The sequence below is a fragment of the Planosporangium spinosum genome (genome assembly GCF_049999945.1).
GTDB classification, from domain to species: Bacteria; Actinomycetota; Actinomycetes; order Mycobacteriales; family Micromonosporaceae; genus Planosporangium; species Planosporangium spinosum.
In genome coordinates this window covers 508,395-565,116 of record NZ_JBLYUB010000001.1, presented here as the reverse complement: position 1 = coordinate 565,116, position 56,722 = coordinate 508,395, and the positions used below count along the sequence as shown (strand labels likewise).

At 72.1% G+C, this 56,722-nt stretch carries 51 protein-coding genes and 3 pseudogenes (1 of these 54 running past the window's edge); 33 read left to right on the top strand and 21 right to left on the bottom strand.

Annotated features, from left to right (window positions below; all coding sequences use genetic code 11):
• Positions 1-6 precede the first annotated feature (6 nt).
• Entirely contained in the window at positions 7-972 is a 966-nt protein-coding gene (locus ACNTMW_RS02625) for an anti-sigma factor RsbA family regulatory protein (protein WP_426631675.1), read from the top strand.
• Between the two features lie 161 nt (positions 973-1,133).
• Complete coding sequence (locus tag ACNTMW_RS02620) at positions 1,134-2,855, top strand: glycoside hydrolase family 15 protein (protein WP_426631731.1); 1,722 nt, start codon at positions 1,134-1,136, stop codon at positions 2,853-2,855.
• 44 nt (positions 2,856-2,899) lie between these two features.
• On the opposite strand, the pseudogene ACNTMW_RS02615 reads toward ACNTMW_RS02620, so the two are convergent.
• Positions 2,900-3,917 (bottom strand): annotated as a pseudogene (locus ACNTMW_RS02615) (SDR family oxidoreductase).
• Between the two features lie 166 nt (positions 3,918-4,083).
• On the opposite strand from ACNTMW_RS02615, the gene ACNTMW_RS02610 reads away from it, so the two are divergent.
• The 4 genes and pseudogenes from ACNTMW_RS02610 to ACNTMW_RS02595 all read left to right on the top strand — a co-directional run bounded on the left by ACNTMW_RS02610 (position 4,084) and on the right by ACNTMW_RS02595 (position 8,000).
• Positions 4,084-5,205, top strand: a complete 1,122-nt coding sequence (locus tag ACNTMW_RS02610) for an enolase C-terminal domain-like protein (RefSeq protein ID WP_426631674.1) — start codon at positions 4,084-4,086, stop codon at positions 5,203-5,205.
• A gap of 188 nt (positions 5,206-5,393) precedes the next feature.
• Positions 5,394-6,431, top strand: coding sequence for a hypothetical protein (locus tag ACNTMW_RS02605; RefSeq protein WP_426631673.1), 1,038 nt, complete (start codon positions 5,394-5,396; stop codon positions 6,429-6,431).
• Between the two features lie 12 nt (positions 6,432-6,443).
• Positions 6,444-6,743 (top strand): annotated as a pseudogene (locus tag ACNTMW_RS02600) (TlpA family protein disulfide reductase); the annotation flags it as partial.
• Between the two features lie 468 nt (positions 6,744-7,211).
• A complete protein-coding gene (locus tag ACNTMW_RS02595) occupies positions 7,212-8,000 on the top strand; it encodes a phosphatase PAP2 family protein (RefSeq protein ID WP_426631672.1) in 789 nt (262 codons plus the stop codon).
• Positions 8,001-8,048: 48 nt separating this feature from the next.
• On the opposite strand, the gene ACNTMW_RS02590 is transcribed toward ACNTMW_RS02595, so the two are convergent.
• Both ACNTMW_RS02590 and ACNTMW_RS02585 read right to left on the bottom strand, forming a co-directional pair.
• Positions 8,049-8,945 (bottom strand): DMT family transporter, encoded by an 897-nt coding sequence (locus tag ACNTMW_RS02590; protein ID WP_426631671.1) that lies wholly within the window; start codon positions 8,943-8,945, stop codon positions 8,049-8,051.
• A gap of 17 nt (positions 8,946-8,962) precedes the next feature.
• On the bottom strand, positions 8,963-9,217 hold the full coding sequence (locus ACNTMW_RS02585) for a hypothetical protein (RefSeq protein WP_426631670.1): 255 nt from the start codon (positions 9,215-9,217) through the stop codon (positions 8,963-8,965).
• Positions 9,218-9,340: 123 nt separating this feature from the next.
• Here ACNTMW_RS02585 and ACNTMW_RS02580 point away from each other — a divergent pair, with 123 nt between their 5' ends.
• From ACNTMW_RS02580 to ACNTMW_RS02565, 4 genes are all read left to right on the top strand, one after another.
• Positions 9,341-10,324: a YihY/virulence factor BrkB family protein gene (locus ACNTMW_RS02580; protein WP_426631669.1), complete on the top strand. Its 984-nt coding sequence runs from the start codon at positions 9,341-9,343 to the stop codon at positions 10,322-10,324.
• Positions 10,325-10,468: 144 nt separating this feature from the next.
• Positions 10,469-11,626 carry an MGDG synthase family glycosyltransferase gene (locus tag ACNTMW_RS02575; RefSeq protein ID WP_426631668.1) on the top strand — a complete coding sequence of 386 codons (1,158 nt, stop codon included), beginning with the start codon at positions 10,469-10,471 and terminating at the stop codon, positions 11,624-11,626.
• Positions 11,623-12,561 (top strand): DMT family transporter, encoded by a 939-nt coding sequence (locus ACNTMW_RS02570; protein WP_426631667.1) that lies wholly within the window; start codon positions 11,623-11,625, stop codon positions 12,559-12,561. Before ACNTMW_RS02575 ends, ACNTMW_RS02570 begins: the two co-directional genes overlap by 4 nt.
• A gap of 10 nt (positions 12,562-12,571) precedes the next feature.
• A complete protein-coding gene (locus ACNTMW_RS02565; protein ID WP_426631666.1) occupies positions 12,572-13,474 on the top strand; it encodes a DMT family transporter in 903 nt (300 codons plus the stop codon).
• Positions 13,475-13,508: 34 nt separating this feature from the next.
• On the opposite strand, the gene hpnC is transcribed toward ACNTMW_RS02565, so the two are convergent.
• Together hpnC and ACNTMW_RS02555 are read right to left on the bottom strand one after the other, a co-directional pair.
• On the bottom strand, positions 13,509-14,378 hold the full coding sequence (gene hpnC, locus ACNTMW_RS02560; protein ID WP_426631665.1) for a squalene synthase HpnC: 870 nt from the start codon (positions 14,376-14,378) through the stop codon (positions 13,509-13,511).
• A gap of 23 nt (positions 14,379-14,401) precedes the next feature.
• The gene (locus ACNTMW_RS02555) at positions 14,402-14,806 is read right to left on the bottom strand and encodes a phage holin family protein (RefSeq protein WP_426631664.1); all 405 of its coding nucleotides are present in this window, start codon (positions 14,804-14,806) and stop codon (positions 14,402-14,404) included.
• A 268-nt stretch (positions 14,807-15,074) separates the two neighbouring features.
• Between ACNTMW_RS02555 and ACNTMW_RS02550 the strand changes: the two genes are divergently transcribed.
• Positions 15,075-16,034 (top strand): TIGR03557 family F420-dependent LLM class oxidoreductase, encoded by a 960-nt coding sequence (locus tag ACNTMW_RS02550; RefSeq protein ID WP_426631663.1) that lies wholly within the window; start codon positions 15,075-15,077, stop codon positions 16,032-16,034.
• A gap of 137 nt (positions 16,035-16,171) precedes the next feature.
• On the opposite strand, the gene ACNTMW_RS02545 is transcribed toward ACNTMW_RS02550, so the two are convergent.
• From ACNTMW_RS02545 to ACNTMW_RS02520, 6 genes and pseudogenes are all read right to left on the bottom strand, one after another.
• Positions 16,172-17,077, bottom strand: a complete 906-nt coding sequence (locus ACNTMW_RS02545; RefSeq protein ID WP_426631662.1) for a manganese catalase family protein — start codon at positions 17,075-17,077, stop codon at positions 16,172-16,174.
• 90 nt (positions 17,078-17,167) lie between these two features.
• A complete protein-coding gene (locus tag ACNTMW_RS02540) occupies positions 17,168-18,439 on the bottom strand; it encodes an Nramp family divalent metal transporter (protein WP_426631661.1) in 1,272 nt (423 codons plus the stop codon).
• A gap of 195 nt (positions 18,440-18,634) precedes the next feature.
• On the bottom strand, positions 18,635-19,606 hold the full coding sequence (locus ACNTMW_RS02535; protein ID WP_426631660.1) for an anti-sigma factor RsbA family regulatory protein: 972 nt from the start codon (positions 19,604-19,606) through the stop codon (positions 18,635-18,637).
• A complete protein-coding gene (locus ACNTMW_RS02530; protein WP_426631659.1) occupies positions 19,603-20,427 on the bottom strand; it encodes an MEDS domain-containing protein in 825 nt (274 codons plus the stop codon). The genes ACNTMW_RS02535 and ACNTMW_RS02530 overlap by 4 nt, the downstream gene beginning before the upstream one ends.
• 112 nt (positions 20,428-20,539) lie before the next feature.
• Complete coding sequence (locus ACNTMW_RS02525; protein ID WP_426631658.1) at positions 20,540-21,415, bottom strand: universal stress protein; 876 nt, start codon at positions 21,413-21,415, stop codon at positions 20,540-20,542.
• Between the two features lie 200 nt (positions 21,416-21,615).
• Positions 21,616-21,789 (bottom strand): annotated as a pseudogene (locus ACNTMW_RS02520) (DUF1330 domain-containing protein); the annotation flags it as partial.
• Between the two features lie 205 nt (positions 21,790-21,994).
• On the opposite strand from ACNTMW_RS02520, the gene ACNTMW_RS02515 reads away from it, so the two are divergent.
• The gene (locus ACNTMW_RS02515; protein WP_426631657.1) at positions 21,995-22,531 is read left to right on the top strand and encodes a carbohydrate-binding protein; all 537 of its coding nucleotides are present in this window, start codon (positions 21,995-21,997) and stop codon (positions 22,529-22,531) included.
• 21 nt (positions 22,532-22,552) lie between these two features.
• Here ACNTMW_RS02515 and ACNTMW_RS02510 read toward each other — a convergent pair whose 3' ends face one another.
• Together ACNTMW_RS02510 and ACNTMW_RS02505 are read right to left on the bottom strand one after the other, a co-directional pair.
• Positions 22,553-23,104 carry a hypothetical protein gene (locus ACNTMW_RS02510; RefSeq protein WP_426631656.1) on the bottom strand — a complete coding sequence of 184 codons (552 nt, stop codon included), beginning with the start codon at positions 23,102-23,104 and terminating at the stop codon, positions 22,553-22,555.
• Positions 23,105-23,456: 352 nt separating this feature from the next.
• The gene (locus tag ACNTMW_RS02505) at positions 23,457-24,296 is read right to left on the bottom strand and encodes an alpha/beta fold hydrolase (protein WP_426631655.1); all 840 of its coding nucleotides are present in this window, start codon (positions 24,294-24,296) and stop codon (positions 23,457-23,459) included.
• Positions 24,297-24,434: 138 nt separating this feature from the next.
• Here ACNTMW_RS02505 and ACNTMW_RS02500 point away from each other — a divergent pair, with 138 nt between their 5' ends.
• Positions 24,435-25,556 carry an amidohydrolase family protein gene (locus ACNTMW_RS02500; RefSeq protein WP_426631654.1) on the top strand — a complete coding sequence of 374 codons (1,122 nt, stop codon included), beginning with the start codon at positions 24,435-24,437 and terminating at the stop codon, positions 25,554-25,556.
• Between the two features lie 24 nt (positions 25,557-25,580).
• Here ACNTMW_RS02500 and ACNTMW_RS02495 read toward each other — a convergent pair whose 3' ends face one another.
• Positions 25,581-27,032 (bottom strand): aldehyde dehydrogenase family protein, encoded by a 1,452-nt coding sequence (locus ACNTMW_RS02495; protein WP_426631653.1) that lies wholly within the window; start codon positions 27,030-27,032, stop codon positions 25,581-25,583.
• A gap of 193 nt (positions 27,033-27,225) precedes the next feature.
• On the opposite strand from ACNTMW_RS02495, the gene ACNTMW_RS02490 reads away from it, so the two are divergent.
• Positions 27,226-28,206 carry a Gfo/Idh/MocA family protein gene (locus tag ACNTMW_RS02490; protein ID WP_426631652.1) on the top strand — a complete coding sequence of 327 codons (981 nt, stop codon included), beginning with the start codon at positions 27,226-27,228 and terminating at the stop codon, positions 28,204-28,206.
• A gap of 77 nt (positions 28,207-28,283) precedes the next feature.
• Here ACNTMW_RS02490 and ACNTMW_RS02485 read toward each other — a convergent pair whose 3' ends face one another.
• Positions 28,284-29,237: an IclR family transcriptional regulator gene (locus ACNTMW_RS02485; protein ID WP_426631651.1), complete on the bottom strand. Its 954-nt coding sequence runs from the start codon at positions 29,235-29,237 to the stop codon at positions 28,284-28,286.
• A gap of 127 nt (positions 29,238-29,364) precedes the next feature.
• Here ACNTMW_RS02485 and ACNTMW_RS02480 point away from each other — a divergent pair, with 127 nt between their 5' ends.
• Positions 29,365-31,002, top strand: a complete 1,638-nt coding sequence (locus tag ACNTMW_RS02480) for an FAD-dependent oxidoreductase (RefSeq protein WP_426631650.1) — start codon at positions 29,365-29,367, stop codon at positions 31,000-31,002.
• A gap of 72 nt (positions 31,003-31,074) precedes the next feature.
• On the opposite strand, the gene ACNTMW_RS02475 is transcribed toward ACNTMW_RS02480, so the two are convergent.
• The gene (locus tag ACNTMW_RS02475) at positions 31,075-31,713 is read right to left on the bottom strand and encodes a GntR family transcriptional regulator (protein WP_426631649.1); all 639 of its coding nucleotides are present in this window, start codon (positions 31,711-31,713) and stop codon (positions 31,075-31,077) included.
• 156 nt (positions 31,714-31,869) lie between these two features.
• Here ACNTMW_RS02475 and ACNTMW_RS02470 point away from each other — a divergent pair, with 156 nt between their 5' ends.
• From ACNTMW_RS02470 to ACNTMW_RS02385, 18 genes are all read left to right on the top strand, one after another.
• The gene (locus tag ACNTMW_RS02470; protein ID WP_426631648.1) at positions 31,870-33,168 is read left to right on the top strand and encodes an ABC transporter substrate-binding protein; all 1,299 of its coding nucleotides are present in this window, start codon (positions 31,870-31,872) and stop codon (positions 33,166-33,168) included.
• 47 nt (positions 33,169-33,215) lie between these two features.
• Positions 33,216-34,085, top strand: a complete 870-nt coding sequence (locus tag ACNTMW_RS02465) for a branched-chain amino acid ABC transporter permease (RefSeq protein ID WP_426631647.1) — start codon at positions 33,216-33,218, stop codon at positions 34,083-34,085.
• Positions 34,085-35,134: a branched-chain amino acid ABC transporter permease gene (locus tag ACNTMW_RS02460; RefSeq protein WP_426631646.1), complete on the top strand. Its 1,050-nt coding sequence runs from the start codon at positions 34,085-34,087 to the stop codon at positions 35,132-35,134. Before ACNTMW_RS02465 ends, ACNTMW_RS02460 begins: the two co-directional genes overlap by 1 nt.
• Positions 35,135-35,139: 5 nt before the next feature.
• The gene (locus tag ACNTMW_RS02455) at positions 35,140-35,886 is read left to right on the top strand and encodes an ABC transporter ATP-binding protein (protein WP_426631645.1); all 747 of its coding nucleotides are present in this window, start codon (positions 35,140-35,142) and stop codon (positions 35,884-35,886) included.
• Entirely contained in the window at positions 35,876-36,643 is a 768-nt protein-coding gene (locus ACNTMW_RS02450; RefSeq protein ID WP_426631644.1) for an ABC transporter ATP-binding protein, read from the top strand. Before ACNTMW_RS02455 ends, ACNTMW_RS02450 begins: the two co-directional genes overlap by 11 nt.
• Before the next feature lie 15 nt (positions 36,644-36,658).
• Positions 36,659-37,009, top strand: coding sequence for a cupin domain-containing protein (locus ACNTMW_RS02445; RefSeq protein WP_426631643.1), 351 nt, complete (start codon positions 36,659-36,661; stop codon positions 37,007-37,009).
• Entirely contained in the window at positions 37,006-37,377 is a 372-nt protein-coding gene (locus ACNTMW_RS02440; RefSeq protein ID WP_426631642.1) for a putative quinol monooxygenase, read from the top strand. The genes ACNTMW_RS02445 and ACNTMW_RS02440 overlap by 4 nt, the downstream gene beginning before the upstream one ends.
• Positions 37,364-39,190: a thiamine pyrophosphate-binding protein gene (locus ACNTMW_RS02435; protein WP_426631641.1), complete on the top strand. Its 1,827-nt coding sequence runs from the start codon at positions 37,364-37,366 to the stop codon at positions 39,188-39,190. Before ACNTMW_RS02440 ends, ACNTMW_RS02435 begins: the two co-directional genes overlap by 14 nt.
• The gene (tcuA, locus tag ACNTMW_RS02430) at positions 39,187-40,629 is read left to right on the top strand and encodes an FAD-dependent tricarballylate dehydrogenase TcuA (RefSeq protein ID WP_426631640.1); all 1,443 of its coding nucleotides are present in this window, start codon (positions 39,187-39,189) and stop codon (positions 40,627-40,629) included. Before ACNTMW_RS02435 ends, tcuA begins: the two co-directional genes overlap by 4 nt.
• Entirely contained in the window at positions 40,616-41,728 is a 1,113-nt protein-coding gene (tcuB, locus tag ACNTMW_RS02425; protein ID WP_426631639.1) for a tricarballylate utilization 4Fe-4S protein TcuB, read from the top strand. The genes tcuA and tcuB overlap by 14 nt, the downstream gene beginning before the upstream one ends.
• A complete protein-coding gene (locus ACNTMW_RS02420) occupies positions 41,725-42,975 on the top strand; it encodes an MFS transporter (RefSeq protein ID WP_426631638.1) in 1,251 nt (416 codons plus the stop codon). The genes tcuB and ACNTMW_RS02420 overlap by 4 nt, the downstream gene beginning before the upstream one ends.
• Before the next feature lie 202 nt (positions 42,976-43,177).
• Positions 43,178-44,086 (top strand): glycoside hydrolase family 191 protein, encoded by a 909-nt coding sequence (locus ACNTMW_RS02415; protein WP_426631637.1) that lies wholly within the window; start codon positions 43,178-43,180, stop codon positions 44,084-44,086.
• Between the two features lie 218 nt (positions 44,087-44,304).
• Complete coding sequence (locus tag ACNTMW_RS02410; RefSeq protein ID WP_426631636.1) at positions 44,305-44,997, top strand: DUF5134 domain-containing protein; 693 nt, start codon at positions 44,305-44,307, stop codon at positions 44,995-44,997.
• A gap of 225 nt (positions 44,998-45,222) precedes the next feature.
• Positions 45,223-46,452, top strand: a complete 1,230-nt coding sequence (locus tag ACNTMW_RS02405) for an aminotransferase class V-fold PLP-dependent enzyme (RefSeq protein WP_426631635.1) — start codon at positions 45,223-45,225, stop codon at positions 46,450-46,452.
• On the top strand, positions 46,449-47,705 hold the full coding sequence (locus tag ACNTMW_RS02400) for a heavy-metal-associated domain-containing protein (protein WP_426631634.1): 1,257 nt from the start codon (positions 46,449-46,451) through the stop codon (positions 47,703-47,705). The genes ACNTMW_RS02405 and ACNTMW_RS02400 overlap by 4 nt, the downstream gene beginning before the upstream one ends.
• 5 nt (positions 47,706-47,710) lie before the next feature.
• On the top strand, positions 47,711-49,150 hold the full coding sequence (locus tag ACNTMW_RS02395) for a type III PLP-dependent enzyme domain-containing protein (RefSeq protein WP_426631633.1): 1,440 nt from the start codon (positions 47,711-47,713) through the stop codon (positions 49,148-49,150).
• Positions 49,150-50,481: a pyridoxal-phosphate dependent enzyme gene (locus ACNTMW_RS02390; protein ID WP_426631632.1), complete on the top strand. Its 1,332-nt coding sequence runs from the start codon at positions 49,150-49,152 to the stop codon at positions 50,479-50,481. The genes ACNTMW_RS02395 and ACNTMW_RS02390 overlap by 1 nt, the downstream gene beginning before the upstream one ends.
• A 90-nt stretch (positions 50,482-50,571) precedes the next feature.
• Positions 50,572-50,979 (top strand): four-helix bundle copper-binding protein, encoded by a 408-nt coding sequence (locus tag ACNTMW_RS02385; RefSeq protein ID WP_426631631.1) that lies wholly within the window; start codon positions 50,572-50,574, stop codon positions 50,977-50,979.
• A 126-nt stretch (positions 50,980-51,105) separates the two neighbouring features.
• Here the strand turns inward: ACNTMW_RS02385 and mmsB are convergent, their stop codons facing one another.
• The 5 genes from mmsB to ACNTMW_RS02360 form a co-directional block, all read right to left on the bottom strand.
• The gene (gene mmsB / locus ACNTMW_RS02380; RefSeq protein WP_426631630.1) at positions 51,106-52,374 is read right to left on the bottom strand and encodes a multiple monosaccharide ABC transporter permease; all 1,269 of its coding nucleotides are present in this window, start codon (positions 52,372-52,374) and stop codon (positions 51,106-51,108) included.
• Positions 52,375-52,381: 7 nt separating this feature from the next.
• Entirely contained in the window at positions 52,382-53,911 is a 1,530-nt protein-coding gene (mmsA, locus tag ACNTMW_RS02375; protein WP_426631629.1) for a multiple monosaccharide ABC transporter ATP-binding protein, read from the bottom strand.
• A 108-nt stretch (positions 53,912-54,019) separates the two neighbouring features.
• Positions 54,020-55,147, bottom strand: a complete 1,128-nt coding sequence (gene chvE / locus ACNTMW_RS02370) for a multiple monosaccharide ABC transporter substrate-binding protein (RefSeq protein WP_426631627.1) — start codon at positions 55,145-55,147, stop codon at positions 54,020-54,022.
• Between the two features lie 32 nt (positions 55,148-55,179).
• Positions 55,180-56,691, bottom strand: a complete 1,512-nt coding sequence (gene araA / locus ACNTMW_RS02365; RefSeq protein WP_426631626.1) for an L-arabinose isomerase — start codon at positions 56,689-56,691, stop codon at positions 55,180-55,182.
• Between the two features lie 27 nt (positions 56,692-56,718).
• Positions 56,719-56,722, bottom strand: partial view of an L-ribulose-5-phosphate 4-epimerase gene (locus tag ACNTMW_RS02360; protein ID WP_426631625.1) — the final stretch only. 674 nt of this gene lie beyond the right edge of the window; only the last 4 of its 678 coding nucleotides appear in the window; its start codon lies beyond the right edge, outside the window — the gene reads right to left on this strand; the stop codon is at positions 56,719-56,721.

The following is a 56,722-nucleotide window of genomic DNA, read 5'->3' as shown; positions in this document are numbered from 1 at the left end:
GGCGGCATGACGTCTGCGGACCTGACGCCGGCGGAGACGGCCGGCGCCCGTACCGGCGGGCACTTCGATCACATGGCCCTGTTCTACCGGGACACCGACGAGTTCGTGGCGGGCGTCGTCACGTTCGTCCGGGAGGGGCTGGACGCCGGCGAGCCGGTGTTGGTCGCCCTGCCGGGCGCGCACGTCGACCTGATCCGTGACCGGATCGGCCGGCATGCCACCGGAGTCCGGTTTCTCGATACCGCGTTGGCCACCCGCAATCCCGGGCGGATCATCCCGGAAGTGCTGTGGCCGTTCGCCACCGCACACCCCGGCCGGCGGGTGCGCGTCGTCGGTGAGTCGATCTGGCCCGGCCGCGGCGGGTTCGAGTACCAGGCCTGCGTGGCGCACGAGTCGGCGATCAACGCGGTGTTCGCCGACCACGACGCGGCCATGCTGTGCCTGCACGACGCCGCGGGCCTGCCCGAGGCCGCGCTGGCCGACGCCGTGCGTACCCATCCGCTGCTGACGTACGGCTCCGGGGTCGCCCTCAGCCCCGACTACACCGCTCCGGAGATCATGGTCCTGCACGAGCGGCCACCGCCCGCACCACCGGCCACGGCGGTGACCATGGTGTACTCGGACGAGTCGATGCTGCGCCAGGTGCGGCGGTTCGTCGCCACGCGGGCGGCCGCCGCGGGGCTGAGCGCCGACCGGGTCGACGATCTGTGCGTGGCGGTGAACGAACTGGTCTCCAACACCTGCAAGTACGCCGATGGGCCGGGCCGCGTCTCGATCTGGGTCGAGGCCGACGTCCTGGTCTGCCAGGTCGACGACCCCGGCCGCCTGTCCGACCCGACGGTCGGCCGTATCCCGCCCGCCGTCGACCGCACCGGCGGCCGGGGTCTGCTGATGGCACACCGGCTCTGTGACCTGGTGTGCGTCTACAGCGGCGGCGAGGGCACGCGCATCCGCGTCCACGTCAACCGGTAGGCGGCTGGTCGAGCGGGGCCGCGGTGTCTTCCCCGCCGGCCCGAGACGGAAACCTGTCCGCGGCCCGGTTGAACCCGTACCGGCGGGTAGCCCGACCCTGACCGCGGGTCCATCCGCCCGGGCCGGGGGGAGAGCCGCCCGGGTAGGGGAGGCGTTTGTCGATGCACGTCCTGCGGGAGTACGCGGTCCTCGCCGACGGCCACCGGGGCGCCCTGATCGGTCCGGGCGGGGAGATCGACTGGATGTGCGCGCCGCGCTGGGACGACGAGGCCGTGTTCGCGGGCCTGCTGGGTGGTCCCGGCCGGTACCTGGTGACCCCGGCGAACCCTCGGTTCGTGTGGGGCGGCTACTACGAGCAGGGCACCCTGATCTGGACCAGCCGGTGGGTGACCACCACCGGGATCGTCGAGTGCCGGGAGGCGCTGGCCTTCCCCGGCCACCCCCGCCGGGTGGTGCTGCTGCGGCGCATCCACGCCGTGCAGGGCCGGACGACGGTACGGGTGGTGCTCGACCCGCGGGCCGGGTTCGGCCGCCACCCCCTACGGGACCTGCACCGTGACGACACGGTGTGGACCGGGCGCACCGGCGGTCTCCACGTACGGTGGACCGGTGGCGGGGGAGCGCGGCCGGATGAGGACGGCGCCCTGTCCGGGGTGATCGAGGTTCCCGAGGGCGGCTACCACGACCTGGTCATGGAGCTCGGCCCCGAGCGGTTCGACGGGTCGCCACCGGATCCGAACGAGGCGTGGCTGACCACCGGGCACACGTGGCGGTCGGACCGCCCGTCGTTCGCCGGCTGCGTCGCGGCGCGCGACGCCGCGCACGCCCACGCCGTGCTGCGCGGCCTGACCTGCCCCGGCGGCGGCATGGTGGCCGCGGTGACCATGTCGCTGCCGGAGCGGGCCCGCGCCGGGCGCAGCTACGACTACCGGTACGCCTGGATCCGCGACCAGTGCTTCGCCGGTCAGGCGGCCGCCGTCGTGGGCGCGGACGGTCTCACGGACGCGGCCGTCACGTTCATCGCCGACCGACTGCTGGCCGACGGGCCGGCGATGGCACCCGCCTGCACCACGGTCGGAGACCCGGTGCCCGAGCAGCGGCCGCTGGACTTCCTGCCCGGGTACCCGGGCGGTCAGGTCATGGTCGGCAACTGGGTGGGTGGCCAGTTCCAGCTCGACGTGTTCGGCGAGGCGCTGCTGCTGTTCGCCGCGGCGGGCGGGCGCGACCGGCTGGACGCGCGGTCCTGGCACGCCGCCGAGATCGCCGCCGACACCATCGGGCAGCGCTGGCGCGAACCCGACGCCGGCATCTGGGAACTGCAACCGCACCACTGGACCGAGTCGAAGCTGACGTGCGTCGCGGGGCTGAAGGCGGCCGCCCGGGTGGCGCCCACCGCCCAGGCGGCCGACTGGCTGACGTGCGCCGAGAAGATCCTCGCGCACACCGCGGCCCACGGACTGCACCCGTCCGGGCGTTGGCAGCGCGCCTTCGACGACGACCGGCTCGACGCGGCGCTGCTGTTACCCGCGGTGCGCGGTGCGCTGCCGCCGGACGACCCCCGGGTCGTGGCGACCCACCGGGCGGTCATCCGCGACCTGGGAGAGGACGGGTACCTGTACCGCTTCCGGCCGGACGAGCGTCCGCTCGGCGAGGCGGAGTGCGCCTTCCTGCTGTGCGGTCTGGTCGCGGCGCTCTCGGCGCACCGGGCGGGTGCGCGCGTCGCCGGGCGCGCCTGGTTCGAGCGCAACCGTTCGGCGTGTGGGCCGCCGGGCCTGTACGCCGAGGAGTACGACGTGCGGCAGCGCCAGCTACGGGGCAACCTGCCGCAGGCATTCGTCCACGCGCTGCTGTTGCAGGCCGCGGTGGCCCTCGCCGCCGACTGAGTGGAGGGCCGACGCGCGGCAGCACCGGGGTACGCCCGGGCCGGTCACCGCCGCTGCGACCAGAGCACCCCGGCGGTCGCCGCGAGCCCCGCCCCGGCCGCGGCGAGCAGCCGGTGGTGCTGGGACGCCCACAGTTGCGGGCTGCGGCCGTGTGCCAGGCCGTCGAACGACCCGTGGGCGCCGAAGTCGCGGCCGGTTCCGTCGTCGACCGGGTGCCTGCCACAGGTTGGCCGGGTGGTCGGTAGCCGGCACGTCGCTCTGCTGGGACTGGTAGCCCTTGCGCGCCAGGTAGCGGTCGAACAGGCCGGCGGCGACCTTGTTGGCGATCATGGTGAGCATGGTCGACCCGCCCACCCAGTACTCGCGGCGCTGCGGGTGGTCGGCGGCGTACACGACGGCCTTGGCGGCGACCTCCGGCTGGTAGACCGGCGGCAGCGGCTGCGGCATCCGGGGAAGCCGGGAGAGCACCCAGTCGAACTGCGGGGTGTTCAGGGCGGGCAGTTGCGCCATGGTGATGTGGACGTTGCTGCCGTCGTGCAGCAGTTCGCAGCGCAGGGCCTCGGTGAAACCCTGGATGGCGTGCTTGGCGCAGCTGTACACGGTCTGGAGCGGGATCCCCCGGTAGGCGACCGCGGATCCGACCTGGACGACGGCGCCTCGGTCGCGGGGTAGCATCCGCCGCAGCGCCACCCGGGTGCCGTTGACGTAGCCGATGTAGATCACCTCGGTGCCGCGGCGGTACTCCTCCGGACGTACCTCCATGAACGGCGCGAACACGGTGGCGAAGGCGGCGTTGACCCAGACGTCGATCGGTCCGAGCTCACGCTCGACCCGGTCGGCGACCGATTCGAGGGCATCGTGGTCGGCCACGTCGACCTCGCAGGTCTTCGGCTGGCCGCCGGCGTCGCGGACGTCCCGTGCCGCCGCCTGGAGTCCGGTCGAACCGCGGGCGAGGATCGCGACCGCGTCGCCGCGCTGACCGAAGGCGCGCACGCACGCCCGGCCCACGCCGGCGCTGCCCCCGGTGACCACGACCACGCGCCGCCCTTCTCCGGTTGCCATGGGTTCCCCCTCTCCTGTGGTGTCGCTGCCGCCTGCCCGGTGGCGGGCGGAGGAAACGACCGGTCGGGGGAGCACGCGGCGGGGCGTTTCGGTCGGTTACGGCCGGGTAGCCGGGTCGGAGAACGGCAGCGGCGACGAGGCCTTCCGTTTCGCGAGGCGATGGCCGATGGGTGACCAACCAGCCGTCGAGCGTATCGGGGTGCACGCGTTCACGGTCCCGACCGACGGTCCCGACGGTATCGAGCAGGACGCCACGGCGACCTGGGCTTCGACGACGATGGTCCTGGTGGAGGCGCACGCGGACGGTGCGACGGGACTCGGCTACACCTACGGCGACGTCTCGGTCGCGGCGTTCGTGGAGTCTGAACTGGCGCCCGTGGTCGCCGGCGCGGACGCGATGGCGCCGGCCGCTGCCACGGACGCGATGGGCGCGGCGATCCGCAACTCCGGACGCCCGGGCGCCGGTGCGATGGCCGTGTCGGCGGTCGACGTCGCGCTGTGGGACCTGCGTGCGCGGCTGGAGGGACTGGCGCTGTTCCGGGCGCTGCCGTCGGTCCACGACCATGTGCCCGCCTACGGCAGCGGCGGGTTCACCAACTACCCGCTCGACCGGCTGGCCGCGCAGCTCGCCGGCTGGGTGGCGCAGGGCATCGGCCGGGTGAAGCTGAAGACCTCCCGGCACCCCGACGCCGACCCGCGGCGGTTGACGGCGGTACGCGAGGCCATCGGCGACGAGCCGGAGCTGTTCACCGACGCCAACGGCGGGCTGACCGACAAGCGGGCGCTGGCGTGGGCGCACCGGTTCCACGACGAGTGGGGGGTGTCGTGGCTGGAGGAGCCGGTCAGCTCGGCCGACTTCACCGGGCTGCGGACGGTACGCGAACACGGCCCGCCGGGACTGGACGTCGCCGCCGGCGAGTACGGGTACGTGCTGCGCGACTTCACCAATCTGCTCGTACCCCGGGCGGTGGACTGCCTGCAGGCCGACGTCACGCGCTGCCACGGGATCACCGGCGTGTTGCAGGTCGGTGGGTTGGCGGCCGGGCACAGCGTCGACCTGTCGGCGCACTGCGCGCCGACGGTTTCGGCGCACGCGTTCTGCGCGGTGCCGCGACAGCGCCACCTCGAGTACTTCCACGACCACGTCCGCATCGAGCACCTGGTCTTCGACGGCACGCTGACCCCGCGGGACGGTGCGCTGTGGCCGGATCCCGAGCGGCCCGGGCTCGGCCTGGAAGTCCGGTGGGCCGATGCCGAGCGGTACCGCGTGTACGGCCGGCGCCCCTGACGGCAGACCGGGCACCGGTCGTGTGATACCGGTTTCGTGCGGTGGCCGGGTGGGCGGTCCGCCGGATGGCGTCCGCCCGTCCGGGCCCAGCGCCCCGGTGACCGTTTGAGCCGGGTACGGCCGGGCAGCGGAAAGATATGGACCACGCAGGACATCACCTGCGAATGCCGGCCGGTCCGGCGTGCGGGGTGTCCCACCGCGTCTTGGCGCGGCTGCCGGTCGGGATGGGGCCGGAGGCGGTCGCGGTCGACGCCGCCGCCCGGCGCGCGTTCGTCGCGTGTTCCCGCAGCAACGAGGTCACCGCGGTGGACCTGGACCGGGCCGTGGTGGTGTGGCGAGCCGGGACCGGTCGGGAACCGATCCCCGTCGTCCACGATCCGCCGACCCGGCGGCTGTTCACCGCGGACGCCCGGTCGGACACCGTCACGGTGCTCGACGCGGACACCGGGGCGCGGCTGGCGCAGGTGCGGGTCGGCGAGTACCCGGCGGGGCTCGGGTACCACCCCGGGCTGCGCCGGGTGTACTCCGGGGACACCGCGGCCGCCACGGTCAGCGCGGTCGACGTCGACCGCATGCGGCCGGTCGGCACGGTACCCGCGGAGCTCGGCGCGGGGAGCGTCGCCGTTGACGTCAGACGGGGCCGTGCCTACTGTGCCAACTTCATGTCGTCGTCGGTCACCGTCTTCGATCCGGACACGCTGCGACCGCTGGGCCGGCTGGCGGTGGGGGACGGCCCGTGCAAAGTGGTGGTCGACCCGGTGACCGACCACCTGTACGTGGCGAACTCGCTGCACGGCACCGTCATGCGGCTGTCGCTCGAGACCGGCGCGGTCGTCGACGAGATCCGGGTGGAGCGGGCGCCGGTGGGCATGTGCGCCTCGCCGGACGGCCGCCTGCTGTACGTCTGCAACCGGGGCGCGGGCACGGTCAGCGTCATCGACGCCGGCAGCGGACGGGAATCGCACCGGATCCGGGTCGACATCGCGCCCGGGGACTGCGCCGTCGATCCGGTCAGCGGCCGGCTGCTGGTGTCGAACGCCGGCAGCGGCACCCTGGTGTTCGTGGACCGGCCGTGGCTGCCCGGCCCGGCATCGGCGGCGGCGCATCCGGCGGTCGGCCGGCCGCTGCCCGAGTTCGGGCTGCCGGACGCGCACACCGGACGGATCCGCACGTCCCGGGAGTGGGCCGAGAAGAAGTACGTCATCAACTTCTTCGCGAGCTGGTGAGGCCCGTGCAACGCGGAGGCGCCGGTCATCGAGGAACTGCGCCGCCGTACCAGCCGGTCCGGGCTGGACATCATCATGATCAACCTGTGGGAGAGCGTCGACGCGCCCGCCGAGGCGCGTCACTTCGCCGCCGTCTGGGGCGTCGACGGCACGGTTCTCGTCGACGAGACCGGCGGGTACGCCGCGGCGCTCGGGCTCCGGGGCGTGCCGTGGAACGTGCTCGTCGACGCCCGGGGCGTGGTGCGCGCCGTCGGCGTGACCGAACCCGACGAGCTGAACAGCGCGGTGGACGCCCTGCTGGCCGAGCCCTGACGGCACGACGCGGTCGCCAACAGACCGAGCTGGGTCTGGCTGATGTGGAACGCGGCCTCCAGCTCCCGGGCGAGCGCGCCGACCATGCCGGTGTCGGCCGTGCCCATGGCGAGCACGGCGGTCAACAGCAGGATCACCCGGGTACGCGCCTGCCCGCCGAAGAGCGCGTCCAGCCGTCGTACCAGGGCGGGCCGGCCGCTCATCGGTGGCTGCCCGGTCCCGGACGCGGCGCGATGGTCGACGCGTCACCGGCGGGATGGGCGCCGTCCGCGGGATGGCGGCCTCCTGACATCTCGGGTCCGCATTACCCCTGCCGGACCGGTTCGTAACGGGCGGCGCCCGGCGGTGGTGGCCGCCGTCCGACGCCCTCGCCACGGTACGGAGTCGACCCACGCGGTCCGGCACCCCGGCGATGACGAGGCCGGCCTCGGGATGATTAGGCCGGCCGGAGACGGAAAACCGGGCTCCATGCGCACCCACGGCCAGCAGAGCCGGACCATCGCCACCGGGATGGCCGGTGACCTGCGGTGGGGTGGACGCCGTGCGGCGATGCGGCCGACGAGCTGGTGGCCGGACGTCGTCGCGGCGGCCGCCTTCGCCGCCCTTACCGTCGCCCTGATCCGGGTACCCGCGCTGCTGCGGCTGGACGTCGCGGTGCGCGACCGGGTGGACGCGCATCGACCGCCGCCGCTCCGGTGGACGGTCGTGCTCATGGAGTACCTCGGGCAGGGCGGCCCGGTCATGGTCGTCACCCTGGTCGTCGGGTTCGTGCTGGCCTGGCGCGAGCGCAGCGTCCGGCCGATCGGGCCCGCCGGGCTCGCCCCGATCCTCACCACCGCGTCGATCGTGCCGCTGAAGGACTACACCGAGCGGGGCAGCCCCCACTACGGTCCGGTGGCGCTGTTCAGCGGCCCCGGGCACGTCGAGTACCCGTCCGGGCACGTCAACAACGGCGTCGTCTACTACGGCACGCTCGCGCTGCTACTGGCGCCGTACCTGGCCGGGCCGGTCCGCGCCGCGCTGCGGTGGGTGCCGCCGGTGCTCGTCGCGGTCGGCACGACGTACGTCGCCCACCACTGGCTCACCGATGCGGTCGCCGGGTTCCTGCTCGGGTTCGTGCTGATCCGGCTGAGCCTGCGGGTCCCCTGGGGGCGGATTCCGCTGCCCGCGGCGCTCGACCGCCGTCCGCGGAGCCCGTCCCGGCCGGCCGCGGCGCTCCACCAGCCGGGGCGGTTCGGTCCCGGCGGGCCCGGTTAGCCGCGGCGACCGTGGACCGGTGGAACGGTCGCTGGCCGGGCCGGCGGCTCAGCCGGCCTGCTCCGGCTGGGTACGGGCGTGCGGGGCGGGTGACTGACGGCGGCTGTCGGCCCGGCTGGTGGCGGCAAGCCAGATCCCGCCCGCCATGGCGAGCACGGCGAACACCTCGACACCGACCTGCGGCCAGCCGGTGGAGATCTGTTCGTCGAAGGCGGTCACGCCGATCAGCACGCTGGCGAACGGGTCGACGATGGTGATCGCGGCGAGCGGAACGGCGATCCGGCCGCCCTGGAAGGCGTTCTGGTTGAGCACGATGCCGCAGCCGCCGACGACGGCGAGCACGTAGAGTTGCGGGGTGGTGAACACCGACAGCGGGTCGGTGGCGAGCTTCGACGACAGGGTCTTGAGCAGCGAGGCGCCCACGGCGAAGAGCAGGCCGGTGGCGACGCCGAGCAGGGCGCCGCGCAGCGGGCCGGCCACCCGCCAGGCGACGAGGAGGCAGCCGGCCCAGGCGGGGCCGAGCCACAGCGCGACGCCGATCCAGGAGACCAGCGACGGTTGGGGTATCCCACCGCGGGGCTGTGCGGCGAGAAGGAAGGTGACCAGGCCGGCGCCGCCGAGCGCCACCACGCCGAAGTCGCGGACGTGTACCCGCAGCCGGTTGAGGATGGCGGCCAGCGGGATGGCCAGGAACAGGCCGCTGACCAGGATCGGCTCGACGAGCGCGAGCGGCGCGAGGTTGAGCGCGAGCGCCTGCAGGCCGGTGCCGACGGCCTCCGGGAGCCACCCCAGCAGCCATCTCGGCTGGCGTACCAGCCGCGCGATCAGGCGCAGGTCGAGCGGCCGGGACGGCTGCTCCCGTTTGACCGCGCTCTGCTCCAGCGCCGAGGCGACGGCGAAGCAGACGGCCGAGCCGGCCGCGGCGAGCACCGCGACGACGCTCACGGCCACACCCGCACGGGTCAGGCCCCCGAACCGTTGCGGTCGGCCGGTCGGGTGTGGACGTACCACTCACGCCGGTCGCCCGGCCCGGCGTCGTGGCGCCGGGTCAGCACGCCGGCGGTCCGGGTCAGCGCGGCCACGCCGAGGTGCCTGCGGTTGACGACCTCCTGGGAGAGGTGGTTCAGGCCGAGCCGCCGCTCCAGCCCGAGCGGATCCAGCCACCGGAACAACTCCGGGTACGGCAGCACGCTGGGGTGGACCAGTAGGACCCGCATCCGCCAGTCTCCTCCCGTGCCGGCCGCGGCGCCGGCTACCCGGACCACGCCGCTTCATACCGTGCGCCGCTGCTCGGGCACCCGTGGTGTGACGCGGCTGCGGACGGCGGGTAGGGCGACGTCGTGGCCGTCGTCGAACGGTTGGACCGTTTCCAACGCGAGCACAACTGGCTCGGGTTTCCGCTGGCAGTGATCTACAAGTTCTTCGACGACCGGGGTCCGTACCTGGCCGGGCTGGTGGCCTACTACGGGTTCGTCGCGCTGTTCCCGCTGCTGCTGCTGTTTTTGAGCGCGCTGGGCTTCTTCCTGGAGGCCAATCCGCACCTGCGTCAGCAGTTGGTGCAGTCGGCGTTGAAGAACTTCCCGGTGATCGGGTCGCAGTTGGCGCGCAACATCGCCGGCTTCCGGGGCAGCGCGACCCGCATCGCCTTCGGCGTGCTCGGCACCCTGTACGGCGGCCTCGGCGCCATGCAGGCCGCGCAGGCGGGGTTCAACCACATCTACGGGGTCCCACGCAACGAACAGCCCAACCCGGTACTGTCCCGGCTGCGCAGCCTCGGGCTGCTGCTCCTGCTCGGCGGAGGGGTGTTCCTGTCGGTGGCGGTCACGACGCTGGTCGCCACCGCCAGCGCGATCGCCGGCGAATTCGGGATCGGCCGGCGGCTGCTCGGCTACCTGCTGTCCTTCCTGATCAACGCCTGCCTGTTCACCGCGGCGATGCGCCTGCTGACCGCGTGGAAGCTGCACGTCCGCCACGTCATCACCGGTGGGTTGATCGCCGCCGCCTTCTGGACGGTGCTGCAGACCGAGGGCGCCCGCTACGTTGCCCACCGGGTCAGCCACGCCAGCGCGCTCTACGGCACGTTCGGCGTCGTGCTCGCGGCGATCGCCTGGATCTACCTGCAGGCGTTCGTGCTGATGCTCTCGGCGGAGATCAACGTGGTGGCCAACCACCGGCTGTGGCCCCGGGCGCTGCTCACCCCGTTCACCGACGACGTGGAGCTGACGGACGCCGACCGGCGGCTGTACACCATGTACGCCACCGCACAGCGGTTCAAGGGCTTCGAGAAGATCCGGGTGGACCTCTCCCGGCCGACGCAGGGGTAGCGCGCCGCCGGGGGCGCCGTCCGGGTGGACCGGACGGGTCGGTGTGTCCACCCGGAGCGCGGCGACTGCCGGGCGCCATGGTGGTTTCCGCGCCGGCCGGTGGGTAGCGATGCCCCTGACATCCGTGAGCCGAGGGGATCCGCCGTGACCGACCGGTCCGTGCTCGACCTGGCAGCCCACCGGTCCGGCGGGGCGCCGACCGTACGGCGGGTACTCGTGGTCTCGGCCGGCATCGGCGGCGGGCACGACGCGACCGCGCGGGCGCTGGTCGAGCAGGTCGAGCAGGCGTGGCCGGAGGCCCGGCTGCGCTGGGTCGACACCCTGGAACTGCTGGGGCCGCGACTCGGGCCGGCATGTCGATGGACGTACCTGGTCAACGTGGAGCGCACCCCGTGGCTGTACGACCTCTTCTACGCCTCGCTGTGGCGGCACCGGTGGTTCGCGGAGGCGTCGAAGCGTTTCGTCGGCGCGCTGGTCGGCCCCCGGCTCGGGACGGTGGTCGCGCAGTTCCCGCCGGACCTGGTGCTGTCGACCTACCAGTTCGGCACCGCCGGCCTGGTGTGGCTGCGCCGCCGCGGGCTCTCGGCGCCGATCGGTACCTGGGTGTCGGACTTCGCCCCGCACCCGTTCTGGATCTACCCGGAGATCGACCGGAACTTCGTCGTGGACCCGTCCGCGGTCGCGGTGGCGCTCGCCGCGGCGCCGGGCGCCGCCGTCTCGGTGTGCCGGCCTCCGGTGTCGGCACGGTTCCAGCCGGGCGACCGCGACGAGGCCCGCAGCTGCCTGGGGCTGGCGGCCGACCGGCTGGTGGTCCTGGTCGCCTGCGGGTCGTACGGCTTCGGCGTGGTCGAGGAGGCGGTCCGGGCGCTGCTGTCGCTCGGGGACGCCGTGCAGGTCGTCGCGGTGTGCGGGCGCAACCGGGAGTTGCGGCGACGACTGGCGGCGATGGGCGAGCCGAGGCGGCGGCTGCTGCCGCTCGGCTGGGTCGACACCATGCCGTCGCTGCTGCGCGCGGCCGATCTCGTCGTCACCAACGCGGGTGGAGCCACCGCCCTGGAGGCGGTGGCGACGCGGCGGACGGTGGTGATGTACCGGCCGATCGCCGGCCACGGCACGGCGAACGCCGCGCTGATGACGATGGCGGGCCTGGCCCACACCTGCCATGACGCGGCCCAGCTCGCCGCGTTCGTCCGGTCCGTGCTACCGGACCGGGGCGAGCGGTGCGGTGATGGTGACCCGCATCCGGGAGGCGTACCGGGTACCGACGGCGCGGAGGCCGGAGGGGCCAGCGAGATCCGGTGAACGGCGCCGCCCTCGCCCTCGCCGTCGGCGTTCCGGCGGCGCTCCTGTCGGCCGCGAGCTTCGCGACGTCCGGGTTCCTCCAGCACCGTGCCACGCACGAGGTACCCCTCCGGGTGGCGGGCAGCCCACGGCTGCTGATCGACCTGCTCGGCCATCGTCTGTGGCGCCGGTCGGTCGGGCTGGCGATCCTGGGCTTCGCGTTGCAGGTGCTGGCGCTGCGGTACGCGCCGTTGATCCTGGTCCAGCCGCTGCTCGTGACCGGGGTGCTGTGGTTCGTGGTGATCTCCACGCTGGTCCACCGCCACCCGCCGCAGCGGATGCTCGTCTGCGGCGTCCTCCTGTGCCTGGGCAGCCTGTCCGTGTTCCTGCTGCTGGCACGCCCGTCCCGGTCGTCCGGACCGCGGCCGGGCAGCCCCTGGTCGGCCCTACCGCTGGCACTCGGTCTCGGCATCGCCTTCGTGGCCTGCCTGGTGCTGGCGGCCACCGTCGGGCGCCGGTGGCGCGCGCTGCCGCTGTCGCTGGCCACCGGAGTCTGCTACGGCGTCACGGCGAGCCTCGTCCGCAGCCTGTCGGACCACTTCGGCGAGGGGCTGTCCGCCCTGGTCCGGCAGTGGCAGCTGTATGCGCTGATCGTGCTCGGCCCGGTGGGCGTGCTGCTCAACCAGAACTCCTACCAGGCCGGCCGTCTCGGCGCGCCGGCGCTGACGGTCATCACCGTCACCGACCCGCTGGTGTCGCTGGCCGCCGGGCTGGTCTGGCTGGGCGAGTCGATCCGTACGGGTACCTGGTACGTCGTCGGTGAGGTGTGTGCGCTGCTCGCGCTGACCGGCGGGGTGCTGCTGCTGGCCCGGTACGCCGCGCCGGGGGTGTCCACCTCGCCTGCGGCGCCGACACCGCCCGGCGGCAGAGGTGTCCACGGCCGGGCCGGCGGGTAAGCCAGTCGGCATGGTGTACGCCATGGCGGTCTGCGCCGCAGCGTTGATCGGGATCGGCACCGCGATCCAGCAGCGCGCGGCGGCTCGCGCCCCGTCCGGTGCGGTCCTGCACTGGCGGCTGCTGGGGTACCTGGTGCACCAGCGGTTGTGGCTGGGCGGCATCGCCGTCGCGGTGACCGGGAACATCCTCGCCGGTATCGCCCTCGGCCTCGGCAGCGTCGCCCTGGTGGAGCCGCTGACCGTCACGGGGCTGCTGTTCGCGCTGCCGGTCGCGGCCGTGTGGAGCCGCTACCGGGTCGGCCGACGGGAATGGTCGGGCGCGCTGGCCGTGGTCGTCGGCGTGGCCACGTTCCTGCTCGCCGGGGAGCCGAGCCCGGGCCGCCGGGCGGACGCCCCGGCGTGGACGTGGGCGCTCGCCGCGGCGGCGATCGGCATCATCACCGGCGGGCTGGTGGCGCTCGCCCGGCGACTGCGACCGCAGCACGAGGCGGCGGTGCTCGGGCTCGGCGCCGGCATGCTCTTCGGCCTACAGGCAGCCCTGACCAGCACCGCCATGCGCCGGCTGTTCCACCACGGGCCGCTGGCGCTGCTGCTGTCGTGGACCCCGTACGCGGTCGTCGCGGTCGCCGTGGTCGGGATACTGCTCGCACAGAGCGCGTACAAGCTCGCGCCGCTGCCGGTGTCCTACCCGCCGGTGGCGGCGGCCGAGCCCATCGCCGGCGTCGCCATCGGGATCGGGGTGCTCGAGGGCTCCCTGCGGATCGCGCCGCTGGCGCTCGCCGTCGAGATCGTGGCGCTGGCGGTGATGACCGTCGGCGTGTACACCCTCGCCGCCACACACCTGGTCGAGGCGCATCACCGTCCCCACCATCTCCCACACCCGCACCTGCACCGACCGTCGGCGCAGCGGTAGCGGGTGATCCGCCCGGCGGGTCGGCGGGGACGGGTCACCCCGGTCCGCGCACCGTGGCGGCGAGCAGTTGGACGAGGACGTCGCGCCGGCCGGCCTTCGGCGGCCCGGGCAGCGGGTCGTACCCGGCGCGGTCGAGCGCCCGCAGCGCGGCCCGGCCACCGGCGACGTAGCCGCTGACCGCCAAGCGCGCGAAGCCGCGCAGGGTCGACACCAGGGGCGCGCCCGCGTCCAGCCACGCCCGGGCCCGTTGGCTCTCGAACGCCAGCAGTTCGCGCAGCCGGGGACTTGCCGTGGCGCCGCCGAGATCGCTCTCCGGCACGCCGAACCGGTCCAGATCCTCCTTGGGCAGGTAGATCCGGCCACGGTGTAAGTCCTCAGCGACGTCCTGGAGGTGCTCGACGACCTGCAGCGCGGTGCAGATCCGGTCGGACAGCTCCAGCCGCTCGGGCGTTGCGCAGCCGAACACGTGCAACACCAGTTCCCCGACCGGGTTGGCTGACAACCGGCAGTAGGCCACGAGCTGGTCGAAGGTCGGGTACCGGGAGACGATCTGGTCGACCCGGTTCGCCTCGACCAGGCGGACCAGTGGGTCGACGGGTAGCCGGCAGGCCGCGATGGTGGGCGCCAGCGCCGCGATGACCGGGTGCCGGGCGGGAGCCCCGGCGTACACCGCCCACAACTCGTGTTCGAACCGGTCGAGCGCAGCGATGACGTCCGTGCCACTCGCCGACGGCGGTGGCTCGTCACCGAGGTCGTCGACGTGGCGGGCGTACCCGTACAGGGCGAGCAGGTGCCGGCGGGTGGCCGCCGGGAGTACCCGCAGCGCGACCGGGAAGTTCTCGTCCGCGCGCGGCGGTACGGGCGGACGGGCGGGGACCGGACCGTCGGCGGGGCCGTGGCTCATGCCGTCCCCGCCGGCCGACGGGCTCACCACCGGTACAGCCGGGCCGGCATGACCCGGCGGACCTCGCGGGACACCTCCTCGGAGTGGCCTCCGGCCATCCGGAGCCGGGCGATGCCGAAGACCGCGAGCGTGGCCGCGGCCGCGAGGTAGGCGACGGTCAGGGTCGCCGCGGCGCGCCCGGGCCGCATGTTCGCCTCCAGCGCGCGCAGGAGCGCGATGGAGGCCGACTGGACCGCCAACGCCCCGCACGCCCCGGCGGCGAGCAGCAGGCCGACGCCGGTCCCGGCGCCCCGGGCCGTCTCGACCACCTCGTCGCGGATCTTCACCAGTTCGGTGCGGGCCACGTCGGCCATGTCCTGGGACAGCCGGTCGACGGGCCGCTCGGGGGTGCGACGCGGTTCGGTGCGACCCGCTTCCGGTTCGGTCACCGGTGATCACCTTCTCTGCGTGCCGTATCCGTTCCGCCGCGAGGCGGCCCGGCGACCCCCGCCGGGTCCACGACGCGTGCTTCCCGGCCGCACCCCGGTCAAACGGTGCCGGCGCGGTACGTGATGCGCGGTGGCCCGCCGCGCCGCCGCGCCGCCGCGCCGCCGCGCCGCCGCGCGTCGCCGGGATCGACGCACGCCAGCGTGGTGGGTGTACCGGCCACCGTGCCGGGCAGACGGGTAGGCAGCGACCGGACACGAGGGGGCAGCCATGCAGTTCGGGTACAAACTCGCCGCCGAGGCATTCGGGCCGAAGGAGCTCATCCGCCAGGCGGTACGCGCCGAGCAGGTCGGGTTCGACTTCGTGGAGATCAGCGACCATTTCCATCCCTGGCTGGACGTGCAGGGCCACTCGCCGTTCGCGTGGACGGTGCTGGGCATGATCGCCGCGCGTACCGAGCGGATCGGGCTCGCGACCGGGGTGACCTGCCCGACGGTGCGTTACCACCCGGCGATCATCGCCCAGGCGGCCGCGACGTTGGCGATCGTCTCCGAGAGCCGGTTCACCCTCGGCATCGGCGCCGGCGAGCGGCTCAACGAGCACATCGTGGGGGAGGGCTTTCCCAACGTACGGGGCAGGCACGAGCGGCTGCAGGAGGCACTGGAGATCATCAGGCGGCTGTGGTCCGGCGGGTACCACTCCTACGAGGGCGACCACCTGCGGCTCGAGGACGCCCGGGTCTTCGACCTGCCCGACACCCTGCCGCTGATCGTGGTGGCGGCCAGTGGACCGGTGTCGGCCACGCTCGCCGCCGAGCTGGGTGACGGGCTGTTCGCCACCGAGCCGAAGGCCGAGATCGTCGAGACGTACCGGAGCGCGGGCGGGTCCGGCCCCCGGTACGCCGAGGTACCGGTGGCCTGGGCCCGCGACGAGGAGCAGGCGGTACGCGCGGCGCTGGAGACCAACCGGTGGGCGGTCACCGGCTGGAAGGTGATGAGCGAGCTGCCCAACCCGGTCAACTTCGCGGCGGCCTCGGCGACCGTCACCGAACAGGACATTCGCGCGCAGTTCGCCGTCGGTCCCGACGTGGATGCGTACGAGCGCGCGGTGCACAGGTACGTCGACGCCGGCTTCGACCGGCTGGTGCTGCAGAACGCGGGCCCCGACCCGGACGGGTTCCTCGACTTCTACGAGACCCGGCTGTCCGAACGCCTGCGCGTACCGGCCTAGTGACCGGCCGGGTCCGGTCGACCGGGTCCTCGCGGTGCTGTGGTACCCGGTCGGGTTCGTGCTCCGCCGCCGCGGCCACCGGACCGGCGACGGCCGGCGTCGCTGACCGGTGGCCGCGCCGAACGTGTGCCGCGGCCTCACCTGCGGGTGCCGCCACCGGCGGGAACGTGATCCTGGTGTACGAACGGCTTGGTGCCCTGGACGGCGGGCCGTCCGCCGGGTGCCGTCTCCTGACCCCGGTTGGTGTGTTCGGGCGACGACAGCCACTGCTCGACGGGCCGCTCGACGTAGCGCCACTCCACCCCCTGCGGCCAGGGGCCCTGCCCCTGGTTCCAGGGCCCCCGCGCGGACTGGCCGTCGGACATGTTGAACGCCACGTTCTGGAACCGGTCGTCGCCGGGGAGCCGGCCCGGCGGGAAGTTCTCGGGCAGCTCGTTGAGCGCCGCCGTGAATTGCTGGAAGTGCGCGACCTCGCGGGTCATCAGGAAGGTGAGGGTGTCCTGGATGCCGGGGTCGTCGGTGAACTGCTTGAGGTACTCGTAGACGATCTTGGCGCGGGACTCGGCCGCGAGGTTGCTGCGCAGGTCGACCGTCGGGTCGCCGTTGGCGTTGACGTAGGTGCCCATCCACGGCGTGCCGGCCGAGTTGACCACGTCCACGCAGCCGCCGGTCTGGGTCAGGAACAGCGGGTTCACGGCGACCTGGTGGATCACCTGCTCACGACCGTCGCGGGTGGCCATCAGCGGCATCCAATCGCACCGCTCGTTGGCCTGCTTCAGGTCGTCGTTCAACCCGTCGAGCAACATTGTGATCATCGTGCCGACGATCTCGAGGTGGGTGAACTCCTCGGTGGCGATGTCCATGAACAGGTCGTACATCCGGGGATTCTTCTGGCGCAGGACGAACGCCTGGGTGAAGTACTGCATCGCCGCCTTGAGCTCGCCGTTGGCGCCGCCGAACTGTTCCTGGAGCAGGGTGGCGAAGCGTGGATCCGGTTTCTCGACACGAACCTCGAACTGGAGGTCCTTGACATGGGTGAACAACTGGCCTCCTCACGGTCGGTCTGCCGCGCCGCGTGACGGTCGCGGACCGGCGCTACCCCGGGCGCCCACCCCGAAACGAGCGGTCCGCCGTCAGGCGACCAGCGCGACCAGCAGGTAGCCGTTGAGCGCGGTGACCAGGATGGCGGCGGCCCCGGCAAAGAGCACCGTGCACCGGCGGTTGGCCAGCGGGCCCATCACGTCCCGGCGGGAGGTGAGCAGGATCAGCGGTACGAGGGCGAACGGGATGCCGAACGACAGCACCACCTGTGACACCACCAGAGCGGCGGTCGGCTCCACCCCGAGCGCGATGACGGCCAGCGCCGGGGCGAGGGTCGCGGCGCGGCGCACCACGAGCGGTACCCTCCGGCGCAGGAAACCGTCCATGATGACCTGCCCGGCGTAGGTGCCCACCCCGGACGAGGCGAACCCGGAAGCGAGCAGTGCCAGCGCGAAGGCCGTCGCGGCGCCCGTACCGGCCGCGGCGGACAGTCCATCGTGTACTCCGACCAGCGACCCGGCGGCGGGGTCGCCGCCGGTGAACACGGCCGCGCCGAGGGCGAGCATGGCGACGTTGAGCACGCCGGTCACCCCCATCGCGACGGCGATGTCGATCCGCTGCCACCGCAGCAGCAGCCGCCGGCGGTGGGTCGCGTCGCCGGCGGGCGCGTCGGCCGCGCCCGGATGCCGACCACCACTGGTCAAGGCCGAGTGGGCGTAGATGGCGTGCGGCATGACGGTCGCCCCGAGGATGCCGACGGCGAACACGAGCGACCGGGTGTCGGCGAAGCTCGGGGCCAGGCCGCGGGCGAGGCCGCCCGGATCGGGCGGAGCCGCCACGAGCTGGTACGCGAAGCCGACCAGCACGACCGCCAGCAGCCCCGCGACGAGGAGTTCGAAGCGGCGGGCCCGCCGGGCGTGAACCATCGTGAGCCCGACCGCGACGACCGCGGTGACTCCCGCTCCGGCCGGCAACGGCAGGCCGAGCAGCAGGTGCAGGGCGATCGCGCCACCGAGGACCTCGGCCAGGTCGGTGGCCATCGCGACCGCCTCGGCCTGCAGCCACAGCCCGAGCGTGACCGGGCGGGGAAACCGGTCCCGGCACAGCTGCGGCAGGCTGCGCCCGGTGGCGAGCCCGAGCTTGGCCGACAGCGACTGGACCAGGACGCCGATGAGGCTGGCCGCCACGACGACCCACACCAGCCGGTACCCGTAGGCACCGCCACCGGCGAAGTTGGTGGCGAAGTTGCCCGGGTCGACGTAGGCGACGGCCGCGACGAAGGCCGGACCGACAGCGGCCAGACCGGTGCGGTACGAGGCGCGGCGGGACGGTCCGGCGATGGTGGTCAACTCTGCGGCGGTCACGTGGGCTCCCTTCCTGCGACGGCGGTCGCCGCCGTGGCGGCGGCATCCGACGCCGGGCCGCCACGGCGGGCGCGCAGCGGCTACCCACGTGACGGCCGACGAAGGTCCCCCGGAACGGGCGATTGTCGCCGGGAGCGCGCCGCGGACCGGTCGCGGGAGTTGCGGTCGCCCGGGCACGGACCGCAGGCCGTGCAGTCAGCGCGCGTCGACGGAGAGCCGGGTCGAGGTGATCAGCCGCACGGTGAAGCCGGAGGGGGTCCGCGCCGTCTCGATCCGGTCGCACAGCTGCCGGACCAGCCACAGCCCGGCGCCGAGGCCGAAGGTATCGTCGCGGTCGGGCCGTACGTATCCGGCGAGCGGGTCGTCGAAGCCCTTGCCGGCGTCGGTGACCGTGCACACCAGTCGCCCGGGCGGGGTCCAGAGCCGTACCCGTACCGGTGGCCTCCCGTGGACGAGAGCGTTGACGACCACCTCGTGGACCGCGGCCACGAGGTCCGCCGTGACCGACGGGTCCACGGCGTACGCGTGGAGCGCGCTGCGTAGCCAGCGGCGCAGGGCGGCTACCTGCTGGAGATCTATCAGCGCGGCGAACTCCACCGCCGGGTTGGTCTGCTCCGCCGGGTCCGGCCCGGCTGTGGACCGGCGCAGGAACGTGGCGGGATCGACGTACCGTTCGTTGCGGATGCGGCTGGTCGGGGTGAGCACGAACGGATGGGCGTCGGCCAGGTCCCCGATCACCGGTTCGGGTACCGCCCCGACGTCATAGGCGCAGGCGCTCGTCAACGGAGACGTGGCCAGCGCGGCGTTGCAGATCGCCTCGAACCGGCTGCACTCTGCCCAGTCGGGGTCGGCGCCGAAGCGCGGCTCGCCCACCACGCGGGTCCGCCGGGCGCCGCCCGCGGCCCGCTGCGCGACCATCCGGTGGTAGGCGTCGGCGGCCACGGCCGGCCGGGTGTAGATGCCGCCCGGCTGGACGCAGGCAATGCGCGGGTCCGGGCCGAGCGCGCCGACGAGCAGCGCGTTGTACTCGTCGCGGCAGGTCAGGATCACCATGTCACCGGCGGTCAGCCCGTCGCGCAGGAACGGCACCGCCGTGGCGAGCAGCTCATCCGGGGATGTGAAGAACAGCACCTGGTGGACGTAGCCGGTTGCGGTCGGAGCGCTCACTGCTCACCGCCGAGCAGATCGATGCCGGCGAACTGGTCGATGCCCAGGAGCCGCAACGTCCAGGACACCATCCATCGGGGCGCTTCCAGGATCACGTGCCCGCCAGCCTGCCGGAAGCCGTGGCTGGCGTGTAGCAGCTGCCGGCAGGCGGTCACGTCCATGAACTCCAGCGCGGTGAGGTCCAGCCGCAACATCCGTTCGCCGCAGGCGCTCGCGATGGCGAGGGCGGCGGCGAACGCGTCGGCGTTTCCGCAGTCGATCTCCCCGCTGAGAACCAGGCCCCGGGGGTCGGAGGCCATGTTCAGAGCGGAGTGCCGCAACCGGGCCCGGTGCACCGCGACAAGCTCGCGCAGCGTCGCTGGCGCGGTAGCCGCATGCGCGTACTGGCACAGCGCCGACACCGGTCGGGTCCGGCACAGCCGGTCGATCGTCCGCTCGATGTCGAGGTAGGCCGACCACGACTCGGTGCCGAACGTGGCGCTGGCCTCGGTGGCCATCCGTACCGACCGGAACCCCTCGGCCAGGGCCTGGTCGACGACCGATTCCTGGTCGCCCCGTGAGTAGAACCGCTCCAACGGCAGCGCCACCAGGCGGCCGTCGGCGACCGCCGCAGCGAACTCGACTCCGCACCCGTCCGGGCTGTCGAGTACCGATTCTCCCGCCGTTCGGGGCACCTCGGCGTAGACGACCTTGTCGCCGTGGTCGAGTCCACGGCATATCCACGCCGCCAGGCTCGACAGCCGCTCGGCCTCCGAGCCGTGCAGCAGCAACAGATGCCCGTCCCACTCCGGACCGGGGGGTCGGGGGAGCGAGTACTTCACGAGCCTGACGTTACTCACCGTTACTCAGCTGACAACACGGTGTCCCCGCCCGGTGCGGTGATCCCCTCCGGGCTCACCATGGCGATCGACGGCTGACCGGTGCTCATCGCTGTCAGCCTCCGGTCCGCGCGCGGGCGATCAGGACCGGGCAGTCGGCGTGGTGGACGAGTTGCAGTCCGACCGAGCCGAGCAGCAGGCCCCTGGCCGCGCCGTGACCACGGGTGCCGACGACCACGAGCGCGGCCCGCAGTGACTGGTTCACCAGTGCGGCCGCGGCGCTGCTGTGGCTGACGGCGTACTCGACCGGGACGTCGGGGTACTTGTCGCGCCACGAGGCGAGTTGCCCGACCAGGACGGCGCGCAGGTCGGCGGCGATCTGGGCCGGGTCGCACACGATCGGAGGCGGCCCCATGGTCCAGGGCGGCAGCGGCACGGTGAATGCCTGCACCGCCACGAGGGCGCTGCCGCGTCGGGCGGCCTCTTCGAACGCGGTAGCCAGGGCCACGTCGGCCGCGGTGGAGCCGTCCACGCCGACGACCACGGGGCCGGTGTCGTCATCGGTGCGCCCCCGGACGACCACGACCGGGCAGGGCGCCTGGGTGGCGACCCGGATGCCGACCGAACCGGCGAGCAGGCCGGCGAAGCCGCCCGCGCCGCGGCTACCCACGACCAGCATGCCGGCGTCGTCGGCCGCGTCGAGCAGGACCGGGTTCGGCTCGCCCGCGACCACCCGGCCGTGGACGTGCGCGCGCGGCGCGATGGTACGCGCCTCCGCGACCGCCGCGTCGACGACGGCCGCGGCGACATCCTTTACCTGATCGGCGAGTTCGGGGCTGGCCGCCAGCCGCGCTCCCGGCACCCGCCAGTGGTAGGCGAGCACCACCTCGAGTGCGACGTGGTGGCGCTGTGCCTGCCGCGCGGCCCAGTGCAGGGCCTCCAGGCTGCACGCGGAACCGTCGACGCCAACCACGATCTTCGCGCGGTCCATGATGTGCCTCCTGTCAGGGTGCTGGTCGGCCGGCCGGTTCGCACTTCCAGCGTCCAGGTGCGGACGACGGAGCGCCGCCGCCGTTCGGCCCGCACGAGCCGGACTTTGGTCCCGGACGCCGGGTGGTCCCCGGGGCGTAGGGCGGCCCGTACCGGCCCACGGTCCCGACCGGCCGGGCCGCTCGGGATGCCGTTGACCACCAGCACGACGCCGTCCGTCGAGGCCACCCGGTCCTTCGATATCTGCTGGTATTCGGGGGAGCCGGCCCATCGTCGGTAGCTCTCGTGGTCGTCGAAGGCCATCAGGATGACCTTGTCGTAGGGCCACGAGTCCTGGGCCACCCGCGTGGACTCGTCGGCGGCCAGGAGCCGTCCGCGGTACTTGACGGTCGCATGTTACTGCCGGGTAGTGCTGTCGGGGGGCGGGCGAGCCGCGGCGGCGGGGCGCCCGCGTCGGTGGGCGTGTGGTGGTCTCCGTCGGGTGTTGTTTCCTTTCGTCGGGGCAGCCACCAGCACCATAACTTCGATACTCTTCAATGAGTGAATCCGTCCGGTCCGCACATTGGCAGGGGAGAGACGCATGTCGGACTACAGGGTGTGGCGGCTGCTCGCGGCCGCCGCCATGATGACGGCCGGCGCCGTGGTCACCGCGGCGGTCCCGGCGGCCGCCGCGACGGTACGCCCGGTCGACACGGTCATCGAGGCCGAGAGTTACGACGCCCAACGGGGTACGCGGGTCATCGTGGACCCGACCGCGTCGGGTGGCCGAGCGGTCACCCGCATCGGCAACGGCGACTGGCTGCGCTACGACGGGGTCGACTTCGGCGCCAGCCCCGCCACCGCCAGCGGCTTCGCCCGTTGGCGGTGGGGTCAGTACGGCCCGGGCACGATCGAGCTTCGCCTCGACCGCCCGGACAGCACGCCGCTGGTGAGCGTCACCCTCGCCTCCTCGCAGGGCCGGTGCTGCACCTGGGAGTGGTCGTCCGTCCGGCACGGCAGCTCGGAGATCTACGGGGTGCACACCGTGTACCTGACCTTCCGGTCGGACTCGCCGCGGTCGTACTTTGCCCTCGACGCGTTCCAGGTCCTCAAGCAGACCTGGCCGCCGATTCCCTGACCGCTGGTCGCGGGGCACCGGTCACCGGGGCCGGTGGCCGATCCGGCCCCACGGTTTGAGCACCGAGATGGCGACGATCGCCGTGTAGGTGGCGACCGCGACGGCGGGTGCGATGACGAGGCCGTTGGCTGTCCGGGTGTCGACTCCGGACGGGCCGGTGGACAGGTGTGCCACCGCCCCGCCGATCAGGGCGGGCAACGCGATGTTCGAGGCGATGGCGGCGGCGACGGTGAGGATGAGCTTGGCGAGGATCCAGTAGTGCCGGGTCAGCCCCCAGGGCCGGCCGATCGAGAGCAGGAGCCCGGTGAGTAGCGAGGCGACGCTCACCGGGAGGACGAGGGTGTGGGCAAGGATGGCCATCGCCCGGTAGCCGGCCTGGATCGTTGCCGGTTGGTCGGACAGCCGGGCGGTGGTAGCCAGCGCGAGTAGGCACAGCGACAGCCCCCACCAGCCGACCGACACGGCGATGTGTGCGATGACCATGAGGCGCCGCACGCGGCGGGGTAGGGCGAAGACGCGCCGGCCGGTGGGGCGCGTGCCGCCCGGAGCGGGAGTACGCACCGCCCGGCTCATGCCGCGACCCCGCTACCGACGAACGCGAGCACGAACAGCAGGCCCCACCAGCCCCCTCGACCCGTCACCCGAGCTGTCACGGTGATCCTTCCTTTCCGTCGTGCCGGCCGTCGGTCACGCCGCGGCGGAACAGTTGACGTCTCCGCCAAAGCCTTCCGAATCGGCGGTCGCCGTCCATCCCGTCCAGGGCGGCAGTTGGCCTACGCCGTGCCGCGTACATTCGGCGTCGTCCCTACGCCGCGCTGAGTACGTGCGGCGTAGGGCCTACGCAGCCGGTGGTACCTGCCACGGTGGCGCGGGTTGCGCCGACGCCGGGTACGCGGTCGCCACGCATCTCGGCGTCGACGAGGCGTCAGCGCAGGAAGCCCGCCAGGGTCTGCGCGAACCACTCCGGGTCGTCGCGCCAGGGGAAGTGTCCGCCGCGCGGCTGCACCGCCACCTGACCCTGCGGGAACAGGCCGGCGTACTCGGTGGCGGCCTTCGGGGGGAGCGCGACGTCGTACTCGCCCGCGAGGAGCAGGACCGGCGCCCGCAGGTGGGTGAGGGCGGACCTGGTGGCCTGCGGGTCGAGGGCGCCGGCCGAGTAGTACGCGGCGGCCGCGTCGGTGTTCTTCTGGCTCGCCTCCCGGGCGCTCTGCGCCTGGCTGGCGGCGTCCCAGCGGCCGTGGGTGAACGGCGTGATCGCGTCCCAGTCGGCGTCGGCGGCGTCGCCCGCCCAGATCCGCTCGAACGCGGCGAAGGCCTCCGGGAACCAGGCCTCCCCTCGGCGCAGCTCGGCGACCTGTCGGCGATCCGCGTCGGTGATCTCCAGCCCCACCACGAGCGGGCTGGGGGTGACCAGCGCGAGGCGGCCGATGCGGTCCGGGTACCGGGCGGCGTAGCGCACCGCGACAGCGGCACCCGCACTGTGTGCCAGCAGGTCGAACCGGTCCGGTCCGAGATGGACGCGCAGCGCCTCGACGTCGTCGACCAGCCGGTCACACCGGTAGCTGCCCGGGTCCGCCGGTACCGCCGAGTCTCCGGTGCCGCGCAGGTCGAGCAGCACCAGCGAGCGGTGTGCGGACAGCCCGCCCAGGTCGCCGAGGTAGGCCGAGGGCAGCATGGGGCCGCCGGGAAGGCAGATCAGCGGGTCACCCTCGCCGGTCGGGTGGTAGGTGAGGTGGGTGCCGTCGGCACCGGGGAAGGTCGCCATCCGGGGATCATATGTACGAAGGTCCATTCCCGGTGGGCCGTCGACGGCTGAGCGGGACGTCCGCGGCGTCGGCGGCCACCGGCGGAGCCGAACCGCTCGGGATCCACAGGTGCCCCGTCTCCTGGAAAGATGGCACTCATGTCGACTCCGTCGGTGTCGCGGTTCCTGGCGGACCTGCCGCTGGTCGACGCGCACTGCCACGGAGTGACCACCGGGCCGGTCGACCCCGACGACTTCGCGCTGTGGTGCACCGAGGCATCGGTGCCGTCACCCCCCGGCGTGTCCTACCTGGACGGTCAGCTCGGCTTCGCGCTGCGGCGCTGGTGCGCGCCGGCCATCGGCGCGCCCTCGGGTGCGCCGGTCGAGGTGTACCTGGAGCATCGCGCCGCGATCGGCGCGCCCGCGGCCGCCCGGCGGCTGCTGGCCGCCTGCGGCCTGAGCGCGCTGCTCGTCGACACGGGCCTACCGGACGGGGTCGACCTGGACGACCTGGGTGCGGTCGCGGGCGCCCCGGCCCGGGAGGTGGTGCGGCTGGAGCGCGTCGCGGAGCGGGTGGCGGCCAGCGGCGTGCCGGCCGCCGGATTCGCCGACGCGTATGCCGAGGCGCTGGTCGCGGCCGCCACCCGGGCCGTCGCGGTCAAGTCGATCCTGGCCTACCGGCACGGGCTCGACGTCGACCCGGCCCGGCCTACCACGGCCGAGGTGACGGCCGCGGCAGGGCGGTGGCTGCGGACACCCGGCGCCCGGCTCACCGATCCGGTGCTGCTGCGGCACGTGCTGTGGTGCGGCGTCGACACCGGGCTGCCGGTACAGCTGCACACCGGGTTCGGCGACCGGGACCTCGTGCTGGCCCGGTCCGACCCGGCGCTGCTGCAACCGTTCTGTGCGGCGGTCGAGCCGACGGGTACCCCGCTGGTGCTGCTGCACTGCTACCCGTACCACCGACAGGCCGGCTGGCTCGCCCAGGTTTACCCGCACGTGTACCTCGACGTCGGGCTCACCGTCAGCCACCTCGGCACCCGGGCCGACCCGGTGCTCGCCGAGTTCTGCGAGCTGGCGCCGCTGGGCAAGGTGCTGTACTCGTCGGACGCCTACCGGCTGCCGGAGCTGTACCTGGTCGGGGCCGCGCAGTTCCGGCACTCGTTCGCGCATCTGCTGGCCGGGTGGGTCGACGACGGAGCCCTCACCCGTACGGATGCCGTTCGGGTGGCGTCGATGGTCGGCGCCGGCAACGCAGGGCGCCTGTACCGGCTGGACTGATCCGCCGGCGGCGCCGCGGTGGCGTCACGCGCCGTCGGCGGGCTGCCGCAGCCGGAGCACGACCGTACGGGAGTCGGTCATGTCCTGGACGGTGTAGCGGGGCCCCTCGACGCCCTGCCCGCTCTCCTTCACGCCCCCGTACGGCATGGGGTCGGGGTGGTAGCTGGACGTGTCATTGATGATCACTCCGCCCATCTCCAGGTCACGGGCGAACGCGAAGGCGACGTCGAGGTCCTGGCAGAAGACACCGGCCTGCAGGCCGAACCTGGTGGCGTTGGCGCGCTGGACCGCGTCGGCCAGGGAGTGCACGGTGGACACGGCCATGACCGGCGCGAAGGCCTCGTCCTGTGACAGGCGGGCGGTCTCGGGCAGGTCGGTGAGCAGGGTCGGCTCCACCATCGCACCGGAGCTGGCCCCGCCGACGCTGACCTGGGCGCCCCGCGCGACCGCGTCGTCGATGAGGCCCTGCGCGCGTTCGGCGCTCTCCGTGCTGATGACCGGGCCCACCGCCGTGCCGGTCGCGCGCGGGTCGCCGTGCGGCAGCGCCCGGACCATCTCGGCCAGCCGCTCGGTCACCGTGTCGGCGATGTCGCGGTGCACCAGGAGCCGCTGGACCGAGGTGCACACCTGCCCGGCCTTGCGGTAGCCGGCCCGGACGACCAGTGGCAGGGCGAGGTCGAGGTCCGCGTCCCGCCAGAGCAGGGTCGGGCTGTTGGAGCCCAGTTCCAGCTGGGTACGCGCCAGGCCGGACACCGCCCTGATGTGGCGCCCGACGGCGGTGGAGCCGGTGAAGCTGATGTACCTGACGGCCGGGTGCCGGACGATCTGGTCGCCGACGGTCTCGCCCGGGCCGCACAGGAGGTGGATCCGGCCCTCGGGGAGGCCGGCCTCCAGCAGGGCCTGGACCAGCGCGATCGAGCTGAGTGGGGTCAGCTCCGCCGGCTTGAGGACGACGGAGTTCCCGGCCGCGATCGCCGGGGCGATCTTGTGCGCGACCGTGCTCAGCGGCGCGTTGAACGGCGTGACCGCGGCGACCACGCCGACCGGTACCCGCTGGGTGAAGCACAGCGAGTTCTCGTGGCCGGGCACCGAGTGCACCGGCACGACCTCTCCGGTCAGCCGCTCGGCCTCCTGGGCCGACAGTTCGAAGATCTGCAGCGTCCGTCCGAACTCGACCTCACCGTCGGCCGGGGTGAACCCGGTCTCGGCGACGTACGTCGCGACGATCTCGCGCTGGCACGACGTCAGGTGCTGGATCGCGGCGCGCAGCACGGCGGCGCGGGCGGTGACCGGGAACGTCGACCGGGCGGCCGCCGCCGCCGTCGCCAGTGCCCGGTCGACCTGGTCGGCGTCCGGCACGTCCACCTCGGCGATGGTGTCGCCGGTGTACTTGTCGCACACGGCCAGGCGCTCGGCGCCGGACCGCCATCGTCCGTCGGTCAGTAGTCCGGTGGTGGCGGACAGGTCGAGCCTCATGAGTACTCCTGACTGCAGTCGACGTACTGGCCCGGACCTGCGCGTCCACTCTTGACCAGCCGTCGGGGATATTACATAGTTGGGCATTCATTGCGCAACGCGTTGCGTATAGCGCACCGACGGTGTGGCGTGAGGTGTCACCGCCGCGGCGCGGGGCGCGGTACCAACGCGGAGATCGGGAGATGGGGACACGGTGACGGAACGTCAGGTGGGATGGGCCTTCGTCGGGGCGAGCGGCTGGGTGGAGAGCCGGTTCGCGCCGAGCGTGCTGGCCGCGGGGCATCGCGTGGTGGGGGCCTTCGGGTCGTCCGCCGCCAGCTCCGCACGGTTCGCCGAGAAGTTCGGCGGTACGGCGTTCGGCAGCCTCGAGGAGATGCTCGCCGACGACGCGGTGGACGCCGTCTGGGTGGCGTCACCCACCGCGCAGCATCCCGCGCACGCCCTGGCAGCCGCCAACGCCGGGCACGCCGTCCTGGTGGAGAAGCCGCTGGCGCTGGACGTCGAGGCAGCCCGCGCGCTGGCCGCCGACCTGTCCGCCACCGGGGTGCTCGCGGGCGTGGGTTTCCAGCACCGGTTCAACCCCGCGGTGACGGCGATGGCCGAGGCGCTCGCCGACGGCCGGATCGGTACCCTGTCCTCGCTCGTCATCCACCACGGCGTGGCCGGACCGGCCCAGCCGACCGCGTGGCGCACGGACCCGGCCCAGAGCGGTGGGTGGAGCATCGCCGACCTCGGCACGCACCTGCTCGACGCGGCCCAGGCACTGCTCGGGCGGCTGGACTTCTGGGCCGCCCGGCTCTCCTCTCCCGGACGCTCCCTCGCCGTCGACGACCTGTCCTGTGTCATGCTGGCGAGCGGGGAGGCGACGGTCGTCGTGCGGGCCTCCACCGGTACCCCCGGCCCGGCCTCGTACCTGGAGGCCAGCGGTACGCAGGGCTGGGTCCGGGTGACCGACTTCTGGACCGGCGGCGGCCGGCTCACCGACTCCAGCGGCCGCGACGTCGAGATCCCGGCCGCCGACCCGTACGTCGCCCAGGTCCGCGCGTTCTCGGCCGCCGTGAACGGTGCGGCGTGGACCGGCGCCACGGTGGACGACGGCGTCGCCGTGGTGGAGTGGCACGCCGCGGCCAGGGAGTTCAGCGAGCGGCGTGCCGCCGCGGCGGTACCGGCGTAGGCGGGTGTCGCGACCCCGCCGCCGCCTGTCGGACCCGCCCGGGGTGCCGGGCCGCCGGAGGTGGCGGCGGGGTCGGGCTACCGGCGGTGGGCGCGGGGCCGCCCGGCCTCGGCGGGCAGCGGGTGTCCTCCGATCGCCGCGGTCGCCCGCGCCGCGGCCGCCACGACGGCGTCGGCGAGGTCGGCCACGGCGGTCTCGGTCAGCCGGAGCGCCGGCCCGGACAGCCCGAGGCTGGCGACCACCGCGCCGTCCGCGTCCCGGATCGGCGCGGCGATGCACCGCAGGCCCAGCTCCAGCTCCTCGTTGTCGATCGCGTACCCGCAGGCGCGGATCCGGTCCAGCTCCCGGAGCAGCGCGGCGACCGAGGTGACGGAGTTCGGGGTCCGGCCGGTCAGCCGGCGCCCCCGGTACAGGCGGCGTACCGCGGCGTCGTCGAGCCCCGACAGCAGCGCCTTCCCCAGCGAGCTGCAGTGGGCCGGCGAGCGCTTGTTGACCTGGCCGTGCATGCGCACCGTGTGCCAGCCGTCAACGACGGCGGTCGTCAGCGTCTCGGTCTCGTCGAGCACGCCGATGTGGCCGGTCTCCCCGGTCTGCTCGACGAGCCGGCGCAGCGGGCCGACGGCCTCCCGGAGGAGGTCGTCGTTCTTGCCGGCGAGGCGGCCGAGGCGGATCAGCTGCGGGCCGAGTCGGTACTGCCCGGCCTCACCGGCCCGGCTGAGGAAGCCCATGGCGTGCAGCGTGGCCGCCAGGCGGGAGGCGTTGCTGCGGTGCACGCCGATGTGGCGGGCCATTTCCGAGACGCTGACCATGCCGTCGTCGTCGCTGTACATCTGCAGGATCGACAGCCCGTGCGCCAGGGCGCCGACCAACTCGCCGCGCTGCGGCGCGACCGGCCCGCCGGCGGCGGTGCCGGGTGGCATGGGAGCGGCCGACGGCGTGACCCGGTCGCCGCCGGCCGGGGCGACCTCCTCGCGACCCGCTGGGGTGACGTCGTCACGACCGGACCGCTGAACGTCTGAGCTGCCGCGCATGTCGCCCGAGGATACGCGGCGGCCGGCCCGGGTTCAAATGACCAAGTGGTGCGTATTACGCACACCGTTGCGCTATACGCCCAGGATATGGGAGGCTCGGCCGGAGCGTGGGAGTGGGTGCGTGGTCATGAACGTGGTACCTGCCGGCGGGTCGCCGGAGCACGTCGACGTCCTCGTGGCGGGCAGCGGTGCGGCCGGCCTGGTCGCCGCGCTGACCTGTGCCATCGGTGGGCTACGGGTCCTGGTGTGCGAGCGGGCCGAGGCGCTCGGCGGCACGACGGCGCTGTCCGGCGGCCGGGTGTGGGTGCCGGGCAACCGTTTCCAGCCCGATCCGGAGGCCGACCGCCGGGCGGCGGGCACCTACCTCGCCGGCATCTTCGACCCGGGCTACGGCCACCTGACCGAGGCGTTCCTGGACGCGGTGCCGGAGATGGCGCGGTTCGTGGAGGCGCACACCGCCCACCGGTTCGCGCCGTGCCCCCACTATCCCGACTACCACCCCGACCGCGCGGGCGCGACGCTCGGCGGCCGGTGCCTGGACATGGCGCCGCTCCACCTCGACGCGCTGGTCCCGCTCGCCGCCCGGGTCCGGGTGCCACCCGGGTACGTGCCGGTGACCCACGCCGAGTGGGAGCGCTGGCGGTACCCGCACCGCTACGACCGGGACCTGATCGAGCGCCGGCGGGCCGACCGGGTCGTCACCGCCGGGGTCGCCCTGACGGCGGCCCTCGTCGACGGCGTGGTGCGGGCCGGTGGTGAGGTGGTCACCGGGCACCGCGTGGTCGACGTCGACCCGGACCCGCGGGGGCGCCTGCGGGTCCGGCTGGAGCGGGTCGCCGGCGACCCGGTGACCGTGCTCGCCTCGCACGTGGTGCTCGCCACCGGAGGATACGACCAGAACGGCGCGCTGCGCCGGGCGTACCTGCCGGCGGCGCTCGGCGCGTCCGGTTCGAGCCCGTCCAACACCGGTGACGCGCTGGACGTCTGCCGGCGGCTCGGCGCGCGGGTGGACAACCTGGGGCAGGGGTGGTGGATGCCGATGGTGTCCGTGCCCGGCGAGGAGGTGGACGGCGTCCCGGCGTTCCGCGGGTTGGTCCGCGAGCGCGGCGCGCCCCGCCAGATCCTGGTGGACCGGTCCGGCCGGCGGTTCGTCGACGAGGCGCTGCCGTACAACGAGATCGGCAAGGCGATGCACCGCCGCGACGCGGACGGCCGGTGCCCGCACGCCGAGGCGTACCTCGTCGTCGACGAGGGGTACCGCCGCCGGTACGCCCTGCCGGGCCTGGCCACCGACCGGCCGGTACCGGACTGGATCGTCTCCGCCCCCACGGTGCGGGAACTGGCCGGCCGGCTCGGGGTGGACCCCGACGGCCTGAGCGATCAGGTGGCGCGCTGGAACGAGGCGTGCGCGCGCGGATCCGACGACGAGTTCGGCAAGGGGGACAACGCGTACGACCGTTACTACGGCGACCCGGACCAGCCGGGCAACCCGAACCTCGGCCCGATCGACACCCCGCCGTACTACGGGGTGCGGATGCTGCCCGGCACGATCGGCAGCAAGGGCGGTCCGGTGACCGACGTGGACGGTCGGGTCCTGGACCGGGCGGACCGGCCGATCCCCGGCATCTTCGCCGTCGGCAACGCCGCGGCGTTCTGGACCGCGGACGGCTACCCGGGACCCGGCGCCACCCTGGGCGTCGGGATGGCGTTCGGCTTCCGGGCCGGCCGGGCCATCGCGGCGGCGGCCGGTGCCGGCGCCGGCTAGGGCTGTCGCCGCACGGTCACGGGGGCCACCGCACGGTCACGGGTGCCGGCCCGGACGACGGCCGGGGAGCGGTCACTCCTCTCCGCCGGCCATCTGCCTGGCGTACATGCGCAGCCGCACGTCGCGGGCGCGGGTCATGTGCTCCCCGGCGATCGTGCCGGCCCGGTCGGGGTCGGAGGCGCGGATGGCGTCGATCAGTTCCTGGTGCTCGCCGAGCACCAGCTCCCACCGGCCGGGGAAGGACAGGGTCGTCTGGGGGTAGCGCCGCAGCCGGCTGATCAGCCGGGTGATCACGCCCTCCAGGGTCGCGTTGTGGCTGGCCCGCCACATCGCCTCATGGAAGCGGTAGTTCCAGGAGATCATCCCCTCCACGTCGGACTCCGGGAGCTTGAGCATCTCCTCGTGGATCGCCTCCAGTCGGGACAGGTCCAGGTCGGTGTGGCGCTGCGCGGCGCCCCGGGCCGCGGCCGCCTCGAGCGCGCTGCGGACCTCGTAGATCTCCAGGATCTCCTCGGGGCCCAGCACCTTCAGGCGCACGCCCCGGCCTGACCGCTCGACGATCCCCTCCTGCTCCAGCAGCTTGAGCGCCTCCCGTACCGGAGTGCGGCTGACGTGCAGTTTCTCGGCCAGCCTGGTCTCGGTCAGCGATTCGTCCGCCTCGATGCTGTTGCTGAGGATCAGGTCGAGCAGACGGTCGTATGTCGACGACATCGAGGCTCCTATCTGTATGCAGAACACAGATTATTGCATGCAGATGAAACTGTGTACACAAGCGACTACTTCCGTATACAGTCGTGTCCCACTGCATGGCAGTGTGACTCCGGTCCCCTAATGGCCCGGGTACTTGACATGGCGCGGAGGTTCTAGATGTCTGTTCAGCGCAGTGCCACAACCCGCAGGAGACTCGGTGCCTCGCTCGTCGGCGCCGCGCTGGTGGTGGGGGCGGCGGCCGGCTGCGGCGGCGGTGCGGCCTCGGGTGCGGCCGAGGAGGTGAAGGTCGGCCTGATCTTCCCGACCACCGGTGGCCAGGCGGCGCTGGGCACCGACCAGAACAACGCCGCCAAGATGGTGCTGGAGTGGGCGAACGCGCACGGCGGCGTCGGTGGCAAGAAGATCAAGATTTTCGAGGGTGACTCGCAGAGCAACCCCGGCGTCGGTGCCACCGTCGCCCAGCGGATGATCGACCAGAACGGCGTTCAGGTCATCATCGGCTCCTACGCCTCGGGCATCGCCCAGGCGATCGCTCCGGTGGCGCAGCGCAACCGGGTGCTGCTGTGGGAGGTCGGCGCCGTGGCGCCAAACGTCGCCCAGCCCGGCAACAAGTACTTCCTGCGGACCGTGGGCGCCTCCGAGACGTACGCCGCGGCCGACATCGACTTCCTGGAGAACTACCTCGCCGGCAAGCTCGGCAAGCCGCTGGACCAGATCCGGGTCGCCGTCACGCACGAGGACGGTCCGTTCGGTACGTCCGTCGCGGACGCCATCGTCGCGCAGGCCAAGGCCAAGAACATCACCATCGTCGCCCGGGAGGCGTACCCGGAGAACAGCACCGACGTGACGCCGGTGGTGGTACGGCTGAAGGCGGCCCAGCCGGACGTCCTGCTCGCCGTGCCGCTGGTCGCCTCGACGCCGCTGCTCTGGCAGGCGGCGCGTACCCAGGACTTCAACGTCAAGGCCGTGATCGGTTCCGCCGGCTTCAGCTCGTCGAGCTTCCTGGACAAGTTCGGGGCCAAGGGGATCGAGGGCGTGTACGACGTGGAGGCCCCGGCGGTCGAGAACATGAACAGCGCCAACCTCAAGCCGGAGGCCAAGGAGGTGCTGGACAAGCTCCGCGCCGACTTCAGGGCGAAGGTCGGCCACGACTGCCTGGTGCACTGCGGCGACGGTCTGGGTGGTGCGTACATCCTGGTCAAGGACGTCCTGCCGCGCGCGGTCCAGTCCGGCAAGGTCACCGGCGACTCCATCCGGCAGGCCGCCGAGAAGACCGACATCCCCGACGGCGGCACCCCGCAGGGCTTCGGTGCCAAGTTCAACGACAAGGGCGACAACGAGCGCGCCAAGTCCTACATCATGCAGTGGCAGGGCGGCAAGTTGCAGGTGGTCTACCCGCAGTCGCTCGCGGCGGCCGAGCCGATCTTCCCGATGCCGACCTGGGGCCAGCGGTAGTCGACCGTGGCCCGTCCCCGTCTTCCCCGATCTCTGGAGCTCTCACCATGCAGCTCGCCTCGGCCCTAGCCAGCGGCGTCGCGCTGGGCGCGATCTACGCCCTGGTCGCCGCGGGCCTGAACCTGATCTTCGGTGTAACCAAGATCATTAACTTCGCGCAGGGCGCCCTGCTCACCGTGGCCCTGTACTGCATCTACATCTTCCACGTCGTGACCGGCGGCAACTCCTACGTCACGCTGCCGGCCGTCGTGGTCGTGATGGGCGGCCTGGGCTACCTGGTCCACATCGGCCTGATCGACCGGGTGCTGAAGAAGGAGCGCACCAGCCAGCTGCTCATCACGTTCGGGCTGGCGCTCGCGCTCAAGCACCTCTGCCTCGCCATCTGGGGATCGGACCACCGGACCGTGAACGCGTCGTTCGCCGACCGGGTGGTCGCCCTCGGCGGCGTACGCATCACCCTGGGCAGCCTCATCGCGGTGGCCGGCTCGGCCCTGACCGTCAGCCTCCTGTTCCTGTTCCTGCACCGCACCCGGCTCGGCACCGCGATCCGGGCCGTGGCGCAGCAGCCCGAGTCGGCCGAACTGGCCGGGATGAACGTCCGCCGGATCTTCGCCGTCGCCTTCGCCGTCGGCACCGCGCTGACCGGGGTCGCGGCGGCGCTGATGGCGCCCATCTACTCGATCCACCCGGACGCCGGGGACACCTTCGGGGTCATGGCGTTCATCGTGGTCATCCTCGGTGGGCTCGGCAGCGTCTTCGGGGCGACCGCCGCCGCGATCGTCATCGGGATCTGCCAGAGCGTGTTCGCCACGCTCGTCAGCGTCCAGATGTCCACGGCGTTCGTGTTCCTCGTGTTCATCGTGGCCATGATCGCTAAGCCGAACGGGCTGTTCGGCCGGTCGGCGAGGGTGGCGTGATGACGACGCAGGTACAGGCACAGGCACCGGCGCCGGCCGCCGCGGTGGCCCCGCGCAACCGGGGCATCGCCGAGGCCGGGTGGGCGGTGATCGTGCCGGCGGTGCTGCTGCTCCTCGGCGCGGCGGCGCTGCCGTTCATCCCGGGCATGCCGTTCTACTACCTCCAGGTCGGCGTACTGATCTTCTGGTACGCGATTCTCGGTACGAGCTGGACCATCGCCGGCGGGTACGGCGGGATGCACTCCATCGGCCACGCCGCCTTCGTGGGCGCCGGTGCGTACACCTCCACGCTGCTGTACGTGGACTACCACGTCAGCCCGTGGCTGGGCATGCTCGCCGGCATGGCGCTCGCGGTGGTGATGGCGCTGCTCATCGGGTACCCGTGCTTCCGGTTCGGCATCCGCGGCGACTACTTCGCGCTGGTGACCGTCGCGCTGGGCCAGGTCGCCTACGAGGTGGCCAACGGCGCGACGGCCATCACCAAGGGGTCGCAGGGCGTGGCGCTGCCCTATGCCGGCAACTCCGTCCTGAACTTCCAGTTCGAGAACCGGTCGGTCCTGTACTTCGTGGTCATGGCGATGTGGCTGGTCGTGCTCGCCGTGGCGTACCGGATGCGGCGCTCCAACGTCGGTTTCCAGCTCATCGCCGTGCGCGACGACGAGGTCGCCGCGGCCCGGGGCGGGATCAACGTGGCCCGGCGCAAGCTCGCGGCCCTCGCGATCAGCGCGGCGATCGCGGCCGCGGCCGGAACCTTCTACGCCCAGTTCATCCTGTTCATCGATCCGGGCTCGGTCTTCGCGCTCACGCTGTCGGTGCAGATCGTGCTGATGGCCGTGCTCGGCGGCATGAACAGCTTCCTCGGTGCGACGGTCGGCGCGGTGCTGCTGGTGCCGCTGTCGCAGTACCTGTCGACCCAGCTGAGCGGGCGTCCCGGCGTCGATCTGGTCATCTACGGCGTCGTGCTGGTCCTGCTCGTGCTGTACATGCCGTTCGGCATCCTCGGCCTGCTTCGGAAGTCGCCGCGCTGGCGACGGGTGATCGGATGGTGACGGCGATGTCAACGACGGCAACGACGGCGACCGGTTCGCAGGCGGAACCGATCCTGTCCGTACGGGGCGTGACCAAGTCCTTCGGTGGCCTGGAGGTCCTGCGCGGCGTCGACCTCGACGTGGCGCGGGGCAGCATCACCGCGCTGATCGGGCCGAACGGTTCGGGCAAGAGCACCCTGTTCGACATCATCACGCGGTACCAGCGGTGCGACGCCGGCGAGATCGTGTTCTCCGGCGAATCGGTCCAGGGACTCGCACCGCACCAGGTGTCCCGCCGCGGCCTAATCCGCACGTTCCAGCTCACCCGCATCTTCCCCACGCTCACGGTCGCGGAGAACCTGCTGGTCTTCGCGCCCCGCGGGCGCGGCGCGGCCGACGGCCGGGACAGGGCGGCCGAACTGCTCGAGTTCGTCGGGCTGCGCCGGCTGGCCGACCAGGAGGCGGCCGGTCTGTCGTACGGGCAGCAGAAGCTGCTGGAGATCGCCCAGGTGCTGATGCTCGGGCCGACCCTGCTGATGCTTGACGAGCCGATGGCCGGGGTGAACCCGGGCCTGGCCGACGAGATCGTCGCGCGGCTGCGCGAGTTGCGCGACCGCGGGATGACGCTGCTGCTGGTCGAGCACAACATGCCCGTCGTCATGAGTATGTGCGACACCGTCACGGTCCTCAACGGCGGGCGGGCGATGCTCACCGGTACGCCCGACGAGGTGCTGAGCGACCCCGAGGTCAGGGAGGCGTTCCTTGGAGACTGAACCCGCCGTCAGCGTGGCCGAGGCGGACGGGCCGGCGGCGCCCACCCTGCTGCGCACCCGCGACCTGGTGTCCGGTTACGGCCGGCAGGAGATCCTGCACGGCGTCGACGTCGACATCCCGGCCGGCCGGATCACGACGATCATCGGACCGAACGGCTCCGGCAAGAGCACGTTCCTCAAGACCGTGGCGGGCCTGGTACCCACCTGGCGCGGCACCACCGAACTCGAGGGCACCGACGTGGCGGGCAAGCCCGCCCACGCCCTGGTCCGCCACGGCATGTGCATGGTGCCGCAGGGCCGGGTGGTCTTCCCGTTCCTCACGGTCGAGGAGAACCTGCGCATGTGCGGGTACACCGTGCGCCCGAGCAGCCAGGTACGGGAGCGGATCGAGCAGGCGTACGAGTTCATGCCCCTGCTCAAGGAGCGGCGCGACCAGCTTGCCAACACGCTCTCCGGCGGCGAGCAGGTGATGCTCTCCATCGCGAAGGTCATCATGCTGCGCCCGCGGCTGCTCCTGCTCGACGAGCCGTCGCTCGGGCTGTCCCCAAAGATGATCAACATGGTGTACGACAAGGTCCAGCTCCTGGCCGAGCAGGGGCTGACCACCATGATCGTCGAGCAGAACGTACGCAAGGCGCTGTCGGTCGCCGGGCACGTGGTGGTGCTCGTCCTCGGCAAGGTCCGCTACCAGGGCGGTGTCGAGCGGCTCGAGCAGGAGGTCGACCTCGGTCGGCTGTTCGTCGAAGGCAAAGGGTGAGGGGAGAGCACAGGAATGCCGTTCCTGAACGAGAACGACGTCGAGTGGATCGAGCCGCCGGGACACATCCGGGCCTACTCCCGGTACCTGGTGGGCCCGGAGGAGCAGGGCAGCAGGCACTTCGACTTCCGCACCTCGCGGTACCCGACCGGCGGGTACGTCGAGCCGCACGAGCACGACGTCCAGGAGCAGGTCTACTACTTCATCACGGGCACCGGTACCGCCGAGTGCGGTGACGAGACCCGCACCGTCGGGCCCGGCGACGTGATGTTCGTACCCGCGGGCGTGCGCCACTCGCTGGTGTCCACCGGCGCGCAGGACCTCGAGTTCGTCGTGGTGACGTCACCGCCGGGCATCCCGAAGTGAGCGGCGGCGACGTCGTCCGGGTGGTGGCCGTCTGGCACGCCCCGGCCGGGGCCGTCGAGGAGGTCCGCCGGATCCTCCGCGACCTGGCGGCCGCGACCCGGCGCGAGGACGGCTGCCTGGGCTTCGAGGTGCTGGAGTCCACCGACCAGCCGGGGCGGTTCGTCCTGCTGGAGGAGTACGCGGGGGAGCGGGGCCGCCAGCGCCACCTGGGCACGGACCACTTCCGCGACCTCGTCCTCGGCCGGGCCGTGCCGCTGCTCACCTATCGGGACGTCCAGGCGTACCAGCCACTGTGGACCGACGGCGGGCCGGGGGGCGCGCGGTCGGCATGTGACAACGAGGAAGGACCACACCATGAGCGGCCGTAAGGGCGCCGAGATCATCGTCGACTACCTGATCCGGGAGGGGGTCCCGTACGCCTTCGGCATGTGCGGGCACGGAGACATCGGGCTGCTCGACGCGCTGTACGACCGGCAGAAGGAGATCACCACGATCTCGGTGCACCACGAGTCGGTGGCCGGGTTCATGGCCGACGCCTACTTCCGGATCCGGCACCAGCCGGTGATGACCTTCACCTCCTGCGGGCCCGGGTCGGCGAACCTGCCGGTCGCCCTCGGCTCCGCTCTGATGGACTCCTCGGCCTTCCTCGCCGTGACCGGCAACGTCGCCACCACCCAGTTCAACCGGGGGCCGTTCCAGGAGACCGGCCGGCACTACCAGGCCGACTTCACGTCCGTGGTCCGCCCGTACGTCAAGCGCAGCTTCCAGGCCACCCGCCCCGAGCAGCTGCCGCTCATGCTGCGCCAGTCGTTCGCCACGATGACGCAGGGCCGCCCCGGCCCGGTACATCTCGACGTACCGCTGGACGTCTTCGTCGAGGCCACCGACGCGGAGGTCCCCGAGCCGCAGCTGTGGCGCGCCGGCTTCTCCCACCGGATGGCCGCCGGCACCCGGGACGTCGAGGACGCCCTGGCCATGCTGCTGTCCGCGCGGCGGCCGGTCATCGTGGTCGGCCACGGCGTCGAGCTCGCCGACGCCTCCGCCGAGCTCGCGACGCTGGCCACCATGCTGGGCATCCCGGTCGTGCACACGCCGCTCGGCAAGGGCGTGTTCGACGCGCGGTCGCCGCTGTCGCTGGGCTCCAGCGGCCGCAACGGCACGTACCAGTCCAACCGGGCGACCCGGTCGGCCGACGTCATCCTGGCGCTGGGCACCCGGTTCGACGACCGGTCGACCAGCTCCTGGATCCCCGGCTACACGTACTCGATCCCGCCGACCCGCCTGATCCACGTCGACATCGACCCGTCCGAGATCGGGCGCAACTACCCGGCCGCGCTGGGCATCGTCGCCAACGCCAAGGACTTCCTGGCCCAGCTGGTGGACGCGGTCCGGCAGCGGCAGGGCGGTGCGGACGCCGAGCTGGTGTCGGCCGACCACGCGCCCCGCGCCCGCTGGCGCGACGAGATCGCCGGCTGGACGACGCAGTGGGAGGCGCACGTCGCGCCCAACCGGGGAAGCGACGCGGTACCGATCCGGCCCGAGCGGGTGCTCGGCGACCTGCGCGCCGTGCTGCCCGAAGACGGCATCCTGGTCAGCGACGTCGGCGTGCACCACAACTGGATCGTCCAGGAGTGGCCCGCGTTCGCACCGCGGACCATGCTGCACAGCTGGGGCTTCGCCTCCATGGGCTTCGGCGTGGGCGGCTCGCTCGGCGCCAAGTTGGCCGCGCCGGAGCGGCCGGTGGTGGCCGTCGTCGGCGACGGCGGGTTCCTGCTCATGCCGAGCGCGGTGGCCACCGCGGTCGAGTACGAGATCCCGGTCGTCTGGGTGGTGTGGAACAACCAGGGCTTCATCTCCATCCGTGACCAGCAGAAGGGCTACTTCGGCGCCGACCGCGAACTGGCGACGAGCTTCCTGCACGCGCGTACCGGCCAGTCGTACACGCCGGACTACGCGGCCATGGCCCGCTCGATGGGCGCCGACGGCAGTGTCGTGGAGCGCCCCGGCGACCTGGCCGGACAGCTCGAAGCCGCGATCGCGTCCGGCCGGCCGACGGTGCTCGACGTGCGGGTGTCCGCCGACGTCAAGACGCCGTCCGCGGCCACCTGGGACCTGCCGCCCCTGCCGCACCCGGCACCGACCTTCGGCTGGCCGGACACCCCGAGCGGGAGCGTGGGGTGAGCCGGACGCACGATCGGTCGGGCGCGCCGTCGCCGATCTCCGACGACCTGGAATGGGACGTCGTCGTGATCGGCGGCGGCAACGCCGCCCTGGTGAGCGCGCTCAGCGCCCACGACCAGGGCGCCCGGGTACTGATCCTCGAGCGCGCCCCGGTGGTGTTCCGCGGCGGCAACAGCCGGCACACCCGCAACATCCGCTGCGTCCACAACTACACCGACGACTGCTACACCGGCACCTACGGCTACGACGAACTGTGGGCCGACCTGTGCGGCGTGGGAACGGGGCCGAGCAACGAGGCTCTGGCAGAGCTGACCGTCCGGGAGTCGGAGTCGGTGCCCGGGTGGATGACCGACCACGGCGTGCGCTGGCAGCCGGCGCTGACCGGGACGCTGCACCTCGGGCGTACCAACCGGTTCTTCCTCGGCGGGGGCAAGGCGCTCGTCAACACCTACTACCGGCGGGTCACGGGTGCCGGCATCGCCATCGCGTACGAGTCCACGGTGGAGGAGGTCCGCGTCGACGGCGACACCTGCACCGAGCTCATCGTGCGCACGGGCCAGGGGCGGCAGCGGGTACGGGCCAAGGCGGTCGTCTGCGCCAGCGGCGGCTTCGAGGCCAACATCGACTGGCTCCGCCGGTACTGGGGCGACGCGGCCCTGAACTACCACATCCGCGGACCGGTCTACAACGACGGCACGGTCCTCGCGCAACTGCTGGACGCCGGCGCGGAGCGGGCCGGCGAGGAGCGCGGCTTCCACTCGGTCGCGGTCGACGCGCGCAGCCCGAAGTTCGACGGCGGCATCGCCACCCGGCTCGACAGCATCCCCTTCGGGATCGTGGTCAACCGGGACGGGCGGCGGTTCTACGACGAGGGCGAGGACATCTGGCCCAAGCGGTACGCGATCTGGGGCCGCAACATCGCCCTCCAGCCCGACCAGATCGCCTACTCGCTGTGGGACAGCAAGGTGCACGGCGCGTTCCTGCCACCCATGTACGGGTGGTACGAGGCGTCGACGATCGGCGAGGTAGCCAAGCAGCTCGACCTCGACCCGGTCACGGTCGAGGAGACCGTCGCGCGGTACAACGAGGCGGTCGACCGCGGACCGGGCGGCCGCTTCACCATGGCGGAGAAGGACGGGCGGTCCACCGCGGGCATCGACCCGCCCAAGAGCAACTGGGCACAGCGCATCGACAGCCCACCGTTCTACGGCATCGCGATGCGACCGGGCATCACCTTCACCTACCTCGGGGTGGCGGTCACCGACCGGGCACTGATCAGGCGCCGGGACGGGGGCACGTTCCGCAACGTCTTCGCAGCAGGGGAGATCATGTCGGGCAACATCTTGTCGACCGGCTACCTGGCCGGCTTCGGAATGACGATTGGCACGGTGTGGGGACGCATCGCCGGACGTGAGGCAGCCCGCCATGCCATTGGATGACCTGTTCGTCGAGGCCGAACGCCAGCTCAACGTCTGCAACTCGTGCCGGTACTGCGCCGGGTACTGCCCGGTCTGGCCGGCGCTGGAACTGCGGACCACCCTGTCGCCGGGTGACGTCACCCACCTGGCGAACCTCTGCCACGACTGCCGGGACTGCTTCAGCGCCTGCATGTACACCGCGCCGCACGAGTTCGACCTGAACCCGCCGAAGGTGTTCACGCAGGTGCGCGAGGAGACCTACCGCACCTACGTGTGGCCCCGCCGGGTACCGGCGTGGATGAGCGGGTGGCGTGGCGTCGTCGGCTGGTTCCTGATGATCTCCGTGCTGCTGGTGGCGCTGAGCTACCTCACCAGCGGCCGGGTGCTCTCCGCCGGCGACAATCCCGGCTCCCCGTACGAGATCATCCCGCACCTGCTGATGGTGGCGGTGGTGGCGGCACCGAGCCTGTGGACGGTCGTCGTGCTCGCGTGGGCCGTCCTGAGGTACTGGCGCGACACCCACGGCAGGCTGGGCGACCTGGCCCGGCCCGCCCTGTGGTTGCGGGCCCTGGTCCAGGGCGTCCATCTGCGACACATGCGCGGCGGCGGCGTGGGCTGCGAGTACCCGGCTGACGTGGCGAGCCCGTGGCGCCGCCGGTTCCACCTCGCGGTCTCGTACGGGTTCGGCCTGTGCCTGGTCTCCACCACCTCGGCCGCGTTCATGCAGGAGTTCCTCGGCCTGCTTCCGCCGTACCCGTACCTGTCCGTGCCGGTGGTCACCGGCACCGTCGGCGGGCTCGGGATGACCGTCGGCTGCGTGGGGCTGATGCTGCTCAAGCGGGACAGCGACCCGGGACTGGGTACGCCGTCCATGCGGCGGGCGGACTACGGCTTCCTGTGGGCGCTGCTCATCCTCGCGGTGACCGGGCTGCTGACGCTGTTCGTCCGGGAGAGCCGGCTGTTCGGCCCGGTCCTGGTGACCCACCTGGCGTCGGTCATCGTGGCCTTCGCCATCACGCCGTACACGAAGTTCGTGCACTGGATCTACCGGCTGCTGGCGATCTACAAGGACAACCTGGACACCGCGGCACGTGACGCCGGGGCCGCCTCGTCGACGTGACGGACGACGGACGCGGGCCCGGGTACCGGCGGCGGAGCACCATTACGCTGCTGGTGCTCTGCCAGAGTACGCAGTCGCTGGTCGTCGGCGGGGTCGCGCTGTTCCTCCCGCTGATCCGCGGCGACCTGGGCCTGTCGTTCGCGCAGGCCGGGACGCTGGCGGCGGCGTCGAGCCTGACCTACGCGCTGATGCAGATCCCGTCGGGGTACCTGGCCGACCGGTTCACTCCCCGGCGACTGTTCCTGCTCGGGCTGCTCGGCACGAACGCACTGGCGTTCGGGTTCGCCACGCTGCACTCGTACCCGCTGCTCGTGGTCACCCAGGCGCTGTCGGGCTGCTGCCGCTCGCTGGTGTTCGCCCCCGGCCTGTTGCTGATCAGCAACCAGTTCCCGGCGGCGCGGCGGGCCACCGCGATGGGGCTCTACGTCGCCGGCGGGTTCTCGTCGAACATCCTGCTGAGCCTGCTCGGGCCGGTCCTGGTCGGTCCGCTGGGCTGGCAGCGGCTGTTCCTCGTCTTCGCCGCCGCCGGGCTGCTCGTCCTCGGGCTCTACCGGTGGCTCGGCGACGACGGGGTATCGGAACGCGCGGGCGCCGGCATGCGCCTGCGCGAGCTGCCCGGGCTGCTGCGACACCGGATCCTGTGGACCACCGGCTTCATCCAGTTCGTCCGGCTGGCCGTCGTGCAGGGACTCACGTTCTGGCTGCCGACGTATCTCGTCGCCGACCGCGGGTACCCGCTGGCCGTCGCGGGGCTGGTGACCGCGCTGGGCGCGGCCGTCACGGCGCCGTCGAACGTCCTCGGCGGGTACCTGTCCGACCGGCTCGGCCGGCCGCTGGCGGTCATCGGGGTCTCCCTGGGCGTGCTGGCCGTGACGACGGCCCTGCTCACCCTCGTTCACGGGCTCGTGCCGTTGCTGTCCGTCGTGGCGGTCAGCTCCGTGTTCGTCCAGGTGTACTTCGGGCCGCTGTTCGCGCTGCCGATCCAGCGGCTCGGCGCCCGGACGGCCGGCGTCACCAGTGGGTTCGGCAACTTCTGCGCCAACCTCGGCGGCTTCGTGTTCAGCTACGCGCTCGGCGTGGTCAGGGACGCCACCGGCTCCTTCCAGGCGGGCTTCCTGACCCTCGGTGGGCTGTGCGTGCTGGCTCTGCTGGCGACCGTCAGCCTGCGTACCGTTGGCCGGACGGAACCGGCGGCGGGCGCACCCGCCGGAAGCCCGGCCACCGGTACGCCGGGCGCCGGTCGATAGCTGATTACCGGCCGGTACGCGAGCTTCTCCCGTTGCCGAGCGCCGAACCGTCGACGCGCATAACATCGATGCGCGGCCGCCGCTCCCTGTGGCACTCATGCGTCGGGAAGGCCAGTCAATGATCTTGTTTGATCGATTATCTTCGATTTTCCTGCGCTCGGTCCCGCGCGTCGCGCGACGCGTACCGTCGCGGTACCGCGGCGTGGCGCCGCTGGCGGCCCTCGTGACGCTGACCGCGTGCACTCCGCTGCGGATCGTCCCCGCGCCACCGTCGCCGTCCGCGTCGCCGAGCGGGCCGCCGGCGCTCGCCGGCTGGGTCTACCAGCTCCAGAACTACCCCGACGGCAAGCTGGACGCGCTGGCCAGGGCGCCGCAGCGACTCGCCGTCATCGACCTTGCCCGGGACGGCGGAGGTGACTACTTCACCGCCGCCGAGGTTGCCGCGTTACGCGCCTCGGGCAAGAAGGTGCTGGCGTACTTCCAGATCGGGGCCATCGAGGACTCCCGGCCCGAATACGCGCTCCTGCGGCAGGACGCCAACGACCTGGTGCTCAACCGCCCGGCCGGCTCGCCCGACGAGTACTTCGTACGCTACTGGGACGAGCGCTGGTGGAAGCGGGTCATCGCGCCCCGGGTCGACCAGGCGATCAGAGCCGGCTTCGACGGCGTGTACGTCGACACCCCGGTCGCGTTCGAGGCCGTCGACCTGTCGACGGTCCGGGAGCAGACCCGTGGCGGCCTGGGCAGGGCGATGGTGGAGCTGGTCCGCCGGATCAGCGGGTACGCCAAGCGCCAGCGCCCCGGCTTCTGGGTCGTGCCGCAGAACTCGCCCGAGCTGCAGAGCTACCCCGACTACACCGCCGCGATCGACGGTATCGGCGTGCAGGAGCTGTTCTTCCTCGACACCGACAGGCCGTGCAGTCAGGGCTGGTGCGGCGGGAACCTCGAGGACGCGCGCAACCTCCGCGACGCGGGGAAGGTCGTGCTCGCCGTCGACTACGCCACCCGCGCCGACAACGTCAAGGCGGCCTGCGACCGCTACCGGCGCGAGCGCTTCGCCGGCTACGTCACGGTACGCGAACTGGACCGGGTCAGCGCAGCGTGCCCGTGACCGGCGCACCCCCGACGTGCGGGTCGATCGCGCCGGGTGGATGACTCGCCGGTGGCCACGGACATCGTGACATGAAGCATTCACTCATCCGGTAGGTGACGGCTTTTCTGTACGCAGCGCTGAGGGGCTATCTACGATCGGTGAGACACGCTGTCCTCGCGCGCTGCCAGGGAGGCGGTCATGTCGCGGAACGGTGCCGCCGGCCAGGTGAGGCGGCGATGATCGGTTCTCCCGCCCTGAGATGGACCCTCGTGACCGTCTTCACGCTGACCGGTGCCTACTGCTCGGCGCGGTGCCTGCTGCCGGCGGGCGGCGACCGGGTGACGCTCGCCGACCGGTTGACCGCCCTGACGCATCTGGCGATGAGCCTGGTGATGGTCGCGATGCTGTGGTCGTGGCGGTGGGGCGGCTGGCGTGACGTGTCCCTCGCGGTGTTCGCGGCCGCTGCGTGCTGGTTCGGGGTGCGGACGGCTGCCGCGGTCGCCGGTGGGGCGCCGGCCGGCGACTGCCTGGAGTTGGCACAGCATGGCGTGACGATGGCCGCGATGGTGTGGATGGTGCTGCTCGTGCCGACGGGCGTGGCGCCGGCGCCGCACCCCGGTGCGCACCCGATGGCGGGGATGGCGATGCCGGTGGCGGGCGTGACGTCGGTGCCGGATCCGCTGCCGGCCGGCGACGTGACGGCGGTCAACGTCGTTGCGGGCACGTACTTCCTGCTGGCCGCCCTGTGGTGGCTGGCCCGGGCGGGACGGCGGTCGTGGGTCGTGGCGTCGCCGGCGGTTCCGATGGGTCCGGTGGCGGCCGGCGGTGCGGCGCCGGCCCGGGGACGGCTGCTCACCTCCGGCACCGGGCTCGCCCTGCACGCGTTGATGAGCGCCGGTACGGGCGTGATGCTGGTGGCGATGTCGTGAGCCGGCGAGTGGGGTGGCTGGCAGCCGACCCGGCTGTCCACCGGTCCGGCGTGGACGGCACGCGGACCACGGCGCGCGGCGAGGTAACGACATCGGTGGTTCTATACGTCGCGCTACCCGGTCTCTACGATGAGTGATGACACGCCGCCGCACGCCCGTTCGTCCACGGGGAGGTGATTCGGCAGTGGAACCCTTCCTTCCGTACCCGACAGGCGGCCGGCGACCATGAGCGTCGCCGGCATCAGGCAACGGTTCCCGGCGCTGGTCGCCGACCCGCGGGTGGTGTACCTGGACAGCGCGTCCACCACCCAGAAGCCGGGTCCGGTGGTCGACACCGTCGTCCGGTACCTCGCCGAGGAGACGGCCAACGCGGGACGGGGAACGTACCCGTGGGCGAACCGGGTCACCCGCCGGGTGGAACGGGTACGGGAGCAGGTCGCGCGGTTCGTCGGGGCCGGCAGCCCGGACGAGATCGTCTTCACCGCCGGTGCCACCGCGAGTCTGAACGCCGTAGCCCTGGCCTGGGGGCTGGCCAACCTGCGCGACGGCGACGAGATTCTCCTCAATCCGCGCGACCACTCCTCGAACGTCTACCCCTGGCTGAACCTCCAGCGGATCCTCCACCGCTTCGGCACGACCGTCCACCTCGTCCCGTACGGCGTGACCGCCACCGGCGAAGCGGACACCGACGACATCCTGTCCAAAATCGGCGTCCGGACGAGACTGATCACGACCAGCCACGTCCACAACGTCTTCGGCTCGATGACGACGTTGGAGGAGCTGCGGGGTCGCATCGACAGCTCGGTCCTGCTCTGCTTCGACTGCAGCCAGAGCGCCGGGCACGTGCCGATCGACGTCACCGCACTGGGCGCGGACTTCGCCGCGTTCTCCGCGCACAAGATGTTCGGCGCGCCGGGCACCGGCGTCCTCTACTGCCACCGCAGAGTCCACCGACAGGTGCAGCCGTTCCTGCCCGGCGGGCACTCGGGCGTCGCCGTGGACTCCGGTGTCCTGCGGGCCACCGGCATGCCGTACCTGCTCGAAGGCGGCACCGCCGACGTCGCGGGCATCCTGGCGTTGGGCGCCGCCATCGAGTTCATCGACGACGTCGGGATCGCGACGATCGCGGCCCACAACCGGGACCTGACCCTCCAGGTGGTGGACCGGCTCCGCCGGATCCCCGCGCTGGAGTTCCTCCCCGGCGTCGCCGCGGCCACCTGCCGGGTGGGCTACGGCATCGTCTCCTTCACCGTCGACGGGGTGGCCGCCGGCGATCTCGGTTTCGCGCTGGCCTCCCGGGACTTCTACGTGCGCACCGGATCCCACTGCCTGCCGGACGCGCAGCCCCAGGACGACTCGGTGCGGGTCGGCCTGCACGTCTACAACACCGCCGACGAGATCCACCGCTTCGCGGACTTCCTGGAGCTGATCGTGAAGGAGGTCGTCCAGCCGTGACCAGACCAGCCGTGGGCTGCTACGACCGGCCTGCCGCCGCGCGCATCCTGGCCGGCCTGGCCCACCCCGGACTGTTCGCCTCCGACCTCGCCGGCACGGGCGTCGACGGTATCGGCGGGCGGCGACGCATCGCGTACACGGCCACGCCGATGAGCCCGGAGCCGGGAAGCCACCTGAGCTACTCGCAACGGACCTACCTCGAACGGTTCATGCGCCCGTGCCCGCCGGAGCTGGTCACCAGTGCCACCCATCGCATCGTCTGGACCGACAGCGCGGGGATTCCCAACACGGGGCACGTCGGCCCCGGTGCCCTGGGCCCGGTGGTGCCGATCGCGGTACGCGAGACCACCCTGGCGCTGTGGCGCGACCTCGCCGCCAATCCGGTACTCGCCGACGCGATCGCCCGCCTCGGTCCGGACGAGCGTGCCGTGCTCGCGGCGACGACCACCGACCAGGATCCGCTGGAGATCTTCCGGATCGGGATCGAGGCGACCGGCCGGGTGCTCGCCCAACACGCCCTGATCGCGCACCAGACGCCGTACGGCACGCCGGAGGAGTTCGCCCGGGGTATGCGCGACTGCGGGATCTTCAACGTCGTGGCGACGCAGTGGTTCTGGGAGCTTCAGGCCTCCACGTACCGGCGGGGAATGATCCCGGCCGCCTTCGTCACCCTGCCGGGCGGCACGGTCCGGTACTCCACACAGTGCCTGGGGACGCTCCGGGCGATGAAGGACGCCACCGTCGCCGAGGCGCACGCGGTGATGCGGAAGGCGACCGCGGAGGAGGGCCTGACCGTCGAGGAGGCCGTCACGCGGTACCACCACGACCTCGACCTGATATCCAAGCAGTACGCGCTGCTGGACGAGGCCGCGCAGCCGCGGTGCCTGGCGCAGATGACCAACGTCGTCGACGGCGAGAGGTTCAGCGTCCTGCCCGTGGTCGTGCACCGGTACGTCGAGACCTTCGCCCGGACGCTGGAGGTCGTCGAGGTGACCGGACGGCGCGCGGAGGCGAGCCGGGACAGGGCCCTGATCGACCCGGACGACCGGCGCTTCCACATCCCCGACATGAACTGCAGGCACTGCCAGACCACGATCCGGGGGCTGTTGGAGTCGATGGGCATCGAGGTGGTGGAGGTGAACCTGGCGACCAAGCGGGTGGTCGCGGAGTTCCGGAGCACCCGCAACCGCGAGCGGGCGTTCGACGCGATCCGCGACGCGGGCTACACCGTCGTCTCCGGCGCGAACAGCTGACCCGCATGGCAGACCTGGCCCCCAGGATCCACCCGCTGGTCGCGTCGTTCCTGGGCCGGCGGGAACTCCTCGACGACGTCGTGTCGCGCTTCGGCTCACCGGTGAACATCGTCTTCCCCGAGGTGTTCGCGGAGAACGTGGCCGCCTTCCGCGACGTGCTGGACGGCTACGGCCTGCGGTACCGGATCTGCTACGCCCACAAGGCCAACCAGTCCCGGGCACTGGTCCGTACCGCGTCGCGCGCGGGGATCAGCGTCGACGTCGCCTCCCCGGGAGAGCTCGCCAACGCGCTGGCCTGCGGGTTCACCGCGGACCGCATCGAGGTCACCGGGCCGAAGGGTGAGGCCTTCCTGCGTGACCTGGTCGACCGTGACCTCACCATCAACGTCGACAACCTCTGGGAGCTGGAGCGCATCGCGTGCCTGGCGGCGGATCGCCCCGGCCGCCTCCGGCCACGGGTCCTGCTGCGGGTGTCCGGATCCGGGTCGCCGGACGGCGCCGTGCGGGTCAGCCGCTTCGGCATCCCGCCGTCCCAGGTCGGACGGGCGCTCGACCTGGTCGCCCGACGAGCCGACGTCCTCGACTTCCGCGGGTACTCGTTCCACCTGGACAGCAACGACGTGCGTGACCGGGTCGCGGTGGTGGACGCCTGCCTGCGCCTGATCGAGGACGCGTACGCGGCGGGGCTGACCCCGTACGTGTTGAACGTCGGCGGTGGCTTCCGGCAGGTGTTCATCGCCGACCCCGACTCCTTCGACGACTACGTGCACGCCCTCAAACGGGGGCTGCTCGGCCACGGCGAGCCGCTGACCTGGGCGGGCAACACCTTCGGCTACTCGTACGACGGCGGCGTGGTGCGCGGGATCCCGGTGTTCCACAAGTACGCCAACACCACGCCCGGGCCGGAGTTCCTGCGCGCGCTGCTCGACAGCCTGCTGGAGGGGGACGACGGCAGACCGGTCGCCCGGGTGCTGTCCGACAACCTGATGGAGTTGTGGGTGGAGCCGGGCAAGGCACTGGTCGACCAGGCGGGCGTGACGCTGGCGAGCGTCGAGTTCGTCAAGCAGGCCGCCGACGGCAGTGTCCTGGTGAACCTGGACATCGGTCGCGACACCGTCACCCCGGCCGACCAGGAGGTGATGCTCGACCCCGTGGTCGTCTACCGGGGGCGGAGCCACGAGTACCGGGACGGGCCCTGCGGTGTGTACTTCGCCGGCAACCTGTGCCTGGAGCGCGACATGGTCTCCAACCACAAGACGTGGCTGGCGAGGCTGCCGCTGCCCGGGGACCTCGTCGTGTTCGCCAACACCGCCGGCTACCAGATGGACCTGTCCGCGTCCCAGGCGCTGATGCGGCCGCGGCCACCGAAGCTGGCGGCCGTCCGCGCCGGTGCGGACTTCGCGGTGTGGCCGGACGCCGATGACCGGATGAGGGGAGCCGGCTGATGCTCTACCACGACATCACCGAGCTGATCGGGGATACGCCACTGCTGAAGCTCGACGCCCGCGTGCACGGGCTGGACCACGTCGAGCTGTACGCCAAGCTGGAGCTGTTCAACCCGTTCGGCTCGGTCAAGGACCGAGTCGCCTGGGCGATGGTCGAAGACGACCTGGCCGACGTCGCCGGGAACGGACGGACCCTGATCGAGGCGTCGAGCGGGAACACCGCGAAGGCGTTGCAGGTGCTGGCGGCGATGCGCGGGACGCGGTTGCGCGCCTATACCAACCGGGTCCGGGTGAACGAGGTCAGGGACGTACTGCACCTGCTGGGCGCCGACGTGCGGGAACTGCCGGGGCTGTCGGAGTGCCCCGACCCGACCGCACCCCACGACGTGTTCTCCACCATCGAGAACGTCATGGCGGGCGATCCCGGTGCCTACTACCACCCGTCGCAGTACACCAACCCGAAGAACCTCGACGCGCACTACCGCGGTACCGGAAAGGAGATCTACGACGACATCGGGCCGGTCGACTACCTGTTCGGCGGGCTCGGTACGACCGGTTCGACCCGAGGGGCGGCCACCTACCTGCAGGAGCGTAACCCGGGAATGCGGACGATCGGGGTCGTGTCCAGCCGCTCGGACTTCATCCCGGGTATCCGGTCGGAGGCCGAGCTGTGGGACGTCGGGCTGTTCCAACCGGACTTCTACCTCGAGATCGTCCCGGTCGAGTCGGCCGCGGCCATCGACGGCACCCTCGAACTCGCCACCGCGCACGGTGTGCTCGCCGGGCCGACCAGCGGCGCCACCTACGCCGCCGCGCTGGACCGCCTCGGGCGGCACGCGGAGGTCGCGGGCCGGCCGGTCAAGGCGGTGATCATCATCTGTGACCGGCTGGAGTCGTACCTGTCGTATGTCAAGAAGCGGCGCCCGGACCTCTTCGGCCGGGCCGCCGGCGGGAGCGTGCGGGACCTGGCGCCGGAGGCGCTCGACGACGTACCGGAGATCTCGCCCGACGAGCTGGAAGCCCTCGACGGGCACCACGGGATCCTGAAGATCGACACGCGGGGCGGCATGGCCTACCGGATCGGCCACGTGCCGGGATCGATCAACATCCGGGACGACCACCTGGAAGACATGCTCGGCCAGGGCGTGCCGTTCCCCGCGTCCGTGCGACTGGTCTTCATCTGCCCGGTGGGGGAGTACTCGAAGCGGCTCGCGGCGTTCACCCGGCAGGCAGGCTGCGACGCGACCAGCCTGGCCGGCGGGGTCGTCGCGTGGCGGGACGCGGGAAAGCGGCTGGAGGTGGGCGCCCGGGTACCGCCGCGAGACCGGTAGGGAGACGAACGGCGGTCGAGTTGGTTTAGTCGCCGGGTCCGCGGTGAGTGTGTGTGCCCGATCTGCGCATCCGACGTCGAGAGGACCGCCATGCCACGGACACAGCAGGTACTCGCCACCATGACCGTCGGTATCAGGCCCCGCGTGAGCAACGAGAGCCTGACGGCCGCGATAGACGCGATGCTGGAGTGCGAGGAAGCCGTCAACACGTGTGCGGCGGCGATGGTCACCGAGGACGACGTACGCGACCTGCGGGACGCGGTCATCCGGGACATGAACTGCGCGGACGTGGTGGGGGTGACCCGTCGCCTGCTCACCCGCGCCAACGACGGCGCGCTGCTCGGCGCACAGCTGCAGGCGTGCGTGACGGCCTGCGAGCACAGCGCTGAGCTGTGTGCCGGGCACGCGGGCCACCACGAACACTGTCGGTTGTGTTCGGACGCCACCCGCAGGTGCGCCGACGCGTGCCGGCGGGTGCTGCGGGAACTCCAGAGCTGACCACCGGGGCGACGGCCGGCTACGCACCCGCCGTGGCCGCGACCGCGGCGTCGTCTCACGCCTCGTCCGCGGATCGTTCCCGGCCGGTGGCTCCGCGCAGTCGGTGGATGTCTGGCGGACGGCGGGTCACCGGGAAGCGCGACCGGCGCGGCGTTTGGTCCACACGTCGAACGCGACGGCCGCGAGCAGCACGATGCCCTTGACCAGCATCACGCGGTCGCTCTCCGCGCCGATCAGGGACATGCCGTTGTTGATGACGGCCATGATGAGTCCGCCGGTGATCGCGCCGACCACCTTGCCGACGCCGCCCTGGACGGCGGCGCCACCGATGAACGCCGCGGCGATCGCGTCGAGTTCGAAGTTGACGCCCGCGGTCGGCCCCGCCCGGTTGAGACGGCCGGCGAAGATGACACCGGCGATGGCGGCCAGCACGCCCATGTTCACGAAGATCCAGAACACCACCGACCTGACCTTGATCCCGGACAGCGTCGCCGCCTGGAGGTTGCCGCCGACGGCGTAGACGTGCCGGCCGAACACCGAACGGTTGGCCAGCAGCGAGTACGCCAGAACCAGCAGTGCCAGCAGGACGAGCACCCACGGCAGGTTCTTGAACCGGGCCAGTTGCACCACGACGGCCAGCACGACGAAGGCCGCCATGGCGATCTTGAGGATGAACAGCGGCAACGGGTCGACCGCCTGGCCGTAGCCCCGTCGCCCGGCGCGGGCGCGCCACTGGGTCACGGCGATGCCGCCGACGGCCACCACGCCCACGAGCAGGCTGAACAGGTCGGCGCCGCCCAGCGGCCCGAGTCCGATGTTGCCGAGGTAGCCCGGGGTGAAGCCGTTGGCCAGGGTGCGTACGGCGTCGGGGAACGGGCCGATGCCCTGGTTGCCCAGCACGGTCATGGTCAGCGCGCGGAAGAGCAGCATGCCGGCGAGGGTCACGATGAACGCCGGGAGCCCGAAGTACGCGATCCAGAAGCCCTGCCACGCGCCGATGAGCCCGCCCGCCACCAGCGTCACCAGGATCGCCACCTGCCACGGCAGGTGGTGGTCGACCATGAGAACCGCGGCGAGTGCGCCGGTCGCGGCGACGACGGAGCCCGCGGACAGGTCGATGTGCCCGGCGATGATGATCAGGATCATCCCGATCGCCAGGATCAGGATGTACGAGTTCTGCACGATGATGTTTGATATGTTCTGCGCTTGGAGCATGGCGCCGTCGGTGAGGGCCGAGAACAGCGCGACGATCAACGCGAACGCGATGTAGATGCCGCTCTGCCGCACGCTCACCGAGAACCGCCCGGACGGCCTGCCGTTCGACGACGGCGTGTCCCCAACGGCCGACGTGTCGACGGCCAGATCGGCGTTCGTGGGCGCGGTGCTGCTGCTCATGGAGGCTCTACCCCTGTCCCTTGGTCAAGTGGTGCATCAGGAGTTCCTGGGTCGCGTCCGCGCGGGACACCTCACCGGTGATCCGCCCCGCCGACAGGGTGTAGATGCGGTCGCACAGGCCGAGCAGTTCCGGCAGTTCCGAGGAGATGACCAGGACCGCCTTGCCCGCGTCCGCGAGCCGGTTGATGATCGTGTAGATCTCGTACTTGGCCCCGACGTCGATGCCGCGGGTCGGTTCGTCCAGGATCAGCACATCCGGATCCGTGAAGATCCACTTGGACAGGACGACTTTCTGCTGGTTGCCGCCACTGAGCTGGCCGACGGCGGCCAGCACGCTCGGTGCCTTGATGTTCATGCCGGTGCGGAACTCGTCGGCGACCCGGTACTCCTCGTTGTCGTCCACCCAGCCCCACCGGGCGAGTTTGCGCAGCCCGGCCGCTGACGTGTTGCGTTTGACGTCCTCGACGAGGTTCAGGCCGAAGCGTTTGCGGTCCTCGGTGGCGTACGCGATGCCGTGCCGGATGGCGTCCCGCACGGTACGCAGGTCGAGCTGCTTGCCGTCCTTGACGACCCGGCCGGAGATGTCGGTACCGTACGAGCGGCCGAACACGCTCATCGCCAGCTCGGTGCGCCCGGCACCCATGAGACCCGCCAGTCCGACGATCTCGCCGCGGCGCAGGCTCAGGTTGGCCTTCGACACCACGACCCGGCCGTGCTGGGTGGGGCTGTGTACGGTCCAGTCCTCGATGCGCAGGATCTCGTCGCCGATGCGGGGCTCGCGGGGCGGGAACCGGTGCTCCAGGTCGCGGCCCACCATGCCGGAGATGATGCGGTCCTCGGTGACGCCGCCGGCCCGAACGTCCAGCGTCTCGATCGTGCGGCCGTCCCGCAGGATGGTGATCGTGTCGGCGATGGCCAGCACCTCGTTGAGCTTGTGGGAGATGATCAAACAGGTGATGCCGTCGTCGCGCAGCCCTCGCAGCAGGTCGAGCAGGTGCGCGGAGTCCTCGTCGTTGAGCGCGGCGGTCGGCTCGTCGAGGATGAGCAGCCGCACCTCCTTCGACAGCGCCTTGGCGATCTCGATGAGCTGCTGCTTGCCGACCCCGAGGTCGAGGACGGGGGTGACCGGGTTCTCCCGCAGGCCGACCCGCCGCAGCAGCTCCGCGGCCTCGTGGTTGGTGCGGTTCCAGTCGATCAGACCGCGGCTGGCCCGCTCGTTGCCGAGGAAGATGTTCTCGGCGATGGACAGCTGCGGGCACAGCGCCAGTTCCTGGTGGATGATCACGATGCCGCGTTGCTCGCTGTCACGGATGCCGGAGAACCGGCAGGGCACGCCGCCGAAACGGATCTCGCCGTCGTAGGAGCCGTGCGGGTACACCCCGGACAGCACCTTCATCAGGGTCGACTTGCCCGCGCCGTTCTCACCGCAGATGGCATGGATCTCGCCCCGGCGTACCGTCAGGTTGACGTCGGACAGCGCCGTGACGCCGGGAAACGTCTTCGTGATCGCGCGCATCCGGAGGATGTCGTCGGCCATGCGGTCGCCTCCCCTCGGCGGTGCCGTGCACCGCGGTGCGGTCTCTCCCGCGGGCGGGCGCGCCCCGCCGCCGTTGTCGCGGACGGGGCGTGCCCGCTCCGGGCGCGGTCACTTCAGCTGGTCGGCGGTGTAGTAGCCGGTGGCGACGAGCGCCTGCTGGACGTTGCTCTTGTCGACGATGACCGGCTGGAGCAGGTACGACGGGACGACCTTCGTGCCGTTGTCGTAGTCCTTGGTGTTGTTGACCTCCGGCTTCTCGCCCTTCAGTACCTTGTCGGCCATGCCGACCGTCACCTCGGCGAGCTTGCGGGTGTCCTTGAAGATGGTGGCGTACTGCTCACCCGCGATGATCGACTTCACCGAGGCCAGCTCGGCGTCCTGGCCGGTCACGACCGGGTACGGCTGGCCGGCCGCGCCGTAGCCGCTGCTCTTGAGCGCGGACAGGATCCCGATCGACAGGCCGTCGTACGGTGAGAGCACTCCCTGGACCCTGGTGCCACCGCCGTAGTACTTGGTGATCAGGTCCTCCATGCGCTTCTGCGCGGTGGCCGGGTCCCAGCGGAGGATGGCGATCGTCTTGAAGTCGGTCTGCCCGCTCCTGACGACCAGGGTGCCCCGGTCGAGGTACGGCTTCAGCACCGACATGGCGCCGTTGAAGAAGAAGGTGGCGTTGTTGTCGTCGGGTGAGCCGGCGAACAGCTCGATGGTGAACGGTCCCTTGGCGTCCCCGTCGGCGCCGTCCTCCTTCTTCAGGCCCAGCCCGACCAGCAGCGAAGTGGCCTGATCGACGCCGACCTTGAAGTTGTCGAACGTGGCGTAGTAGTCCACGTGGGGGCTGTTGCGGATGAGCCGGTCGTACGAGATGACCGGGATCTTCTTGTCCGCCGCCTCCTGCAGCTGGGTGGTGAGCGCCGTGCCGTCGATCGAGGCGACGATGAGCAGCTTCGCGCCCTTGGTGATCTGGTTCTCGAGCTGATTGACCTGGGTCGGGATGTCGTTCTCCGCGTACTGGAGGTCGACCTTGTAGCCCAGCTTCTCCAGGGCCCTCTTGAGGTTGTCGCCGTCGTGGATCCACCGCTCCGAATACTTCGTCGGCATGGTCACGCCCACGAGGGCGCCGGCGTTGTCACCGGAGCCCGTCTGCTGATCGACCGTCTTGGTGCTGGAACCGCAGGCGGTCAGGGCCGCGGCCAGCGCGATGGCCCCGGCCACCGCCGAGAACCGTGCCAGCTTCATGCTTCTCTCCACTGTCGTCAGTGTGTGGTGGGTCAGCCCGGCAGCCCCTGGGCCAGCCGGTAGTAGGCCTGGTTCCAGCGAAGGCGATCGCTGAGATCCGAGGTCGTGGCGTGCCGGTCGATCAGCACCAGTTCGGTGCGCACCATGTGGGCGAAGTCCCGTACGGTCTCCGCGTCCACGGCCTGGGTCAGTACGGTGTGGTGCGGCCCGCCCGCGGTCAGCCAGCACTCGGCCGACGTGGCGAGCGACGGCGCCGGCTTCCACACCGCGCGGGCGACGGGCAGGTTCGGCAGCGGTTCGTCGGGCGGTACGACCTCGACCTCGTTGGCCACCAGCCGGAACCGGTCGCCGAGGTCCGCCAACCCGATCACCACGCCGGCGCCGGGGGCGGCGTCGAAGACCAGCCGGACCGGGTCCTCCCGGCCGCCGATGCCCAGGGGGTGGATCTCGCAGCTCGGCACGTCACCGGCGATGGAGGGGCAGACCTCCAGCATGTGGGCGCCGAGGATCTTCGGCTCGCCGGGACCGAAGTGGTAGGTGTAGTCCTCCATGAACGACGTGCCGCGCCCGGTACCCGTGCCCATGGCCTTGACCGCGGCCAGCAGCGCCGAGGTCTTCCAGTCGCCTTCGCCGCCGAAGCCGTAGCCGTCGGCCATCAGCCGCTGCACGGCGAGGCCGGGAAGTTGGCGCAGGCCACCCAGGTCCTCGAAGTTCGTGGTGAACGCGCCGAAGCTCCCGTCGGTCAGGAACTGCCGCAGCCCGGCCTCGATGCGGGCCGCGTACCGCAGCGAGTCGTGCCGTTCGCCGCCCCGGGCCAGGTGCGGGGCGAGCCGGTAGGTGTCGGCGTAGTCGGCGACCAGGGCGTCGACGGCCTCGTCGCATACCGCGTCCACGATCTCGACCAGGTCGTTGACGCCGTAGGTGTTCACCGACACGCCGAACCGCAGTTCGGCCTCCACCTTGTCGCCCTCGGTGACGGCGACGTCGCGCATGTTGTCGCCGAACCGGGCCAACCGGAGGGTACGCAGGTGGCTGTGGCCGGCGGCGGCCCGCGCCCAGCCGGCGATCCGGGCGACCAGTGCGGGGTCGGAGGCGTGTCCGGCGACCGTCTTGCGCGCCACCCCGAGCCGGGTCTGGATGAATCCGAACTCGCGGTCGCCGTGCGCGGCCTGGTTGAGGTTCATGAAGTCCATGTCGATGGACGCCCACGGCAGCGCCGCGTTGGCCTGGGTGTGGAGGTGCAGCAGCGGCTTGCGGAGCGTGTCCAGCCCGGTGATCCACATTTTGGCCGGTGAGAACGTGTGCATCCAGGCGATGACGCCGATGCACCGCGGGTCGTTGTCCGCCTCGCGCATCACCGCGCGGATCGCCGGCGCGTCGGTGAGTACCGGCTTCCCGACGATCTCGGCGGGGATCTCTCCGGAGGCGGCCAGCAGGTGCCGGACCTGTCGAGACTGTTCGGCAACCCGGTCGAGGGTCTCCGGACCGTAGAGGTGCTGACTGCCCGTGAGGAACCACAACTGACGCTCTGTTGCCGATGACATGGCGGTCTCTCCCGACGGGGGCACGGCTCAG

Bases quoted from the DNA above. Each gene is read 5' to 3' on its own strand.
- ACNTMW_RS02625 (WP_426631675.1), top strand. From the start codon at position 7: ATGACGTCTGCGGACCTGACGCCGGCGGAGACGGCCGGCGCCCGTACC.
- ACNTMW_RS02620 (WP_426631731.1), top strand. From the start codon at position 1,134: ATGCACGTCCTGCGGGAGTACGCGGTCCTCGCCGACGGCCACCGGGGC.
- ACNTMW_RS02610 (WP_426631674.1), top strand. From the start codon at position 4,084: ATGGGTGACCAACCAGCCGTCGAGCGTATCGGGGTGCACGCGTTCACG.
- ACNTMW_RS02595 (WP_426631672.1), top strand. From the start codon at position 7,212: ATGCGCACCCACGGCCAGCAGAGCCGGACCATCGCCACCGGGATGGCC.
- ACNTMW_RS02585 (WP_426631670.1), bottom strand. From the start codon at position 9,217: ATGCGGGTCCTACTGGTCCACCCCAGCGTGCTGCCGTACCCGGAGTTG.
- ACNTMW_RS02565 (WP_426631666.1), top strand. From the start codon at position 12,572: ATGGTGTACGCCATGGCGGTCTGCGCCGCAGCGTTGATCGGGATCGGC.
- hpnC (WP_426631665.1), bottom strand. From the start codon at position 14,378: ATGAGCCACGGCCCCGCCGACGGTCCGGTCCCCGCCCGTCCGCCCGTA.
- ACNTMW_RS02550 (WP_426631663.1), top strand. From the start codon at position 15,075: ATGCAGTTCGGGTACAAACTCGCCGCCGAGGCATTCGGGCCGAAGGAG.
- ACNTMW_RS02525 (WP_426631658.1), bottom strand. From the start codon at position 21,415: ATGGACCGCGCGAAGATCGTGGTTGGCGTCGACGGTTCCGCGTGCAGC.
- ACNTMW_RS02515 (WP_426631657.1), top strand. From the start codon at position 21,995: ATGTCGGACTACAGGGTGTGGCGGCTGCTCGCGGCCGCCGCCATGATG.
- ACNTMW_RS02510 (WP_426631656.1), bottom strand. From the start codon at position 23,104: ATGAGCCGGGCGGTGCGTACTCCCGCTCCGGGCGGCACGCGCCCCACC.
- ACNTMW_RS02505 (WP_426631655.1), bottom strand. From the start codon at position 24,296: ATGGCGACCTTCCCCGGTGCCGACGGCACCCACCTCACCTACCACCCG.
- ACNTMW_RS02500 (WP_426631654.1), top strand. From the start codon at position 24,435: ATGTCGACTCCGTCGGTGTCGCGGTTCCTGGCGGACCTGCCGCTGGTC.
- ACNTMW_RS02495 (WP_426631653.1), bottom strand. From the start codon at position 27,032: ATGAGGCTCGACCTGTCCGCCACCACCGGACTACTGACCGACGGACGA.
- ACNTMW_RS02485 (WP_426631651.1), bottom strand. From the start codon at position 29,237: ATGCGCGGCAGCTCAGACGTTCAGCGGTCCGGTCGTGACGACGTCACC.
- ACNTMW_RS02480 (WP_426631650.1), top strand. From the start codon at position 29,365: ATGAACGTGGTACCTGCCGGCGGGTCGCCGGAGCACGTCGACGTCCTC.
- ACNTMW_RS02475 (WP_426631649.1), bottom strand. From the start codon at position 31,713: ATGTCGTCGACATACGACCGTCTGCTCGACCTGATCCTCAGCAACAGC.
- ACNTMW_RS02470 (WP_426631648.1), top strand. From the start codon at position 31,870: ATGTCTGTTCAGCGCAGTGCCACAACCCGCAGGAGACTCGGTGCCTCG.
- ACNTMW_RS02465 (WP_426631647.1), top strand. From the start codon at position 33,216: ATGCAGCTCGCCTCGGCCCTAGCCAGCGGCGTCGCGCTGGGCGCGATC.
- ACNTMW_RS02460 (WP_426631646.1), top strand. From the start codon at position 34,085: ATGACGACGCAGGTACAGGCACAGGCACCGGCGCCGGCCGCCGCGGTG.
- ACNTMW_RS02455 (WP_426631645.1), top strand. From the start codon at position 35,140: ATGTCAACGACGGCAACGACGGCGACCGGTTCGCAGGCGGAACCGATC.
- ACNTMW_RS02445 (WP_426631643.1), top strand. From the start codon at position 36,659: ATGCCGTTCCTGAACGAGAACGACGTCGAGTGGATCGAGCCGCCGGGA.
- ACNTMW_RS02435 (WP_426631641.1), top strand. From the start codon at position 37,364: ATGAGCGGCCGTAAGGGCGCCGAGATCATCGTCGACTACCTGATCCGG.
- tcuB (WP_426631639.1), top strand. From the start codon at position 40,616: ATGCCATTGGATGACCTGTTCGTCGAGGCCGAACGCCAGCTCAACGTC.
- ACNTMW_RS02410 (WP_426631636.1), top strand. From the start codon at position 44,305: ATGATCGGTTCTCCCGCCCTGAGATGGACCCTCGTGACCGTCTTCACG.
- ACNTMW_RS02405 (WP_426631635.1), top strand. From the start codon at position 45,223: ATGAGCGTCGCCGGCATCAGGCAACGGTTCCCGGCGCTGGTCGCCGAC.
- ACNTMW_RS02395 (WP_426631633.1), top strand. From the start codon at position 47,711: ATGGCAGACCTGGCCCCCAGGATCCACCCGCTGGTCGCGTCGTTCCTG.
- ACNTMW_RS02390 (WP_426631632.1), top strand. From the start codon at position 49,150: ATGCTCTACCACGACATCACCGAGCTGATCGGGGATACGCCACTGCTG.
- ACNTMW_RS02385 (WP_426631631.1), top strand. From the start codon at position 50,572: ATGCCACGGACACAGCAGGTACTCGCCACCATGACCGTCGGTATCAGG.
- mmsB (WP_426631630.1), bottom strand. From the start codon at position 52,374: ATGAGCAGCAGCACCGCGCCCACGAACGCCGATCTGGCCGTCGACACG.
- mmsA (WP_426631629.1), bottom strand. From the start codon at position 53,911: ATGGCCGACGACATCCTCCGGATGCGCGCGATCACGAAGACGTTTCCC.
- chvE (WP_426631627.1), bottom strand. From the start codon at position 55,147: ATGAAGCTGGCACGGTTCTCGGCGGTGGCCGGGGCCATCGCGCTGGCC.
- araA (WP_426631626.1), bottom strand. From the start codon at position 56,691: ATGTCATCGGCAACAGAGCGTCAGTTGTGGTTCCTCACGGGCAGTCAG.